This window comes from Paraburkholderia sp. BR10141, assembly GCF_056155635.1.
Window position 1 is genome coordinate 1 of the sequence record NZ_JBMIQH010000027.1, and the last position, 56673, is coordinate 56673.

The 56673-nt window shown below is 65.5% G+C and carries 50 protein-coding genes and 1 pseudogene (1 of these 51 only partly in view); 33 read left to right on the forward strand and 18 right to left on the reverse strand.

The features are described 5' to 3' along the window. The 4 genes from ACOJB8_RS29630 to ACOJB8_RS29645 form a co-directional block, all read left to right on the forward strand. A partial coding sequence (locus tag ACOJB8_RS29630; RefSeq protein WP_475015781.1) for an ABC transporter permease subunit occupies positions 1–451 on the forward strand: 451 nt, incomplete at its 5' end. A 7-nt stretch (positions 452–458) separates the two neighbouring features. Next, the gene (gsiD, locus tag ACOJB8_RS29635; RefSeq protein WP_342922102.1) at positions 459–1352 is read left to right on the forward strand and encodes a glutathione ABC transporter permease GsiD; all 894 of its coding nucleotides are present in this window, start codon (positions 459–461) and stop codon (positions 1350–1352) included. Then, positions 1349–2425, forward strand: coding sequence for a DmpA family aminopeptidase (locus ACOJB8_RS29640; protein WP_475015783.1), 1077 nt, complete (start codon positions 1349–1351; stop codon positions 2423–2425). Before gsiD ends, ACOJB8_RS29640 begins: the two co-directional genes overlap by 4 nt. Next, on the forward strand, positions 2422–3255 hold the full coding sequence (locus tag ACOJB8_RS29645; RefSeq protein WP_475015785.1) for a M55 family metallopeptidase: 834 nt from the start codon (positions 2422–2424) through the stop codon (positions 3253–3255). Before ACOJB8_RS29640 ends, ACOJB8_RS29645 begins: the two co-directional genes overlap by 4 nt. Positions 3256–3357: 102 nt before the next feature. On the opposite strand, the gene glgX is transcribed toward ACOJB8_RS29645, so the two are convergent. The 6 genes and pseudogenes from glgX to ACOJB8_RS29675 all read right to left on the reverse strand — a co-directional run bounded on the left by glgX (position 3358) and on the right by ACOJB8_RS29675 (position 9861). Beyond that, positions 3358–5535 (reverse strand): glycogen debranching protein GlgX, encoded by a 2178-nt coding sequence (gene glgX / locus ACOJB8_RS29650; protein ID WP_475015787.1) that lies wholly within the window; start codon positions 5533–5535, stop codon positions 3358–3360. A 227-nt stretch (positions 5536–5762) separates the two neighbouring features. After that, positions 5763–6086, reverse strand: a complete 324-nt coding sequence (hmuQ, locus tag ACOJB8_RS29655; protein WP_069265901.1) for a heme-degrading protein HmuQ — start codon at positions 6084–6086, stop codon at positions 5763–5765. 304 nt (positions 6087–6390) lie between these two features. Further along, positions 6391–7560, reverse strand: a complete 1170-nt coding sequence (locus ACOJB8_RS29660) for an osmoprotectant ABC transporter ATP-binding protein OsmV (protein WP_069265902.1) — start codon at positions 7558–7560, stop codon at positions 6391–6393. Further along, positions 7557–8210: an ABC transporter permease gene (locus ACOJB8_RS29665; protein ID WP_475015789.1), complete on the reverse strand. Its 654-nt coding sequence runs from the start codon at positions 8208–8210 to the stop codon at positions 7557–7559. The genes ACOJB8_RS29660 and ACOJB8_RS29665 overlap by 4 nt, the downstream gene beginning before the upstream one ends. A gap of 15 nt (positions 8211–8225) precedes the next feature. Then, positions 8226–9145, reverse strand: a pseudogene (locus tag ACOJB8_RS29670) (glycine betaine ABC transporter substrate-binding protein). Beyond that, on the reverse strand, positions 9145–9861 hold the full coding sequence (locus ACOJB8_RS29675) for an ABC transporter permease (protein WP_342948980.1): 717 nt from the start codon (positions 9859–9861) through the stop codon (positions 9145–9147). The pseudogene ACOJB8_RS29670 and the gene ACOJB8_RS29675 overlap by 1 nt, the downstream one beginning before the upstream one ends. An 841-nt stretch (positions 9862–10702) precedes the next feature. Here ACOJB8_RS29675 and ACOJB8_RS29680 point away from each other — a divergent pair. From ACOJB8_RS29680 to ACOJB8_RS29705, 6 genes are all read left to right on the forward strand, one after another. Further along, positions 10703–11728 carry a peptidoglycan DD-metalloendopeptidase family protein gene (locus ACOJB8_RS29680; protein WP_475015791.1) on the forward strand — a complete coding sequence of 342 codons (1026 nt, stop codon included), beginning with the start codon at positions 10703–10705 and terminating at the stop codon, positions 11726–11728. Between the two features lie 170 nt (positions 11729–11898). Then, positions 11899–13335 carry an ethanolamine permease gene (eat, locus tag ACOJB8_RS29685; protein ID WP_475015793.1) on the forward strand — a complete coding sequence of 479 codons (1437 nt, stop codon included), beginning with the start codon at positions 11899–11901 and terminating at the stop codon, positions 13333–13335. Between the two features lie 20 nt (positions 13336–13355). Next, positions 13356–14753, forward strand: a complete 1398-nt coding sequence (locus ACOJB8_RS29690) for an ethanolamine ammonia-lyase subunit EutB (protein ID WP_475015795.1) — start codon at positions 13356–13358, stop codon at positions 14751–14753. Continuing rightward, on the forward strand, positions 14750–15550 hold the full coding sequence (gene eutC, locus ACOJB8_RS29695) for an ethanolamine ammonia-lyase subunit EutC (RefSeq protein WP_475015796.1): 801 nt from the start codon (positions 14750–14752) through the stop codon (positions 15548–15550). Before ACOJB8_RS29690 ends, eutC begins: the two co-directional genes overlap by 4 nt. 218 nt (positions 15551–15768) lie before the next feature. Next, positions 15769–16785 (forward strand): helix-turn-helix domain-containing protein, encoded by a 1017-nt coding sequence (locus tag ACOJB8_RS29700; protein WP_475015798.1) that lies wholly within the window; start codon positions 15769–15771, stop codon positions 16783–16785. A gap of 17 nt (positions 16786–16802) precedes the next feature. Then, positions 16803–17585, forward strand: coding sequence for an alpha/beta fold hydrolase (locus ACOJB8_RS29705; protein WP_475015799.1), 783 nt, complete (start codon positions 16803–16805; stop codon positions 17583–17585). A gap of 15 nt (positions 17586–17600) precedes the next feature. Here the strand turns inward: ACOJB8_RS29705 and ACOJB8_RS29710 are convergent, their stop codons facing one another. Further along, positions 17601–18137 (reverse strand): N-acetyltransferase family protein, encoded by a 537-nt coding sequence (locus ACOJB8_RS29710; protein ID WP_475015801.1) that lies wholly within the window; start codon positions 18135–18137, stop codon positions 17601–17603. A gap of 16 nt (positions 18138–18153) precedes the next feature. Then, a complete protein-coding gene (locus tag ACOJB8_RS29715; RefSeq protein ID WP_475015803.1) occupies positions 18154–18726 on the reverse strand; it encodes a helix-turn-helix domain-containing protein in 573 nt (190 codons plus the stop codon). A gap of 251 nt (positions 18727–18977) precedes the next feature. Between ACOJB8_RS29715 and ACOJB8_RS29720 the strand changes: the two genes are divergently transcribed. From ACOJB8_RS29720 to ACOJB8_RS29730, 3 genes are read left to right on the forward strand one after another with little or no spacing between them, the layout of a single operon-like run. Next, positions 18978–21521, forward strand: coding sequence for an EAL domain-containing protein (locus ACOJB8_RS29720; RefSeq protein WP_475015805.1), 2544 nt, complete (start codon positions 18978–18980; stop codon positions 21519–21521). 46 nt (positions 21522–21567) lie between these two features. Next, entirely contained in the window at positions 21568–21876 is a 309-nt protein-coding gene (locus ACOJB8_RS29725; RefSeq protein WP_368602444.1) for a hypothetical protein, read from the forward strand. 15 nt (positions 21877–21891) lie between these two features. Continuing rightward, the gene (locus ACOJB8_RS29730) at positions 21892–23526 is read left to right on the forward strand and encodes a methyl-accepting chemotaxis protein (RefSeq protein WP_475015807.1); all 1635 of its coding nucleotides are present in this window, start codon (positions 21892–21894) and stop codon (positions 23524–23526) included. A 4-nt stretch (positions 23527–23530) separates the two neighbouring features. Here ACOJB8_RS29730 and ACOJB8_RS29735 read toward each other — a convergent pair whose 3' ends face one another. Next, positions 23531–24274, reverse strand: coding sequence for a FadR/GntR family transcriptional regulator (locus tag ACOJB8_RS29735; RefSeq protein WP_475015809.1), 744 nt, complete (start codon positions 24272–24274; stop codon positions 23531–23533). Between the two features lie 389 nt (positions 24275–24663). Between ACOJB8_RS29735 and ACOJB8_RS29740 the strand changes: the two genes are divergently transcribed. The 4 genes from ACOJB8_RS29740 to ACOJB8_RS29755 are packed head-to-tail and all read left to right on the forward strand — an operon-like array spanning position 24664 to position 29357. Then, complete coding sequence (locus tag ACOJB8_RS29740) at positions 24664–25791, forward strand: sugar ABC transporter substrate-binding protein (protein ID WP_368683461.1); 1128 nt, start codon at positions 24664–24666, stop codon at positions 25789–25791. Between the two features lie 37 nt (positions 25792–25828). Further along, positions 25829–27397 carry a sugar ABC transporter ATP-binding protein gene (locus tag ACOJB8_RS29745; protein ID WP_475015811.1) on the forward strand — a complete coding sequence of 523 codons (1569 nt, stop codon included), beginning with the start codon at positions 25829–25831 and terminating at the stop codon, positions 27395–27397. Next, complete coding sequence (locus tag ACOJB8_RS29750; RefSeq protein ID WP_069265918.1) at positions 27394–28374, forward strand: ABC transporter permease; 981 nt, start codon at positions 27394–27396, stop codon at positions 28372–28374. Before ACOJB8_RS29745 ends, ACOJB8_RS29750 begins: the two co-directional genes overlap by 4 nt. Continuing rightward, entirely contained in the window at positions 28371–29357 is a 987-nt protein-coding gene (locus ACOJB8_RS29755; protein ID WP_368618717.1) for an ABC transporter permease, read from the forward strand. Before ACOJB8_RS29750 ends, ACOJB8_RS29755 begins: the two co-directional genes overlap by 4 nt. A gap of 54 nt (positions 29358–29411) precedes the next feature. Here ACOJB8_RS29755 and ACOJB8_RS29760 read toward each other — a convergent pair whose 3' ends face one another. Further along, positions 29412–30215: an SDR family NAD(P)-dependent oxidoreductase gene (locus ACOJB8_RS29760; protein WP_368726986.1), complete on the reverse strand. Its 804-nt coding sequence runs from the start codon at positions 30213–30215 to the stop codon at positions 29412–29414. 142 nt (positions 30216–30357) lie between these two features. Here ACOJB8_RS29760 and ACOJB8_RS29765 point away from each other — a divergent pair, with 142 nt between their 5' ends. Next, positions 30358–31311, forward strand: a complete 954-nt coding sequence (locus tag ACOJB8_RS29765) for a GlxA family transcriptional regulator (RefSeq protein WP_406952033.1) — start codon at positions 30358–30360, stop codon at positions 31309–31311. Between the two features lie 14 nt (positions 31312–31325). Here the strand turns inward: ACOJB8_RS29765 and ACOJB8_RS29770 are convergent, their stop codons facing one another. Continuing rightward, complete coding sequence (locus ACOJB8_RS29770; RefSeq protein ID WP_475015813.1) at positions 31326–32321, reverse strand: GlxA family transcriptional regulator; 996 nt, start codon at positions 32319–32321, stop codon at positions 31326–31328. Between the two features lie 21 nt (positions 32322–32342). Next, a complete protein-coding gene (locus tag ACOJB8_RS29775) occupies positions 32343–33758 on the reverse strand; it encodes an MFS transporter (RefSeq protein ID WP_475015814.1) in 1416 nt (471 codons plus the stop codon). A 161-nt stretch (positions 33759–33919) separates the two neighbouring features. Between ACOJB8_RS29775 and ACOJB8_RS29780 the strand changes: the two genes are divergently transcribed. Beyond that, positions 33920–34207: a hypothetical protein gene (locus ACOJB8_RS29780; protein ID WP_475015816.1), complete on the forward strand. Its 288-nt coding sequence runs from the start codon at positions 33920–33922 to the stop codon at positions 34205–34207. 22 nt (positions 34208–34229) lie between these two features. On the opposite strand, the gene ACOJB8_RS29785 is transcribed toward ACOJB8_RS29780, so the two are convergent. From ACOJB8_RS29785 to ACOJB8_RS29795, 3 genes are read right to left on the reverse strand one after another with little or no spacing between them, the layout of a single operon-like run. Then, entirely contained in the window at positions 34230–36524 is a 2295-nt protein-coding gene (locus ACOJB8_RS29785) for a xanthine dehydrogenase family protein molybdopterin-binding subunit (protein WP_475015818.1), read from the reverse strand. After that, positions 36521–36982, reverse strand: a complete 462-nt coding sequence (locus ACOJB8_RS29790) for a (2Fe-2S)-binding protein (RefSeq protein WP_342922072.1) — start codon at positions 36980–36982, stop codon at positions 36521–36523. The genes ACOJB8_RS29785 and ACOJB8_RS29790 overlap by 4 nt, the downstream gene beginning before the upstream one ends. Further along, on the reverse strand, positions 36979–38280 hold the full coding sequence (locus tag ACOJB8_RS29795; protein WP_475015820.1) for a cytochrome c: 1302 nt from the start codon (positions 38278–38280) through the stop codon (positions 36979–36981). Before ACOJB8_RS29795 ends, ACOJB8_RS29790 begins: the two co-directional genes overlap by 4 nt. A 138-nt stretch (positions 38281–38418) precedes the next feature. Between ACOJB8_RS29795 and ACOJB8_RS29800 the strand changes: the two genes are divergently transcribed. The 13 genes from ACOJB8_RS29800 to yicI all read left to right on the forward strand — a co-directional run bounded on the left by ACOJB8_RS29800 (position 38419) and on the right by yicI (position 52776). Continuing rightward, a complete protein-coding gene (locus tag ACOJB8_RS29800) occupies positions 38419–39318 on the forward strand; it encodes a LysR family transcriptional regulator (protein WP_475015822.1) in 900 nt (299 codons plus the stop codon). Between the two features lie 169 nt (positions 39319–39487). Further along, complete coding sequence (locus tag ACOJB8_RS29805; protein ID WP_475015824.1) at positions 39488–40816, forward strand: MFS transporter; 1329 nt, start codon at positions 39488–39490, stop codon at positions 40814–40816. Positions 40817–40850: 34 nt separating this feature from the next. Further along, positions 40851–41891: an amidohydrolase family protein gene (locus ACOJB8_RS29810; protein ID WP_475015826.1), complete on the forward strand. Its 1041-nt coding sequence runs from the start codon at positions 40851–40853 to the stop codon at positions 41889–41891. After that, on the forward strand, positions 41888–42559 hold the full coding sequence (locus tag ACOJB8_RS29815; protein WP_368700573.1) for an RraA family protein: 672 nt from the start codon (positions 41888–41890) through the stop codon (positions 42557–42559). Before ACOJB8_RS29810 ends, ACOJB8_RS29815 begins: the two co-directional genes overlap by 4 nt. An 80-nt stretch (positions 42560–42639) precedes the next feature. Continuing rightward, entirely contained in the window at positions 42640–43032 is a 393-nt protein-coding gene (locus tag ACOJB8_RS29820) for a hypothetical protein (protein ID WP_475015828.1), read from the forward strand. A gap of 137 nt (positions 43033–43169) precedes the next feature. After that, on the forward strand, positions 43170–43343 hold the full coding sequence (locus tag ACOJB8_RS29825; RefSeq protein ID WP_475015830.1) for a hypothetical protein: 174 nt from the start codon (positions 43170–43172) through the stop codon (positions 43341–43343). A gap of 311 nt (positions 43344–43654) precedes the next feature. After that, on the forward strand, positions 43655–44800 hold the full coding sequence (locus ACOJB8_RS29830; protein ID WP_475015832.1) for a hypothetical protein: 1146 nt from the start codon (positions 43655–43657) through the stop codon (positions 44798–44800). A gap of 170 nt (positions 44801–44970) precedes the next feature. Beyond that, on the forward strand, positions 44971–46017 hold the full coding sequence (locus ACOJB8_RS29835; RefSeq protein ID WP_342922063.1) for a substrate-binding domain-containing protein: 1047 nt from the start codon (positions 44971–44973) through the stop codon (positions 46015–46017). A gap of 210 nt (positions 46018–46227) precedes the next feature. Continuing rightward, entirely contained in the window at positions 46228–47439 is a 1212-nt protein-coding gene (locus ACOJB8_RS29840) for an ABC transporter substrate-binding protein (protein WP_475015834.1), read from the forward strand. Positions 47440–47522: 83 nt separating this feature from the next. Next, positions 47523–48461 carry a carbohydrate ABC transporter permease gene (locus ACOJB8_RS29845; RefSeq protein ID WP_475015836.1) on the forward strand — a complete coding sequence of 313 codons (939 nt, stop codon included), beginning with the start codon at positions 47523–47525 and terminating at the stop codon, positions 48459–48461. 1 nt (position 48462) lies between these two features. Beyond that, positions 48463–49293: a carbohydrate ABC transporter permease gene (locus ACOJB8_RS29850; protein WP_475015838.1), complete on the forward strand. Its 831-nt coding sequence runs from the start codon at positions 48463–48465 to the stop codon at positions 49291–49293. Positions 49294–49311: 18 nt separating this feature from the next. After that, positions 49312–50391: an ABC transporter ATP-binding protein gene (locus ACOJB8_RS29855; protein WP_475015840.1), complete on the forward strand. Its 1080-nt coding sequence runs from the start codon at positions 49312–49314 to the stop codon at positions 50389–50391. Between the two features lie 54 nt (positions 50392–50445). Then, positions 50446–52776 carry an alpha-xylosidase gene (gene yicI / locus ACOJB8_RS29860; RefSeq protein WP_368700566.1) on the forward strand — a complete coding sequence of 777 codons (2331 nt, stop codon included), beginning with the start codon at positions 50446–50448 and terminating at the stop codon, positions 52774–52776. A 118-nt stretch (positions 52777–52894) separates the two neighbouring features. On the opposite strand, the gene ACOJB8_RS29865 is transcribed toward yicI, so the two are convergent. Further along, on the reverse strand, positions 52895–53161 hold the full coding sequence (locus tag ACOJB8_RS29865; protein ID WP_069265932.1) for a DUF4148 domain-containing protein: 267 nt from the start codon (positions 53159–53161) through the stop codon (positions 52895–52897). A gap of 191 nt (positions 53162–53352) precedes the next feature. Then, positions 53353–54390, reverse strand: a complete 1038-nt coding sequence (locus ACOJB8_RS29870; protein WP_475015842.1) for a diguanylate cyclase domain-containing protein — start codon at positions 54388–54390, stop codon at positions 53353–53355. Between the two features lie 251 nt (positions 54391–54641). Between ACOJB8_RS29870 and ACOJB8_RS29875 the strand changes: the two genes are divergently transcribed. After that, complete coding sequence (locus tag ACOJB8_RS29875) at positions 54642–55895, forward strand: serine hydrolase domain-containing protein (protein WP_475015844.1); 1254 nt, start codon at positions 54642–54644, stop codon at positions 55893–55895. 133 nt (positions 55896–56028) lie between these two features. Here ACOJB8_RS29875 and ACOJB8_RS29880 read toward each other — a convergent pair whose 3' ends face one another. Further along, positions 56029–56673 carry the 3' portion of a type 1 glutamine amidotransferase domain-containing protein gene (locus ACOJB8_RS29880; protein ID WP_475015846.1) on the reverse strand. 42 nt of this gene lie beyond the right edge of the window, so 645 of the gene's 687 nt are visible here — the last part of the coding sequence; the start codon falls outside the window, past its right edge; the stop codon is at positions 56029–56031.

The following is a 56673-nucleotide window of genomic DNA, read 5'->3' on the forward strand; positions in this document are numbered from 1 at the left end:
GCACCTGGGCTGGCTGCCCGTGGTGAGCGACGGTTCGTGGCGCAGCTACGTGCTGCCGTCGGTCACGCTCGGCGCGGCCGTGGCGGCGGTGATGGCGCGCTTCACACGGGCTTCTTTCGTCGAGGTGCTCAACGAGGACTTCGTTCGCACGGCGCGCGCGAAGGGCGTCGCCGAACAATGGGTGGTGATCAGGCATTGCCTGCGCAACGCGATGATTCCCGTGGTCACGATGATGGGCCTGCAGTTCGGCTTCCTGCTGGGCGGCTCGATCGTCGTGGAGGTGGTGTTCAACTGGCCGGGCCTCGGGCGGCTGCTCGTCGATTCCGTTGCGATGCGCGATTACCCCGTGATTCAGGCCGAAGTGCTGTTGTTCTCGCTCGAGTTCATCGTCATCAATCTGATCGTGGACGTGTTGTACGCGGTCATCAATCCGACCATTCGATTCAGGTGAGCCCGCCATGAGCACGACCCTAAACGAAGCCGTACGCGCAGAGGACGAAGCGATCCGCACGCCGTGGCGCGAATTCTGGCGCAAGTTCCGCAAGCAGCACGTCGCGCTCGGCGCGGGCGCGTTCGTGCTGCTGCTGGTGGTGATCGCGGTGTTCGCACCGCATCTCGTGCCTTACGACCCGGAAAATTACTTCGATTACGACTCGCTCAACGCGGGTCCCTCGGCGGCCCACTGGTTCGGCGTGGACGCGCTGGGCCGCGATATTTTCAGCCGCATCCTCGCGGGCACGCGCATTTCGCTGGCCGCTGGTTTTCTTTCGGTGGCGCTGGGGGCTGTAGTCGGCACGTTCTTCGGCTTGCTCGCGGGCTACTATGAAGGCTGGTGGGATCGCATCACCATGCGTGTAGCCGACGTGCTGTTCGCATTCCCAGGCATTCTGCTCGCCATCGGCGTGGTGGCGATCCTCGGCAACGGCATGATCAACGTGGTCTGCGCGGTGGCGGTGTTCAGCATTCCGGCGTTCGCGCGGCTCGTGCGCGGCAATACGCTCATGCTCAAGCATCTCACGTATGTGGAGGCCGCGCGCAGCATTGGCGCGTCGGACTGGACGATCATCATGCGGCATATCCTGCCGGGCACCGTGTCGTCCGTGATCGTGTATCTGACCATGCGTATCGGCACGTCGATCATCACGGCCGCGAGCCTGTCGTTCATCGGCCTCGGCGCGCAGCCGCCCACGCCGGAGTGGGGCGCCATGCTCAACGAGGCGCGCGCCGATATGGTGACGGCGCCGCATATCGCGCTGTTCCCGAGCCTCGCCATCTTCCTCACCGTGCTCGCGTTCAATCTGCTGGGTGACGGCTTGCGCGACGCACTCGACCCGAAGCTGGACCGCGCATGAGCATCGATCGTGGAGATACTGCGCCGCATATCGGCACACTGGCGAGCGGCGCAACGGGAACGATTGCCGACGTCAGCGGTGTGCGCGTCGGGCACTGCACGCTCGACGCGGGCGACGTGCAAACCGGCGTGACCGTGCTGCTGCCGCATGCAGGCGACCTCTTTCGCGAGAAGGTGCCGGCGAGCGCTTGTGTGATCAACGGATTCGGCAAGAGCATCGGGCTCATGCAGCTCGAAGAGTTGGGCGTGCTCGAAACGCCGGTTGCGCTGAGCAACACGTTTGCGGTGGGCACGCTCGCACAGGCGCAGGTTCGCGCGGCGGTCGCGGCGAATCCGCAAATCGGGCGCGGCCTGCCGACCGTCAATCCGCTCGTGTTCGAGTGCAACGACGGTTACCTGAACGACATTCAGGCGCTGGCCGTTCATGAGGAACACTATCTCGCGGCCTGCGCCGCCGCGAGCGCCGACTTCGCACGCGGCAGCGTAGGCGCGGGGCGCGGCATGTCGAGCTTCGACCTGAAAGGCGGCATCGGCACGGCGTCGCGCGTCGTGCAGGCGGCGGGCGTGCAGTACACCGTGGGCGCGCTCGTGCTGGCGAACTTCGGCCGCTTGCCGATGCTGACGATCAGCGGCGTGCCCGTGGGGCGCGTGCTTGCTGCGCGCGCGGCGTCGAACCGCGCGACGCAGGAGCCCGAGAAGGGCTCGATCATCATGCTGATCGCCACGGACGCGCCGCTCGACGCGCGGCAGCTTCGACGCGTTGCGCTGCGCGCGGCAGCAGGTCTTGCGCGCACGGGGTCCGTCTATGGACACGGCAGCGGCGATATCGCCATGGCGTTCAGCACCGCGTACACATTGGCGCACGACGCGTCGACCCACGCGTTGCCGCCCTTGCTCGCCGACTCGCAACTCGATCCGCTGTTTCAGGCAGGCGCCGATTGCGTCGAGCAGGCGATTCTCGACGCCTTGTGGAGCGCACGCACTGTGCAGGGCCGCGATGGCCACGTGCGTCTCGCGCTGCGCGAAGCGGCGCCCGATCTCGCCGATCTTCGTTCAGGCGGAGTGCACGCGTGAAGGTACTCATTTCGGTCGATATCGAAGGCATAGGCGGCGTCTTCAACGTTCAGCAAACGCGCGCGGGAAACGCCGAGTACGAACAGGCCCGCCGCTGGATGACGCTCGAGGCGAACGCGGCCGTGGAAGGCGCATTCTCGGGCGGCGCGAGCGAAGTGTGGGTCAACGACTCGCATGGCGGTTTCAACAACCTGCTGCTCGACGAGATCGACGCGCGCGCACGGGTGATACTCGGCAAGCCGCGCACGCTTGGCATGATGGCGGGGCTCGAGCACCGGCCCGCGCTTGTTTTCATGATCGGCTATCACGCCATGGCGCAAAGCCGCGGCATCCTTGCGCACACCATCAACAGCTTTGCGTTCGCGCGCGTGCTCGTGGATGGCGTGGCGACGGGCGAGGCGGGGCTGTATGGCGCGCTCGCGCAGGAATACGGCGCACGCGTGGCGCTGCTCAGCGGTGACGATGTATTCGAAGACGAAACGCGGCCCGCTTTTCCCGATGCGAAGTTCGTCGTGGTGAAGCGCGCCCGCGGCCACGCGAGCGGCGATCTGTTGACGCCCGCCGCGAGCCGCGAACGGGTTCGCGACGCGGCGCGCGAAGCCGCCGGGCAGATCGCACGCGACGGCGAATGGTGGGACCGCGCGTGTGCGGCGCCGCGTATGCGCACGTGCGAGCTGCACACGCAGACGACTGCGCTGGCGGATCTCTTTGCGCAGTGGCCGGGTGTCGAGCGCGCGGCGGGCTGCGTGATCCGGTTTGCGGCGCCAACCGCCGAGTTTCTCGTGCGCACGCTCAATAGCTTGTCGGCGATGTCGGCGGTGCTGCGATGAGGCGGCCGCTGGTCTCGGCATTGTGCAACTAACTGTCAGCCCCGTCACGCCCAACAAAAACGGACTGGCGGCCTCGCCGCCAATCCGCCAAAAGCCTGCCGTTCAACCCGTCAGGTCTTCCTCCAGCCGGTCGAACACCCGCTGTGTCGCGCCACGCGCATGCAGCGCGAACAGCAGCAGCGAACGGCCCGTCACCTGGTAGATATCGCCCGCTTCGAATTCGGGCAGTTCGTCGCGCACGGGCATGTTCGTGTCGATGAGGCAGTTCCACTGGTCGTTGCCCGGCACCGAAGGAAGCGTGAAATCCACCACGTCGTGATAGGCGTTGAACACGATGAGCATGGTCGCATCCGAGGCGAGGCGCATGATGCCGCTCGTTTGCGATCGTCCATCGATCAGCATGCCGAAGCAACGCATGGCCGCATCGTCCCACTGCTCCTGAGCGAGCGGTACGCCTGCGGGCGAGAGCCATTCGACGTCGGTGACGTCGAGCGTCGCGTTGTGCTCGCCGATGAGAAACCGGTTGCGTCGCAGCACCGGCAGCGCATGGCGCAGCGCGGTAAGCTTGCGCACGAAGTCGGCGAGCGCGCGGCCCGTGTCGTCGATGCCGTCCCAGTCCACCCAGCTCACGTCGTTGTCCTGGCAGTACGCGTTGTTGTTGCCTCGCTGCGTGCGACCGAACTCGTCGCCCGCTAGCAGCATCGGCGTGCCCTGCGAGAGCAGCAGCGTGGCGAGGAAGTTGCGCTTCTGGCGCTCGCGCAGCGCGCGGATCTCGGGGTCGTCGGTCGGGCCTTCCGCGCCGCAATTCCACGAGAGATTGTCGCCGTGGCCGTCGCGGTTCTCTTCGCCGTTGGCTTCGTTGTGACGGTCGTTGTACGAAACGAGATCGTTCAGCGTGAAGCCGTCGTGCGCAGTGACGAAGTTCACGCTCGACCATGGCCGCCGTCCGCGCCGGTTGAAGCTGTCGCCCGAAGCGCACAGGCGCGTGGCGAGTTCGGGCGCCTTGCCCTCGTCGCCTTTCCACCAGGCGCGCGCGGTGTCGCGAAAGCGGTCGTTCCATTCCATCCAGCCGGGCGGGAAGCCACCCACCTGGTAGCCGCCCGGCCCGCAGTCCCACGGCTCGGCAATCAGCTTCACGCTCGCGAGAATCGGGTCCTGGCGGCAGCTGTCGAGAAAGCCGCCGCCTTCGTCGAAGCCATAGGGCTCGCGCCCGAGGATCGTCGCGAGGTCGAAGCGAAAACCGTCCACGCCCATTTCGAGCACCCAGTAGCGCAGGCTGTCCGTGACCATCTGCAGCACGCGCGGGTGCGAGAGGTTGAGCGTATTGCCCGTGCCTGTGTCGTTGATGTAGTAGCGCCGGTCTTCGGGTAGCCGGTAGTACGAAGCATTGTCGATGCCGCGAAACGAGAGCGTCGGACCGAGTTCGCTGCCTTCAGCGGTGTGATTGTAGACCACGTCGAGTATCACTTCGAGACCCGCCTGGTGCAGGCGGTCCACCATGTTCTTGAACTCGTCGATCGAGCCGTGCGCGCCCACCGAGTACCGCGGGTCCGGCGCGAAGAAGCCGATGGTGTTGTAGCCCCAGTAGTTCGTGAGACCGCGGTCGAGCAGGTGCGAGTCATTCACGAAGGTGTGGATGGGCAGCAACTCCACGGATGTCACGCCGAGCCCGCGGATATATTCGAGCACCGGCGTCTGCGCGAGCCCCGCGAAGGTGCCGCGCTCTTCGTGCGGCACGTCGGGGTGGCGGATCGTGAAGCCGCGCACATGCGTTTCGTAGATGATCGTGCGCTCGCGCGGCACACGTTCGCGCATCGGGTGGTGCCATGTGAAGCCCTGATCGACCACGCGGCAGCGCGGCACATAACGCGCGCTGTCTCGCGTGTCGAACGAGAGATCGCCGTCGGGGCTCCCGATCGTGTAGCCGAACACGGCGGGGTGCCAGCGCAGCGCGCCCACGTGCGCCTTCGCATACGGATCGAGCAACAGCTTGTGCGGATTGAAGCGATGGCCCGCCTGCGGCTCGTAGGGCCCGTGCACGCGATAGCCGTAGATGGCGCCCGGTGCGAGGTCGGGCAGATAGACGTGCCACACCTCGTCGGTGTATTCGGGCAACTCGATGCGTTCGAGTTCGCGCAGGCCGCTCTTGTCGAAGAGACACAACTCGACCTTGGCAGCGTTCGCGGAGAAGAGCGCGAAGTTCACGCCGCGGCCGTTCCAGGTGGCGCCGAGCGGGAACGGCTGTCCTTCTACGATACGGGTGGCGGTTTTTTTCTTCATGGGCTCGTCGGTTGGGGACGCGATGGCGCGCGCCACCAATGCCGTTGCGCGCGAGGGCGGGCTTGTGTCAAGCAAGGTTTGGGCCCAGGGCCCGCAGCGCAGCGGATAGACGAGAAGAGAGGGGCCGGATACACGGGGCACCGCGGTGGTGCGCGCTGCGCGCGTGTAGCTTTGGCGCAGCGCGTGCCCAGATTTACCGATGTCGACCCAGACTTCGCGTGCAGCGCCTACTTCACGGTTTGCACGACTTCGAAGCCTTCGAACTCGGGATGGCTCAAATAGACCGGACGGTTTGCCCCGCCCGCATTGCCCGCGTTTCGATGCGCCGCGCGAAAGGCGTCGGAACGCGTCCAGTCTTCGAAGTGCGCGTGGCTCGCCCAGATCGTGTGGCTCGCGTAGAGCACGTGGTCTTCGCGCTGCGGGCCTTTGAGCAGATGAAATTCGATGAAGCCGGGCACTTGCTTCAAGTGCGTGTCGCGCGTGGCCCAGACTTCCTCGAATGCGGCCTCGGAGCCCGGCGCGACCTTGAAGCGATTCATGGCGATGTACATTGCGACGTTCCTCTTCGCGTACGAAAAATCGATAGGCAAGGCGGCGGGTGACTGCGCCCGCCGCCGCTTCGAGATCCGATTATAAGAGGCCGCGAAGGCGCTCGCGCCGCGTCGGTCCGTCGGCCTCAGCCAACACGGAACACTTGTACGGTGCCAGCGCCGCCGCGTTGAGCGCGAGGATATTGGTTTGCAACGCGATGCCTTCGATGATGGCGCTTCGGCTTCCCCATAACGTATCTTCGCGTTGTCGTAGAGGTGCTTCTTGACTAGCCGCCGGGATTTAGGGCTGAGCCTGACCCGCCGCTCACGCGATCGCGGCCGCCGGACGCACCGCCGCGCTCGGCGGCTGTCCGGTCTGCTGCCGCGAGCGGCCCGAGCTGAGATAGTCGGCGATCGAATCCTGTGTGATCTCGCCCACGTAGGCGCCGTCGGCGTCGAGCACCGGCATCCACGAGGCGCGGAACTGGTACATCTTGGAGAGCACGATGCGCAGGTTGTCGTCGACAGAAACCGTAGCCGGGAAGGGCGTGATGCGATCGCCGCAGACGCCTTCGACCCCGCGCGCGGCGCGGCGCGCCACGAAGCCGAGCGCGTGCTGCGCGTCGTCGAGCACGGTGAGATAGCGAGAATCGCTTTCGTCCATCGCGGCGAACGCGTGGGAGAGCGGCGTTTCGGCGCGCGCCGTTTCGGGTTGCGTGGCGGCGTCGCCGGCCTTCACGAGCAACAGGCGCTTGAGTGTGCTGTCCTGACCCACGAACTGCGCGACGAAGTCGTCATGCGGGCGCGCGAGCAGCGTATCGGGGTGGTCGTATTGCACGAGCCTGCCGCGCCGGAAGACCGCGATGCGGTCGCCCAGCTTGATCGCCTCGTCGATATCGTGGCTCACCATGATGACGGTCTTCTTCAGTTGCCGCTGCATCTGGAAGAACTCGTTCTGGATGGCCTCGCGATTGATCGGATCGACCGCGCCGAACGGCTCGTCCATGAGCAGCACGGGCGGATCGGCAGCAAGCGCGCGAATCACGCCGATACGCTGCTGCTGCCCGCCCGAAAGCTCGCGCGGATAACGCTTCAAATACAGCTTCGGGTCGAGCGCGACCATCGACATCAGCTCTGCCGCGCGTTCGGCGCAGCGCTTCTTGTCCCAGCCGAGCAGCCGCGGCACGACTGTGATGTTCTCCGCGATCGTCATGTTCGGGAAGAGGCCGATCTGCTGGATCACATAGCCGATGCGGCGGCGCAGATCCACTTCGTTCAGGCCCGTCGTGTCTTCGCCGTTGATGAGCACGCGGCCCGAGGTCGGCTCGATCAGCCGGTTGATCATCTTGAGCGTGGTGGTCTTGCCGCAGCCCGAGGGGCCGAGGAACACGCAGATCTCGCCTTCGGCCACCGAAAGGCTCACCGAATCGACGGCGCGCACGGCCTGGCCGTCTTTCTGCGTGAAGGTCTTCGTCAGTTGGTCGAGTTCGATCATGTCTTCTGTACTCCTTTCGGTGTCAAAGCGCGCTGCAGCATCTGCAACAACAGGTCGGCGACGATCGCGAGCACGCTCACGAGCACGGCGCCCACGAGTAGCTTCATCATGCTGCTCTGGCCAATGGCGCGAATGATCAACGTGCCGAGGCCGCCCGCGCCGATCACGGCGGCAATGGTCATCACGCCGATGTTCATCACGACCGCCGTGCGCACGCCCGCAAGAATCACGGGCACGGCCAGCGGCAGATCGACGAGACGCAGCCGCTGCCACGACGTCATGCCGATGCCGGTGCCGGCTTCCTTGATGCCCGCCTCCACGTTGCGTAGCGCGAGGTAGGTGTTGCGCATGATCGGCAGCAGCGAGTAGAGAAACACAGCCGTAATGGCGGGCACCGCGCCAATGCCCTGACCGAAGCGCGAGAACACCGGGATCATCAGGCCGAACAGCGCGATGGAGGGCAGCGTGAGGATGATGGTCGCCAGTCCCAGCAGCGGTGCGGCGAGCCAGTCATGGCGGCTGATGAGCACGCCGAGCGGCACGCCCGCGATGATCGCGCAGCCCACGGCGATGCCCACGAGGTAGAGGTGCTGGAGCGTGAGTTGCAGCAGCTCGGGCCAGCTCGAAGCGAGATAGTCGAATACGTTCATAGGGCCTGGCCTCCTTCAGGGGAGCGTATGCGTGCGCAGGAACTCCGCCGCGACTTGCTGGGCGGACTTGCCGTCGAGATCGACGGCCTTGTTCATGTCTTGCATCGCGTCGTTGTTGAGGGCGGCGGACAGCGCGTTGAGCTGCGCAGCCAGTTTGGGATTGCGCTCCAGCACTTCCTTGCGTACCACGGGCGTGGCGTTGTACGGCGGGAAGAAGTGCTTGTCGTCTTCGAGCGGCACGATGCCGAAGCCCTTCACGCGGCCATCGGTCGTGTAGACGAGGCCGATCTTCAACTGGTTGTTATGCAGCGCCGTGTAGACGAGGCCGGGGTCCATCTGCTTCATCTGCGAGCGGTCAAAGCTCATGTCGTAGGTGGCGAGCAGGGGCTTAAGACCATCCGGACGATTCGCGAACTCGGCGTCCATGCCGAACACGTAGCGCTTCGCATCGGGGTCCGTCTTCAGCTTTTGCGCAAGCTGCGAGACCGTGGTGATGCCGGTTTCCTCGGCGAATTTGCTTGGCAGGCCTAATGCATACGTGTCGTTGAGCGGCGAGGCATTGAGCCAGACGAGACCGCGCGGCGCATCGAGCGCCTTCACGCGCTCGTACATCGCTTCGGGCGAAAGCTTCTCCGTCAGCTTGTCGTAGACGAGTGCCGCCGTGCCCGTGTAGTCCCAAACGAGGTCGAACTGGCCGTTCTCCAGCGCACTGCGCATGAGGGTACTGCCAAGGCCGGAGCGCACCTCCACGGAATAGCCGCGCGAGCGCAGGTATTGCGCTGTGACTTGGCTAGCACGTATTGCTCGGTGAAGTTCTTCGCGCCCAGTACGAGCTTGGGCTGTGCGAATGCGGGTGTGGCGGCGGCGACGAGCGCCGTGCCGATCAGGCAGGCCTGAACGAAGCGGCGCAGAGACTTGAACGGTGACGCGAGCATCATGCGAGCCCTCCGTGACGCGCGAGCCACTGATGGCTGCCGGCGGCAACCACGCCGTCGAGCACGAGCGCGAGCGCGGCCGTGAACGCGGCGCCGAGCAGCAGCAAGGGCTGATCGTTCAGATAGATGCCGGGGAAAATGAGCGAGCCGAGGCTGTCGGCGCCGATCAGATAGGCGAGCGGCGCCGTGCCCACGTTGATGGCGAGCGCGGTGCGCACACCGCCCACGATGATGGGCAGCGCGCCCGGCAATTCCACGCGCGTGAGCGACTGCCAGCCCGTCATGCCGATGCCGCGCGCGGCTTCGCGCAGCGCGGCCGGCACGTTCTTCACGCCTTCATACGTATTGCGCGTGATGGGCAGCAGCGACGCGAGAAAGAGCGCGACGATCGCGGGAACGTCGCCGATGCCGAACACGCCGAGTGCAATGGCGAGCACCGCGAGCGAGGGGATCGTGTTGCCCACGTTGAAGATCTGCATGAAGCGTTCGGCCTGTCGCACGAAGCGCGGCCGGCTCAGCAGCACACCGGCGGGTACGCCGACCACGATGGCGAGCGCCATCGAATAGCCGACGAGCAGCAGGTGCCGCCCAGTGTAGTAGGCGAGGTCGCCTGCGTGGCTGTGCCACGTATCGGCGCCGATGGCGCGTGAGAGTGCCCACGCGATGACGGCAAGGGCGATCAGGCTGCCCGCGAGCAGGGCAGAGCGTCGAGTCATGAAGGTACGCCTCCTTGTTTTTGTGCCGCGCGGCGCAACGCTGCGCAGCGGGGACGCCGATGAGGATGCTCAAGGCGCCGCGAAGGAAGTTCGTGATCCCGGCATGGCCGCGATTGGAACCGACTAAAACTACGGACCAGAAAACGAACGAAAACCAGTCCGCCCGCGCACGTTAGCTACGTGGCGGCAGTGATATGAACGCGCTTCTCGCGTTCTTCTGGTTGTCATGTTCAGCTCGACGGCACCGAGCAGATCGATGCGCGCTGGAGCAGGAAACCACCTTTTGGCGGCTTGGATGCGGCGGTTTTGGGCCGCTACGCGAGGGCCGGAGGCCCGCTTGAATGGCGCTTGCGACGCAGTGGACCTTTAGCGTGGACCCTGTATCTCAATGCGCACGAGAACGACTTCGTGGTGATCGAAACGAGATGAGTATAGATCATTCGATTAGGTGCGTCTACCGTGGGGAACGATCGCGAGTTGACGGGCAATCGCTTGCTTTATTCGGTATGTCATTTCCGGGAATTAATCAGGTATCCGATTAAAATATTTCGGTAGTATTTCCCGTTTAAAAAGTGACAGAAATAGTCACTGCGGCAGAATGTTGCGCTCATTGGGCGCTCATTGGCTTTCTTAAGTTTCGTTTAAGAAACGCCATTTATTTTGAACCCCTTCGCATCATCGATGCTCGCCGATTCAGCGATGCGGCCATCGATCTCACTTCCGAATTCACCTCGAGAAGCGCGGCGCGCGTTCGCATTTCTCTGCTCTGCAATCCGTCATTCGATTCATGGCATTTCGTGCAATAGCGGCCGCCCCCGGCCTCGCGGGAAAACTCATCGTTGTGTCCGCAATCGGTTTGACGAGCGCCGCGTGGCTCGCCCATCGGCACGCGAACATTGCGACCGACGATCCGCTTGCCGACGCGGCGACTGCGACGTCCGCGGCGCCGGCGCAAGATGCGGCGTCGCAGGCGGCCAGCGCGGCGCCTGCGAGCGAAAGCGAGCCCGCGTTTCGCGTGGAGACCGCTGTGGTCGAACACAGCTTCTCCGAAGCCGCCCAGCGTCTCGGCGTGGATGCAGCGACGACGGCGAGGCTTGCGCGCGCATTCGCGGGCCGGCTCGATTTCCGGCGCGATCTGCAGCGTGGCAGCGAGATCCGCTTCGTGTTTCGCAAGGACACGAACGGCGCGGATGGCGCGAATGGCGCGAGCGACGCAAGAGATCCAGACGATGTGAGCCCTGCGAACGCCGGCGCGTCACAAAACGCATCGTCTTCGGACGACACGCCTGTCGCGATCCGCATTTCGAACGGCAACGTCTCGCACGATCTCTTTCTCTACCGGAACCTTGCGGGCAAGGCGTTCTACTATTGCGCAGACGGTCACGCCGCCGCGCCGTCGTTCTTGCGCTATCCCGTGAAGTTTACGCGCGTGTCTTCGTATTTCTCGCTGCGACGGCTCGATCCGGTCACGCATCGCGTGCAGCCGCACGAAGGTGTCGATCTCGCGGCGCCCGTCGGCACGCCCGTTCACGCGACCGCGCGCGGCACCGTGACGTTCGCCGGCTGGCAGACGGGCTACGGCAAGGTCGTGAAGCTCGAGAACTTCGGCCCGTACTCCACGACCTTCGCCCACCTTTCGCGCTTTGCGAAGCATTTGAAGGTCGGGCAGACGGTGAGCAAGGGACAGGTGATCGGATACGTGGGCGCGACGGGTTGGGCGACGGGCCCGCATCTGCACTATGAGGTGCACGTGGATCAGGTCGCGCAGGATCCGCTCACCGTCGACCTTCCGCATCGCGATCCCTTGCTGGGCGAGGACAAGCAACGCTTCGCCCAGCAGGTCGCGCTGATCGACCCGCTGCTGTAGGCGCAACGCGCGAAAGGCTGCCGCAAGGAAGCGGGCAAAACGGCCTGTGCTGCGCCGCAGCCACGATTTGCCGATTTTCGATAACACGTCGATTAATGACTCAATAGCATGGTTCCACTCAACCGTGGCGGCCAGGGCCGGCCGCCCGGGCCACCCAGAGGGAGACAACCATGCAAGGCGAGTCGAACGCACGCCCCGCTGCAATTGGCACGACAGTCGGTACATCATCGGGCAAGCCAGGTGCGCCGGCGCTCAATCAAACGCTCGGCACGTGGCAGTTGTGGGGCATCGCAGTCGGCCTCGTGATATCGGGCGAGTACTTCGGCTGGAGCTACGGCTGGGCCAGCGCCGGCACGCTCGGCTTCGTCGTCACGGCACTGTTCGTCGCGGCGATGTACACCACGTTCATCTTCAGCTTTACCGAACTCACCACCTCCATTCCGCATGCGGGCGGTCCTTTCGCCTACGCCCGACGCGCGTTCGGGCCGACCGGCGGGTATCTGGCGGGTGCGGCCACGCTCGTGGAATTCGTGTTCGCGCCGCCCGCCATCGCGCTCGCCATCGGCGCGTACCTGCATGTGCAGTTCCCCGGGCTCGAGCCCAAACACGCGGCCATGGGCGCGTATCTCGTGTTCATGGCGCTCAATATCGTGGGCGTGCAGATCGCCGCGACCTTCGAGCTGATCGTCACGCTGCTCGCCATCTTCGAACTGCTCGTGTTTATGGGCGTGGTGTCGCCGGGCTTCGCATGGACCCACTTCATGAAGGGCGGCTGGTCGGGCAACGATCACTTTTCGCTGGGTTCGTTTCATGGCATGTTCGCCGCGATCCCGTTCGCGATCTGGTTTTTCCTCGCGATCGAAGGCGTGGCCATGGCCGCCGAGGAAGCGAAGAACCCGCGCCGCTCGATTCCCATCGCCTATGTGGCCGGCATTCTCACGCTCGTCGCGCTCGCCGTGGGCGTGATGGTGTTCGCGGGCGGCGCGGGAGACTGGACCAAACTCGCGAATATCAACGACCCGCTGCCGCAAGCCATGAAGTTCATCGTGGGCGAGCACAGCGGCTGGATGCACATGCTCGTCTGGCTCGGGTTGTTCGGTCTCGTGGCCTCGTTTCACGGCATCATCCTCGGCTATTCGCGGCAGATCTTCGCGCTGGCCCGCGAAGGCTATCTGCCCGCGTGGCTCGCGAAAATCCATCCGCGCTTCAAGACGCCGTATCGCGCGATTCTCGCGGGTGGCGTGGTCGGTATCGCCGCGATTTATAGCGACGAGCTGATCCAGTTCGGCGGGCAGACGCTCACGGCCAACATCGTCACGATGTCGGTGTTCGGCGCGATCGTGATGTACATTGTCAGCATGGCGGCGCTCTTCAGGCTGCGCCGCGTGCAACCGGCCATGGACCGGCCGTTTCGCGCACCGCTGTACCCGTTTTTCCCGGCGTTCGCACTCGTCGCCGCGCTCGTTTGCCTCGGCACGATGGTGTATTTCAACGCGCTGGTTGCGGGGGTGTTCGTAGTGTTTCTCGCGCTCGGCTACGCGTATTTCCTCGCCACGCGCACGCAGCGCGAAGGGGGGGTAGCCGCCGAGGGGCTGCTCGAGGAGTGAGCTTTGCAGGAGTCCAGCACATGAACTATACGGAGTCGATCGGCGCGCGCACCTACCGCTTCGCGGACCTCAAGACGCTGCTCGCCAAAGCCAGCCCGCTGCGCTCCGGCGACCAGCTCGCGGGCGTGGCGGCGGCGAGCGAAGAGGAACGCGTGGCCGCGAAAATGGCGCTCGCCGCGGTGCCGCTCAAGGTGTTTCTTTCCGAAGCGCTCGTGCCGTATGAAGACGACGAGGTCACGCGCCTGATCGTCGACGATCACGACGCAGCCGCGTTCGCAGCCGTCGCGCACCTCACCGTGGGCGACTTTCGCGACTGGTTGCTTTCCGGCGCGGCAACGACCGAGGCGCTTGAATGCCTGGCGCCGGGCCTCACGCCCGAGATGGTTGCCGCGGTGTCGAAGCTCATGCGCAATCAGGACCTGATCGCCGTGGCGAAAAAGCGCCCCGTGGTCACGCGCTTTCGCAACACCGTGGGGCTGGCGGGCCGCATGTCGGTGCGCCTGCAGCCGAACCACCCCACCGACGACGTGAAGGGCATCGCCGCCTCGATGCTCGACGGCCTGATGTACGGCTGCGGCGACGCGATGATCGGCATCAATCCCGCCACGGACAGCCTGGCGGCCATCGTGAAGCTGCTCGCGATGATCGACGGATTTCGCGAGCGCTACCGCGTGCCCACGCAATCGTGCGTGCTTACGCACGTGACCAACACGATCGCGGCGATCGAAAAGGGCGCCCCTGTCGATCTCGTGTTCCAGTCGATCGCGGGCACGGAAAAGGCGAACGCGAGCTTCGGCATTTCGCTGGCGCTTTTAAAAGAGGCGCGCGAGGCGGCGCTCTCGCTCAAGCGCGGCACGGTCGGCAACAACCTCATGTACTTCGAGACGGGGCAGGGCAGCGCGCTGTCGGCAAATGCGCACTACGGCGTGGACCAGCAAACCTGCGAGGTGCGTGCCTATGCGGCCGCGCGCAAGTTCGAGCCGTTTCTCGTCAATACGGTGGTCGGTTTCATCGGCCCCGAATATTTGTACGATGGAAAGCAGATCATTCGCGCGGGTCTCGAAGATCACTTCTGCGGCAAGCTGCTAGGCGTGCCGATGGGTTGCGACATTTGCTATACGAACCACGCCGAAGCCGACCAGGACGACATGGACACGCTGCTCACGCTGCTGGGCGCGGCCGGCGTCAACTTCATCATGGGCATTCCGGGCGCTGACGACGTGATGCTCAACTACCAGAGCACCTCATTTCACGACGCGCTCTATGTGCGCGATCTGCTCGGCCTGCGCCGCGCGCCGGAGTTCGAGGAGTGGCTGGAGACCATGGAGATCGTCGACGCGAAAGGCGCGCTCCTGCCGGGCTCCGCGCGCGTGCCGCTGCTCGCGGGCGCGCACGAATGGATGGGGATCGACGCATGAGCGACGCCGTCGAAAAGAACCCATGGGGCGGGCTCAAGGCGTTCACGAACGCGCGCATCGCGCTCGGGCGCGCGGGCAGCGGCTTGCCCACGGCGCCGCTGCTCGCGTTCAATCTCTCGCACGCGCAGGCGCGCGACGCCGTGCATCACCCGCTCGACGCCGAAGCATTGCGGCGCACCCTCGAAGCCGAAGGGTTCGCCACGCTCGGCGTGGAAAGCGCGGCGCCGGACCGGCAGCATTATTTGCGCAGGCCGGACCTCGGGCGGCGCTTGTCGGAGGCGAGCCGGGCAGCGTTGGTCGAAGCGGCGGGTTCGGCCATCGCAGCGCATGAGGAGCCGCCTGAAGTCGTATTCGTGATCGGCGACGGCCTTTCGGCGATCGCTGCCGCGAAACAGGCCGCGCCGCTGCTCCTCGCGGTTCGCGCGCGTCTTGCGGACTGGCGCATCGGCCCGGTGGTGGTCGCGCGCCAGGCACGCGTGGCGCTTGGCGACGAGATCGGCGAGCTGCTGGGCGCGAAGCTCGTGGCCATGCTGATCGGCGAGCGGCCTGGGCTGAGTTCGCCAGACAGCCTCGGTGTCTATCTCACCTACGCGCCGAAGGTGGGCTGTCATGACGCGCAGCGCAACTGCATCTCGAACGTGCGTCCCGAGGGGCTGCCGTATGAGGCGGCCGCGCACAAGCTCCATTACCTCCTCACGCACGCGCGGCGGCTCGGGCTGACCGGCGTCGGGCTGAAGGACGATAGCGACGCGACGCTGCCGGGCATCGGTGCGCCTGGGCAGATCACGTCTGCGTGACGGGCCACACGCGGCTGCATCGGCTGCAACCATCGAAGCCGGCGACGCACCGCGGCGGTGCTGCCGCCTGTGCAGGGATTGAGCACTTCGCTAACCACCATTGCGCCGCCGTGGAGCAGCGCGGCGCCCGGCATGGCCATTGCGCATACCGTTTTCGCTGGCCCGACTCTTGCGTCACTCGACGATCGATCGAAGCAAGTGCGTGCTGGGAGGCAATCATGAACGAAACGGCAGAGCGAACCGAAGCCACGGCCGGCCAAGCACAATGCAGCGCGCATGGCGCCCGCACCGTCGTTAGCGTGGCGCACGACGCCGACGAGCAGGCGCGCAACCTCGTGGGCTGGCGGCAGACCTACGACCAGCTCGCGGCGGGCCGCTTCGTCGGCACGCTCACAGAGCTGCCGCTCGACACCATGAAGGTGTTTCGCGAGACCACGAGCCATACGCTGCGCCAGGCGTGCGAAGTGCGCGGCGACGCCTGGTGGTTCGGCATACCGGTTGCGCGCGAAGGCGCGGCGCGTATCGACGCGCAGGCCTTTGGCGCGCAGGCGTTTGCGCTGCGCCCGGGCAACGTCGAGTTCGAGCTTCTCACACCGGCGCAATTTTCGATCTACGGCGTGGTCGTGCGCGGCGACGTGCTGCGCCACTACGCGGCCACGGTCGAGCGTACGGCGCTCGAGGAACGTCTCACGGGTGCGCCTGTCGTGCAGGCGGCCGCTGCATGCATCGAGCGCCTTTGTGCACGGCTCGCGAGGTGTCTCGACGATGGCGGCCAGGCGCATGAGAACGTGCCGGTCTCACCGCTTTCGAACGTCGAGCGCAATGCATTGCAGGCGGAAGTGCTCGCCGCGCTATTCGACGCCTGCGCGGGCAGTGAGGATGCGGTTGCCGAACCCGCATCGCGACGCCGCTGGATCGTGGCGCAGGCGCGAGACTATGTGCTCGCGCATCGCGGACGGCCAGTCGGGGTGCCGGAGCTTTGCGAGCAGTTGCATGTGAGCCGGCGCACGCTCCAGTACTGCTTTCAGGACGTGCTTGGCATGGCGCCCGCAACCTACCTGCGCGCGCTGCGTCTGAACGGCGCTCGCCGCGACCTGTGCGGGCGCGCGGCCGGTTCGGTGCAGGACGTTGCGGCTGCCTGGGGCTTCTGGCATCTGAGCCAGTTCGCCACCGATTATCGGCGCATGTTCGGCATGCGGCCTTCGGAGGCATTGCGCGCGGTGGCAATGCCTTGAATTTCCTGGACGAGACTATGAATTCATTCACCATCGATGACAGGGAGAACGTCCTTCGCTACGTGGATTTATATTCCGCCACGAACTCGTCCGAGCCGCTTCTCTTCGTTCATGGTTTGGGTTGTGCGTCCAGCAGCGATTACCCACTGGTAGTGGGTTCACATTCGTACTCGAAACGCCGATCGCTCCTCATCGATCTCATCGGAGCGGGGTTCAGCGACAAGCCAGAGGACGGAACCTATACTTCGGATGCCCAGGCGAATGTCATCTCAAACCTCGTCACGAGCGAGCATTTCACGCGGGCGAATATCTTCGGTCATAGCGCTGGGGCGTTCATCGCACTGAAGCTCGCAAAGCGCCTGGCGATTCCCGTGGGCAGCGTGATTTTATGTGCGCCCGGTCTGAACGAGTACGGCAAAGCGATGTTGTCGGAAATCACGTCGATGACCGAAGCGCAATTCGTCGCCGAAGGGTTTTCGCAGCTTCTGGCGCAGTTAAAAGCGGCGGGCGGCAACGACGCCTGGCTGGGGCCGTTTGCCGTCGCATCGCCTCATGCCATTTACCAATGGGCAAAATCCGCGCTGGACGATAACGCGGAAAACTGGCTCGAAGATTTCGCGAGGCTGAGTTCGAATAAAGGGGTGATTCTCCCGGATACGGCTGCGAGTGAGGAAATTGCCCAGTTCGAGCAAGCCGGCTGCGCCGTCGAACTCGTTGCCAATACCGAGCACATGATGGCATACGACAATCCGGATGGCCTCGCGCGCGCCATCAGCAATAGGCTCGAACGAGGCGCGTGAGGAACCGGCGGTGTCTCACCGACTCAGCAGTTGCTTGTGATAGAACGTGGTGCCGCAGAATGCGCCGTCCGGCATTAGCGCGTAATTCGGCACGGCGCCCACCCGCTCCCACCCCGCACGCACATAGAGCCGTTCGGCCACGCCGCCCGTCACGGTGTCGAGCACGAGCACCGATTTTCCGGCCTGCCTTGCCGCCTCGTCGATCGCGAGCATGAGGCGCAGTCCCACACCTTGTCCGCGCGCGATGCGGTGCACCAGCACCTTGGCGACATCGGCGCGATGCGGCTGGTTTTCCGGCTGCGCCGTCACGAGCTGCGCCGTGCCCACGATGCGCTGCTGCGCGTCTTCGGCCGCGAGCAGAATGCGTTCGCCGCGCGCCACGTTTTGCGCCACGCCGAGCCAGAACGCGAGCGCCGTCTCGCGCGCAATCGGCAGCATGAAGCTCACCGAAGCGCCCCCTTCGACGCAGTCGATGAGTAGGTCTGCAAGCGCGCTCGCGCAGGTTTGCGCCTGTTCGGCGGTGAGGCGGCGTACCTTGATGGCTTCGCTCATGTGAAGGTGAACCCGGTTAATTAGTGATCCTGCAGAGCGCGACGACATAACGCGCCGGCTCGCTCGTGGGATTGCGATAAACGACAGGGCAATCCAGGCGCATCGCGAGGCAGTCGCCGGTTTCGAGCCGCCACAGGCGCTCGCCCACCGTCATCTCCATCACGCCTTCCATCACCCAAACCTGTTGATGAATCTCCGCGTCGCGCAGGCTCGTGTCGTAGGCCACGCGCTGGCCGGGCGGAAAGTGCACTTCCACGAGCTGGATGGGCGACCATGCGGGCGGCGAGAGATTGCGCCGCACATAGCCCGACTCGGGATCGGTCCAGAACGCTTGATCGCGGGCCGCGGCGTGCGGGGAAGGGGCCTGCAGCACTTCGTCGCCCGGCGCCTCGAAGAGCGACGCGAGCGAGACGCCGAGTGCCGTAGCGAGTTTGTCGAGCACGACGGCCGTGGGGCTGCTTTGGCCGCGTTCGATGAGCGAGATGTTCGAGCGGCTCACCGAACTGCGTTCGGCCAGCGCTTCGAGTGACCAGCCTTTGGCGTCGCGCAGTTCGCGCAGACGGCGGGCGATGTTGGTGTGGATATCCATGTTGTCCAGTTTAATGGATTAATTAGTCCAGTAAACTAGATTATGCGATTGCACATAGAAAAGTTTATGCGCATCAAGTTTGTCGCAGGCGTGCGACACATGATGCTGCCCTGATATTCCGGTTAGTCGATGCGCAAACGTTTGCGTCATCCTCGGCGGCCAAAACCTTGATTTGCGTCAATTGACGGCCTCCAGCCCGCTGTTAGCTTCCCGCTATCTCAAAAGACATCGCAGTGCGGTTCGGGGCGCAAATGCAACACCACACGCTGGACCTGGAAATCGGGCAGCTACTTTCAGGGCCGCCGCTTGCCTGCGGGCCAGACCTGCCGATTCGCGAAGCGGCGCGGATGATGAGCGAGCGGCGCTATAGCGCCATCGTGATTACCGAAATGGGGCGGCCCGTTGGCATCTGGACCGAGCACGACGCGCTCGCGTTGGGCGAAGACGCCGCCGCGCTCGCGCTACCCATCCGCCATGCCATGAGCCATCCAGTGCGCGCGCTGCCTGCGAGCACGCGCCTGCGCGACGCCGCCTTGCGCTTCAAGCGCGAGGGCATCCGCCATTGTCTCGTCGTGGACCAGGCGGGCCGCTCGCTCGGCATCGTCACGCAAACCGACCTGGTCATGAACCAGGGGCTCGAGTGCTTTCTGCGGCTGAAGACGGTCGGCTCGGTCAACGCGGCGATGCCGCTCGTGGTCGACGCGCGCATGTCCATGCACGAGGCCATGCAGCGCATGCGTGCGCGGCGTCTGAGCGCGCTCGTCGTGAGCTATGCCGAAGGCGACTTCGGCATCGTGACCGAGCGCGACGTGGTGCGCCTCGCTGCCGCCGGCGCGCTCGACGGTACGGTCGGCGCGCGCGCGAGCCGGCCGCTGCGCTCGCTTGCGCACTCGCAAAGCCTCTATGCGGCGCGTCAGTATCTCGTCGAACACCGCATGCGCCACGTGGGCGTGATCGGTGAAGACGGGCGTCTCGCGGGCCTGCTCGACCTCTCGCATATCCTGCACGACATCGAAGACGGCTTCGTGCGCGAGCTGCAGCTGGCGCTGCGCGAGCGCGACGACGCGCTGCTCGCCTCGCGCGCGAACCTGCGCCTCGCCGACCAGGTGGTGGAATCGACGCTCGATGGTGTGATGATCACCGACCTCGACGGCACCATCGAGCGCGTGAATCCCGCTTTTACACGGCTCACGGGCTATACGGAGCACGAGGCGCTCGGGCGCAACGCGAGCCTGCTCAACTCGGGCCGCCAGGGCGCGGCGTTCTACAGCGCGCTCTGGCGCAGCCTGCAGCAGAACGGCCACTGGAAGGGCGAAATCTGGAACCGGCGCAAGGACGGTGCGCTTTACCTGGAATACCTGACGATTTCCAGCATCTGCGACCCGAGCGGCCGCTGCACACATTACGCCGCGATCTTCGCGGACATCACGCAGCGCCGCGAGACCGAGGAGCGCCTGAGCTACCTCGCGACGCACGACGCCTTGACGGGCCTGCCCAATCGCACGCTCTTCACGGAGCGCCTCACGCTCTCGCTCGCTCGCGCACGCCGCTCGGGCAAGCGCGTCGCCGTGATGTTCCTCGACCTCGACCGCTTCAAGCTCATCAACGACACGATGGGCCACGGCGTGGGCGACGAGGCACTCACCGTGATCGCCACGCGCCTGCGTGAAGCGGTACGCGAGACCGATACGGTGGCGCGCCTCGGCGGCGACGAGTTCACGCTGCTGATCGAGGATATCGAAGACGTTCGCCATGTCGGGCAGATCGCCCAAGGGCTGCTCGCCCGCGTGGGCGCCGCGATGCACATCGGCGAGCAACTGCTGTTCGTCACGCCGAGCATCGGCATCAGCATGTATCCGGACGACGCGCACGATCCTCGGCAACTGCTCATGCAGGCCGACCGCGCGATGTACGAGGCCAAGGACGCGGGCAAGAACAACTTCCGGTTCTTCGCCGCGCCGATGACGTCGTCGGCAATGGAGCGCATCGTGCTCGAAAGCGAGCTGCACCACGCGCTGGAAGCTGGCGAACTCGTGCTCCACTATCAGCCCGAATTCGATGTGGCGAGCGGGGCGCTCGTCAACATCGAGGCGCTCGTGCGCTGGCAGCACCCGCGCCGCGGGCTCGTGCCGCCCGACCAGTTCATACCGATTGCCGAGGAATCCTCATTGATTGTGCCGCTCGGCGCGTGGGTGCTGCGCGAGGCCTGCCGGCAGGCGCGCGACTGGCTGGACGAGGGCTTCGACTTCGGCCGTATCAGCGTGAATCTTTCGGCGCGGCAATGCCTGCACGACGGCTTTCTGCATCAGCTCACGACCCTACTCAGCGAAACGGGCCTGCCAGCCACGCGCCTGCAACTCGAACTCGTGGAGAGCATGGCGATGACGTCGGGCCGCGGCGGTATCGAAGCATTGCTGCAAGAACTCGCGGCGCGCGGCATCAGCCTCGCGATCGACGACTTCGGCACCGGCTATTCGTCGTTCAAGTATCTGCAGTCCTTGCCGGTCGACACGCTCAAGGTGGACCGGTCGTTCCTCGCGGACATGGCCGAACCGGGGCCGGGGATGTCGCCGCGTGTGAAGAAAAGCGCCGCGCGAGACCGCTCGATCGTGCGCGCGATCGTCGCGATGGCGCGCACGCTCGGTGTCACGGTGGTAGCCGAGGGCGTCGAGACGCCACGGCAACTCGAGTTCCTGCGCGAGATCGGCTGCGACCGCGCACAAGGTTTCCTGCTTGCGCGTCCCGCGCCGGCTGAATGGATGCCGCGCGCGCTCGAAGCGTGCGTGGCTGGCTGAAGGCCGGCTTTTCTTTTCCCTTTAGCCGAAGTATCTGGAGAGTTCCGTGAGCACCAGTGACGAGATGTTGTTGAACTCGATGACCGCGCTAGTGAGCGCGCATGGCAAGGCCATCTCGCGCTTCGGCGCGAGTGTGGTGGTGATGACAAAGTTCGTTGAAGCGGTGCTGCCGCAACTGTCCACGGCGCAGATCGACCGCACCCTCCTCGCGTTTCGCGCGCAGCTTGCCGAAGCGATGGCCGTGGCCGACGACGTGCTGTTGCCCGGCGAATACCGCGCCACGCTGATCGAACAGGCGAACATGCTGCTGGCCCGGCTGGGTAGCGATGCAGTGCCAACCATGTTGAGGCCCTGACGCGGGAATAAGGTAATGCGAAATCTGACGATTCGAAAAGGGCTGCTGCTCGTGCTCTGCACCTTTGCGGCGATGCTTGTGGTGGGTGCAGCGGTAGGTGTCCTCATGATTGGCCGCGCCGACGATTCGGCGCGCTTCATCCACGAAGTTGCGCGCCAGGACGCGCTCGCGCTCGCCTTGCGCGAGGACGCGGCGCTTGCGCAAACGGCGCTGGCGCGTGCTTATCAGGCCGAGAAGGAGAAAGGCGCCGCCGAAGCACAACAGCACGCGCAGCAGGAAGCACGCGATCTCCTCGATCAAGCCTCGACGCGCAGCAATGCGCTGCGCGAGAGCGCACCGTTCGACGCTCATGCGGCCCGGCAGCGCGACACCTTGCTCGGCGCTTGGAGCGCACTCGCGCAGTCGCTGCAGCGCGCGGCCACGGCGCTCGAATCGGGCGACACGACAACCTATGCCACGCTGGCCGCCGGGGATGTCGCCAATGCGAACACGCAGTTTTCGGCGAGCGTGGCCGCATTGCGCGCGAACGCCGATGCTGCCACGCGCGCGACGCTCGACCAGTCCGTGCGCGAGCACAACTGGGTGATGGCGATGGTGGCGGTGGGCCTGCTGGGTGCGCTGGCGCTCGTCGTTGCGACCCACATGGCGCTGCGCCGCCTCGTGACGGCACCGCTCAAAGAGGCGGTGGAAGTGCTGAACCAGATCGCCGCGAACGATCTCTCGGTCCACATCGAAGGTGGCGGGCGCAACGAAATCGGCCAGCTGCTCGGCGCGATGCGGCGCATGCAGGGAGGCCTGAGCCACACGGTGCGCAGCGTGCGATCGAGCTGCGATGCGATCAACACGGGCGCACGCGAAATCGCCGCGGGCAATCTCGATCTGTCGAGCCGCACGGAACAGCAGTCTGCGTCGCTCGAGCAGACGGCGTCGAGCATGGAGCAGCTCACGTCGAGCGTGCGCCAGAACGCGCAGCATGCGAACGCCGCGAGCGCACTCGCCACGGGGGCCGCGGATGTCGCGCAGCGCGGCGGACGCGTGGTCGAGCAGGTGATCGACACGATGGAGGAGATCAGCCGCAGCTCGGGCAAGATCGCGGACATCACGGGCATCATCGACGGCATTGCGTTTCAGACCAATATTCTCGCGCTCAACGCTTCGGTCGAGGCCGCGCGCGCGGGCGAGCAGGGGCGTGGCTTCGCCGTCGTCGCGGGCGAGGTGCGCATGCTCGCGCAGCGCAGTGCCTCCGCGGCGCGCGAGATCAAGTCGCTGATCGACGCCTCGGTGCACGACGTGCGCAACGGCCGCTCGCTCGTCGGCGAGGCGGGCGCGACGATGGCGGAGATCGTCGCTTCGGTGGACAAGGTGTCGGGCCTCATGAAGGAGATCGCCTCGGCTACTGTGGAGCAGAGCGCCGGCATCGAGCAGGTCGAGACCGCGGTGAGCCAGATGGATCAGGTCACGCAGCAGAACGCGGCGCTCGTGGAACAGGCGGCGGCGGCCGCCGAGTCGCTCGAGCAGCAGGCGAGCCAGATGGCCGAGGCCGTGGCGACGTTCCGCGTGAGCGAGACGGCGGACACGCTGCCCGTGACGCCGCCCGTGACACCGTTGGCGGTTGCGCACGAGGAAAGCGCGCTGCCTGCGGCGGCATAAGCGGCTAACGCCAGGCCTGCGTGAACTCGCCGATCACGCGTGCGAGATGCGCCTGCATCGCCGCACGCGCGGCCTCTGCGTCGCGCGCCATGATGGCCGAAAAAATTCGCTGATGATCTTCCTGCGACGCCGCGCGTAACGCGGGCGTATGGAAGTGCTCCTCGATCTTTTTCCACAACGGGTCGGCGCGCGAGTTGTCCCACATCGCGCTCACCACGTGCCGCAGCATGTCGTTGCCGGTCGCGCCCGCAATCGCCAGATGGAATTCGCGGTCGGCGGCCTCGTACGCGGCCTTGTCGTCCATGGTTTCGCGCATCGCGCGCAACGCGGCGAACAGGCGGTCGAGGTCCGAATCCTTGCGTTCGGTCGCGGCGAGCGCCGCGACCCCGCTCTCGATCACTTCGCGCGCGCGCAGCGTCTCGATCGGGCCCGGCCCGCGCGGCAGTTCGAACGCGATGGCGCGCGCCTCCTGCGCGTCGGCCACATAGATGCCCGACCCCACGCGCACCTCGACCACGCCCTGCACTTCGAGCGCAATGATCGCCTCTCTCACCTGTGTGCGGCTCACGCCGAAACGCTCGGCGAGCGTGCGCTCCGAGGGCAGACGGGCGCGAGGCGCGCCCGGCGCGCGCCCGACGTCGCCTGCCGCGATCAGGTCGTAGATCTGTTTCGCGAGGCCGACGTAGGAGCGGTCGGTTGCGTCCGCATCGGCGGCACGACCGGTTGGCGTGTGCGAAAGATCGGCCATCCAGGATTCTCGAAAGCGTCGAAGCCGCCGGGCGGCGGTTGAAGTTCGCAGAATGGTACACCAGTTGCCGCGCCGCCAAGCTTACGGATGGCGCGGGTTTCCGCCCGATTGCCGGCCAATCGGGCCTGCGCCGGGTCCAGTGGTAAACCACTATCGCGCGCGGATTGGTATGCCAGTACTGTCAGACGGGGAGGCGTTCACGCATGCCCGTCGTTTTGCTTCGAGGGGACGCCTTTGAAGAGGTCATTCCGCTGGTCCGGCGCGTCCGGTCCAGTCCCGCTGCAGCACATCCAGCAAGATTCCCTGCGTCACGCACACGGTGTCGGCCATTCCCGACGAACCCGGTGTGCCGGCAATCAGTAAGTTCTATCCGACAAAAAGGAGACAACATGCTTTCAGGAATCCAGGTGCTTCGAGCGGCGGCGACCGCGGCAATGGCGCTGTGCGCAGGCGCGGCTTTCGCGCAGGCATCGATCGTTTCCGGCCCGTCCAGCGACCCAACGTGCATGGTCCCCTGGAAGACCGACACCAAATTCATCAAGTATCCGAAGAAGGGCGGGCCGTATCGCGTCGCGCTCGTGAACGGCTACATCGCCAACACCTGGCGCATCCAGATGATCAAGACGGCCAAGGCCTATACGGCGGAACCGGCCGTCGCCGCCAAGCTCAAGGAGTTCAAGGTCGTCTCGACGGGTGAGGACGTGCCCGCGCAGATCTCGGCCGTCAACAACTTCATCGACGCCGGCTACGACGCGATCATCGTCGACGCGCAGAATCCCGCCTCGTTCGGACCCGCGATCCGCCGCGCGAAGAAAGCCGGCGTCGTGCTGGTCGCGTTCGACAATACGCTCGACAGCGAAGACGCGATCAACGTGGACGTCGACCAGTACGGGCTCGGCGTGCTGTGGGCCAAGTGGCTCGCGACTCATGTGCCCAACGGCGGCAAGGTGCTGGAAGTCCGCGGCGTGGCTGGCACCTCGGTCGACACCGATCGGCACAACGGCTTCACGAAGACGCTCGACGAGACCGGCAAGAAGTGGAACGTCGTGCAGGTCTACGGCAAGTGGGACGACGCGGTCGCGCAGAAGGCCACCGCCGACGCCATCGCCGTGCAGGGCCATTTCGACGGTATTTCGGCGCAGGGCGGCGACACGGGGGTGGTGCGCGCGATGATCGATGCGAAACATCCGTTCGTGCCGTTCGGCGGCGAGACGGAGAACGGCTTTCGCAAGTTCTGCGCGCAGTACGGCGCCCAGGGTCTGAAGTGCACGTCGGCGGGCACTGGTCCCGCGCAGGTGGCCGTGGCGATCAAGACGGCGCTCGCGGCGCTCGATGGACAGACCATTCCCGTGGCGATCAAGCTGCCGCTGGACGTCACCGACGATTCGATGCTGAAGGCGGGCACCAACTATTTCCCGAACGAGTCGGACAACTTCTTCGTGGGCAACTCGTTTCCCACTTGCGGCATCAACTTCTCCGCCCAGGCAATCATGAAGCAGAGCCAGGGCAACCAGTGACCGCGTGATTGCCACGTGACGTGACGGGAGGCGAAGCATGCAGCAGGATGCAGGGCAGCCGTTCTTTCAGATGTCGGGCGTATCGAAAAGCTATGGCGGCGCGGTGGCGCTGGATCATGCGGACCTCGCGGTGCGCCGGGGCCGCATTCACGCGATCCTCGGCGAGAACGGCGCGGGCAAGTCGACGCTGCTGAAGGTGATGTCCGGCGTGGTGCAGCCGGACGAGGGCGTGATGCACCTCGAAGGCCGTGAAGTCGCGTTCGCCTCGCCCGCCGAGGCGAACGCGGCGGGCATCGTCTGCGTGTATCAGGAGCTGTCGCTGATCCCCGACCTGAGCGTGGCCGACAACATCTTCGCGTCGAACCCGCCGCGCCGCTTCGGCATGATCGACCGCCGGGCCCAGCGCCGCCAGGCCGAGGAAGCGCTGGCCCGCGCGGGCGCGGCCGACATCAACCCGCTCGCGAAAGTGCGCGACCTGCCGCTGTCGCGCCAGCAGATGGTCGAGCTGGCCAAGGGGCTCGCGCACGAACCGCGCATCCTGATTCTCGACGAGGCCACCTCGGCGCTGACCGCCGCCGACGTGGCGCGCGTGATCGAGGTGCTCAAGCGGCTGCGCGAAGAGGGGCTCGCGCTGCTCTTCATTTCGCACCGCATGCACGAGGTGAAGGCGCTCGCGGACGAATGCACGGTGTATCGCAATGGCCGTCACGTGATGAGCTTCGAGGCGGGCACGCGCTCGGATAATGAGGTCATCGAAATGATGATCGGGCGGAAATACCAGCATGTCTTCCCCGACAAACCCGCGGAAAAGGCCGAGCGCCCGCCGGTGCTCGCCTGTCACGATCTCGCGTGGAGCGACACGCTGCAGGGCATCAGCTTTTCGCTGCAGCCCGGTGAAATTCTCGGGCTGGGAGGTCTCGACGGGCAAGGGCAGCGCGAACTGTTGCTCGCGCTGTTCGGCGTGCTGCGCGGCTGCGCGGGCAAGATCGAGATCGACGGCAAGGCCGTGTCGATCGGCAGCCCCGTTGCCGCGCGCGCAAAGGGAATCGGCATGGCGCTGATACCGGAGGACCGCAAGACCGAAGGCCTGATGCTGCCGATGTCAGTGCGCGAGAACCTCTCGTTTGCCGCGCTCGATCGCATGTCGACCGCAGGCGTAATCGATCGCGCCCGCCAGCAGTCCTTCGTCGACCGGATGATGGCACTCCTCGCGATCAAATCGCACGGCGTCGACGCGCCCGTGGGCTCTTTATCGGGCGGCAATCAGCAGAAAGTGGTCATCGCGAAGTGGCTGATGCGCAAGCCCAGAATCCTGCTCCTCAGCGACCCGACGCGCGGCATCGACGTGGGCACCAAGCAGGAGCTTTATCAGCTGCTCAGGCGCCTCGCCGACGAAGGCGCCGCGATCCTGTTCTATTCGACCGACTACGACGAACTGATCGGCTGCTGCGATCGCGTGCTCGTGCTGTATGAAGGCAGGATCAAGAAGGAACTCGTCGGGCCGGCGATCACCGAACAGAACCTGATCGCGAGCGCACTGGACCTGCCGGTTGGACAAGTCGGACAGGTTGTGCAGGATTCGCCTTCCACGGGAGTCGCGCCATGAGCGGGCTGCGTTACTGGTATGCGGAAAATCGCGGAACGGTGTTCGCGTTCGGCCTGTTCGTGCTGATGTTCGCGATTTACCTCGTCAACTATCCGTCGAGCTTATCGGCGAACGTGTTTCAGACCGCGGCGAACAAGGCCGTGCTGCTCGCGCTGGTGTCGATGGGGCAGGCGCTCGTCGTGCTCACGGCAGGCATCGACCTCTCGATCGGCATGATGCTCGTGCTGACGAATTGCATCGCCTCGTGGATCGTCACGGGCGACGCGCTGCACAGCGCGCTCGGCATCGTCGGCGTGCTCGCGGCGGGCGCGCTGTGCGGCGCGCTCAACGGCGTGATCATCATTTTCGGCCGCCTGCAGCCGATCGTGACGACGATCGCGACCGGCGCCGTGTTTTACGGGCTGGCGCTGCTGCTGCGCCCCGTGCCCGGCGGCACGATCAACGAAGATCTCGCCGACGCCCTGACAGGCAAGGTCGCGGGCGCCGTGCCGGCGAGTCTGCTGATCCTGATCGCGACCGTGGTGATCGTCTGGATTCCTTTCAAACGCTCGGCGGTGGGCCGCGCGGCGTATGCGACGGGTTCCTCCGAACCCGCGGCCTTCCTCTCCGGCATGCCGATCCGTCGCGCCAAGTTCGCGAGCTATACGCTGGCGGGCCTGCTCGCCGCAATCGGCGGCCTGTTTCTGACCTTCTTCACCGACACCGGCGAAGCGAGCCTTGGCAGCGCGAACTCGTACACGCTCTTTTCGATTGCCGCCGTGGTGATCGGCGGCGTGTCGCTGCTCGGCGGCAAGGGCAGCGCGATCGGCGCGATCTTCGGCGCGTTCGCGTTCCGCTCCATCGGCGACCTGCTGTTCGTCTTCAACGTCGATGCGCTCTGGCAGCCGCTATTCCAGGGCGTGATTCTGCTGCTTGCCGTCGCGATCGGCGCGTGCGGGTTGTTCAGCGTGCGCAACCGTCTGGAGTGGTTCCAATGAGCGGCGTTTCTGCAAGCACCCGTACCACCTTCGTGTCGAGGCTCACGCGCAGGATCGACAAGCCGATCCTGATCTCGTTCGGGTGCATCGTTGCGTTGCTGCTCGTCGGCGGAATGTATTCGCGCAACTTCACGTCGCCGGAATACATCCTGCTGCAGTTGAAGGTCGGCGCGTTTCTCGGCATCATCGCCACCGGCTTGATGATGGTGATTCTGCTCGGCCACATCGACCTCTCGTTGCCGTGGACGATCACGGTGGGCGCAATGATGGCCTGTGCCGTCGCCGGACATGGCGAACTCGGGCAGATTCTCGCGATTCCGGTCGGCATTGGCTGCGGCGTGCTGATCGGCATCGTCAACGGCATTCTCGTCGCACTCCTGCGTATTCCTTCGATGATCGCGACGCTCGCGACCAACGCGGTCGCGCAGGGCATCATGATCGTCTATACGGGCGGATCGTCGCCGCAGGATTCCGCGCCGCTCGTCATGCGCTGGCTCGCAGCGGGCTGGCTCTTGCCGGGCGTGCCGAATGCCGTGGCACTGTGGGTGGTGATCGGGGCCGCGACGATGTTCCTGCTCTCGCGCACGACCTTCGGCCGCACGCTGTACGCGATCGGCAACACCGAGCGCGCGGCGTATCTTTCCGGCATCGATACCCGGCTCGTGACCGTGGCCGCGTTCGCCGTGTGCAGCGCCTTCGCCGCGTTCGGCGGCGTGCTGCTCGCGGGCTATGCGTCGAAGGCCGCGCAGTCGATGGGCGACGCCTACCTGCTGCCCGCGATCGCGGCGGTGGTGCTGGGGGGCACCTCCATTCTGGGCGGCCGCGGGTCGTACCTCGGCACTGTCGCCGGCGCGATCCTCATCACGCTGCTGCAGTCCATTCTCTCGGTCGCGCAAATGCCTGAGGCGGGGCGGCAGATCATCTACGGCGTGGTGATCGCAGCCATGCTGCTGCTGTACGGGCGCAGCAAGCGCGAAGTCTAGGGCGCGGGGGCGAGCCCCCGCTACATGCTCAATCCATCTGAACGAACCGGAACGTCACTGCGCGACGCGATAGCGCGGCGCGGGCGTGTTGCTGGACAGCTGCGTTGACATCGCGCGGCGAGCCGTCTCGAACGCGTTCCATTGCTCCACGTCGTGCAGCGACGGAATCGTCACGGTTTCACCGCGCTCGAAGCCGGTGAGGGCGGCGCGCACCATGTCCTGGGCGGACATGACGATCGCGCTGTCGAGATGTTCGAGCGGCAGGCCGCCCGTCTCCCAGAACTCCGTGGCCGTGGCGCCGGGCAGCACCGCCTGCACGCGGATGCCCTTGCTCGCCAGTTCGTGATGCAGCGACTGGCTGAACGCGAGCACGAAGGCCTTGGTGCCGCCATACACGCCGTTGAGGATCTCGGGCGCGATGCTCACGATGGAAGCGATGTTGATGATCGCCCCCTGGCCGCGCGCGACGAAACCCGGCACGGCCGCATACGTGAGCCGCGTGAGCGCGGTGACGTTCAGCTCGATCATGCGCGTCATGTAATCGACGTCGCTCTCCACGAGCGGCGTGTGCGTGCCGATGCCCGCGTTGTTCACGAGCAGCGTGAGGCTGGCGTCGTCGCGCAGGCGCGCTTCCACGGCGGCGAGATCGTCACGGTCGTTGAGATCGGCGGCGAGCACTTCCACGTCGCGCCGGGTTTCGCTCGTGATGCGCTCCGCGAGCGCGGCGAGCCGGTCGCGATTGCGCGCGACGAGCACGAGGTCGTAGCCCTGGCGCGCGAGTTCGGCGGCATACACGGCGCCGATGCCGGACGATGCGCCGGTGACGAGCGCGGTGCCGCGATGGGTTGGCTGGTTCATGATCAAGCTCCTTGGCGTAGCGGCGCGGGTGGTTAGGTAACGTGCAAGTGGCGCTGCTGTGAATACATTCTGGCCGCGATTGACCGTGGCGCAAATGACGTATAAGGTCGTGATTCAGGACACGCAGCGACAGGAACAGGACATGCACCGCATCGGCTACCTTTTGAGCGACGAATTTCAGGTGATGGCGCTCGCGACCCAAAGCGTTTTCGAATACGCGAACATGATGGCCGACGCGCCGTTCTACGCGATCGAGAACTATTCGGTGGAGGGTGGCGCGGTGCGTTCGTCGCTCGGCATGAGCGTGGAGACGCTGCGCACGCCCGGGCCCGCGCGCAGCCGCGTGGACACCTGGATCGTGGCGGGCGTGAACGACCCGCGTACCGTGGACGCGGAGCCCGCGGTGCTGGCGTTCCTGCGCCGCGCGAGCGGCCGCGCGCGGCGGGTGGCGGGTATCTGCACGGGCGGTTTCGTGCTGGCCGAGGCGGGCCTGCTCGACGGTCGCCGCGCCACCACGCACTGGTACTACGCGCGCGATCTGCAGCAGCGCTTTCCCGAAGTGCGCGTGGAAGACGACCGCATCTATATCGTCGACGGGCCGGTCTGGACTTCGGCGGGCATGACGGCGGGGCTCGATCTCGCGCTTGCCATGGTCGAACGCGACCTCGGCGCTGAGACGGCGCGCTCGGTGGCGCACAAGCTCGTCATGCACCAGCGGCGCTCGGGCGGCCAGTCGCAGCATTCCGAAATGCTCGCGCTCGCGCCGAAATCGGACCGCATTCAGAACGCGCTCGACTACGCGCGCCGCAACCTGAGCAGCGCGCTCACGGTGGAGCAGCTTGCGGAGGCCGTGCACCTGAGCCCGCGCCAGTTCAGCCGCGTGTTCACAGCAGAAACGGGGCAGTCGCCGGCGCGCGCCGTGGAAGGCCTGCGTCTCGAGGCGGCGCGCCTCATGATCGAACAGAGCACGCATCCGCTCGATGTCATCGCACGCGAGACCGGCTTTCGCGACCGGCGGCACATGCGCGAAGCGTTCGTGCGTGGGTTCGGCGTGCCGCCGCAGGCGGTGCGGCGCGAGGTGCGGGCGGGGGCGTAGGCGCAACGAGGCTGCTAGGTATCGGCCTTTGCGGTGCGTTTGGCTTTTGCTGCGACAGCGCCGAAGTGCGCGCGATATTGCTGCGGCGTGGTGCCCAGCTTGCGCTTGAATGCCACGCGCAATTGGTCGGCGTCGCGCATGCCGCATCGAAAGGCCACCGTCTTCAACGGCGCCGTGCTGTTTTCCAGCATCACGCGCGCGGCGTCGATGCGTGCGCTCTCGACAAATTCGGCGGGCGTCACATTGGTGTCGCGCACAAAAATTCTCGCGAAGTTTCGCTTGCTCATCTGCGCGACGCCGGCGAGCACCTCAACGCCAAGATCTTCATTCAGATGCCCGATCACGTACTGCTGCACCTGGGCGATGGGCGACGTCGCTTCCGCGTAGGGCGTGAGATACGGGCTGAACTGCGACTGGCCGCCCGCGCGCTGCACGAACACCACGAGCCGTCGCGCCACCTTCAGCGCGATTTCGGGGCCGTGATCCTGAGCGAGCAGGTACAGCGAGAGATCGATGCCCGCCGTCACGCCCGCCGACGTATAGAGATTGCCGTCCTGAATGAAGATGCGGTCGAATTCGACGTTCGCGGTCGGACACATTGCGGCGAGCGCGGCCGCGTCGTTCCAGTGTGTCGTCACCGTGCGCCCGTCGAGCAAGCCCGCGCGTCCCAGCGTCAGCGCGCCGTTGCAGATGGACCCGAAGCGCCGGGCGCGTGCGCTGGCTTCGCGCAGCCACGCGTGCGCCGCATCGGCGAGCGGCTGCTCTACGAGCGAGGGTCCGCCCGCCACGAGCAGCAAATCGTAATGGCCGCGTGCTTCGTCGAAGTAACCGTCCGCGCCGATGCGTACACCGCTGGAACAGCGCACGGTGTCGCGTTCCGTTGCGATCAGCTCGAGCTCGTATTGCGCCTCGGGCGGCAGCAGGCGATTGGCCTCCGAGAAGACGTCGGTGGGCCCGAACACGTCGAGGGCCTGGACGCCTGGGAAGACGAGAAGCGCAACGGTCAGCATCGTGTTGAACGCAGAACGGAGTCAGGGGTTGGAGGCGCGCGGGCGTCGCGCGAGAATGTGCGCGCCCGCGCTGCGCGGCAGCAGCACGCTGTCGACCACGCCCAGCGCCGCGAGCGCCGTGATGAACCAGAACGCGAGATGGAAGTCGGCGGCGCCCGCCGTGCCTGCATGCGCGCCGCGCAGCGCCTCGGCAACCGAAAGCGCCAGCGCGCCCACGGCGATCCCCATGCCGGCGTTCATCTGCTGCAGTACGGAGAAGAGCGTCGTCGCGTCGCGCATCTGCGCCTGGGGCACGTCGGCGAAACCGATGGTGTTCAGCGCGGTGAACTGCATCGAGCGCACGAGGCCGCTGAAAAACAGCAATGCGGCCACGACGACGCGCGGTGTATCCGCGCCGAGCAGCGTGAAGCCCGCGAAGCCGAGCGCGACCAGCGTGCCGTTGCCGATCAGCACGGTGCGAAAGCCGAAGCGGTTCATGACCCACGTGGTGCCCGGCTTCATGCACAGATTGCCGGCGAACAGCCAGAGCAGCAGCGCGCCCGATGCCACGGCGCTCCATCCGAACGCCACCTGGAACATGAGCGGCAGCAGAAACGGCGCAGTGCCGATGGCCGTGCGAAACAGCGAGCCGCCGAACACGGTTACGCGAAACGTGTTGATCTTCACGGGCGCGAGATCGAACAGCGGATGCGGCACGCGCCGCAAATGCACGACGGCCGCCGCCAACAGCGCGATGCCCGCCACGCACGTGCCGATCGACACGGGCGCGGCGACGTCGGAGCGGCTCGCCATCTCGATGCCGCTCATGACGGACGCGAAGCCGAGGCCGCTCAGCACGAAGCCGAAGGTATCGAAGCGGCGCGGTTGCGTGTGCTCGTCGCGCAGCAGCAGCAGTGCGGCCACGAGCGCGGCCACGCCGAGCGGCAGGTTGAGCAGGAAGATCCAGTGCCAGCTCCAGTGCGTGCTGATCCAGCCGCCGAGCGGCGGCCCGAGAATCGGCGCGACCAGCGCGGGCCAGGTGAGGATCGCGATGGCGCGCACGATCTCGTGCTTCGGCGTGTCGCGCAGCACGACGAGCCGGCCCACCGGCACCATCATCGCGCCGCCCAGTCCCTGCAGCACGCGCGCGGCGGTGAAGGCGAACAGGCCCGAACTCAGCGCGCACAGCAGCGAGGCCACGCTGAATACCGTGATGGCCGTGGCGAACACGCGCCGCGCGCCGAAGCGCTCGGCGAACCAGCCGCTCACGGGGATGAACATCGTCAGCGCGACGAGATACGCGGAGACGCCGATCGAGAGATACGCGGGCGCCGTGTGAAAGTCGCGCGCGATGATGGGCAGCGAGGTGGTGATGACGGTGGCGTCGAGGTTCTCCATGAAGAACGTTGCGGCCACAAGGAATGCGACGGCGGTGCGGCGATCGAGGGCGTGCGGCATCAGGCGTGTTCCAGGATTTTCCGGGCGTGATTCGTGGTCGGCCGCCGGATTCGGCACGGAGTGTCCCCCATTCTACTGAAGTTGGCCCCGCTTCCGCTGGCACGGTCCCTGCGTGATCAGGCTGGACCATGCGATATCCATCGCGAAGGGAGGTCGACACGATGAGCAACCAGTCCGACGAGTCCGAACATACCGAAAAGCCCGACGATGCGCCGGAACCGCGCGGCACGGATCTGCCCAGGCCTATTGGGGACGCTGTGCCCGCACCGACCTCGCCCGGTCTCGACCAGCCGTTGCCGCCCAAGACGTTGCCAACTGAGGAGGCGGGCGAGGACCCGGGCGAGAAAGATCGAGCGTCGCGCAACGATATTTCCAGGCCGCTGGGCGACGCGGTGCCCACACCGGTCGAGCCGGGCCTCGACCAGCCTCTGCCGCCTAAAAAGCACTAGCGAAACAAAAGCGGCGGTTTGGCTACGCCTTGAGCGCATTGCGCGACTTCGCCCCGAGCAGCGGCAAGTCGCGGATTCTCACACCGGTCGCGTCGGCAATCGCGTTGGCGAGCGCCGCCGCGGCCGGTCCTTGCGCCGCTTCGCCCACGCCGAGGAACGGCAGGCCGGGGCGGTCGATCAGCACAACCTCCACGCGCCTGGGCACCGACGCGAAGCGCATGATCGGGTAAGTGCTCCAGTCGAAGCTCGTAATCCGTTCACGGTCGAACTGCGTTTCCTCAAAGAGCGTCCAACTCGTGGACTGCAGGATGCCGCCTTCGACCTGGTTGCGCACGCCGTCCGGATTCACGATCTGGCCGCAGTCGATGGCCGCGACCACGCGCTCGACATGCACCTCGCCGGTATCGCGCACGACGGTCACGTCCATCGCAATGGCCAGGTAGGCCATCAGGTTCTTGTATTGGGCGAATGCAAAGCCGGAGCCGGACGCGTGCACATCCGGGTGCGTCCCGCGTGTGGTACGCGCTCGCCAGCCGGATCGATCGGCCACGGCATGGATGACCGCTTGCGCGCGCGGATCGTCGAGATGCTTGAGACGGAACGCGACAGGGTCCGCGTGCGCGGCGCCCGCAAGCTCGTCGATAAAGCTCTCGATAGCGAACACGTTCATATGCGCGCCGAGCGAGCGCATGGCCGAAACGCGTATCGGCATGTCGGGCAGGAAATGATGCTGCACGTGCAGGCTCGGCACGCGGTAGAGCGGAATGCTGTTGCGGTCGCCGCCGCCTTCCGGCATGGGAATCGGCTTGGGCGGCGCGGGCGTGAACGGTTGCGCGAGCAACTGCGCAGGCAGCAGCCGGCCCGCGTTCTCGATGCGGTTGTTATGGGTATTGCTCCATAGTTCGTATTGCCAGGCGACGATCGAACCGCCGGCATCGAGCGACGCGCTCGCCTCCACCGTCATCGCGGGACCGAATGGCTCCCACAGGTGCTCCTGCTCGCGCATGAACTGCACGCGCACCGGGCGGCCGGGCAGCTCGCGGGCGATGAGCGCGGCGTCACCGGCGGCGTCGTCCGCGCCGTTGTGTCCGTAGCAGCCCGAACCCTCCACGTGCACGCAGCGCACCTTCTCGCGCGGCATGCCGAGCATCCCGGCAATGCCGGCGCGCAGCGGGTAGACGCCTTGCGTGTGTGTCCATACCGTCATGACGCCGTTGTCGAGGTGCGCGAGCGCGCACGACGGCCCAATCGATCCGTGCGTCAAATAGGGCTTCGAATAGCGGGCTTTCAGTGTCGCCGCCGGCTGGCTTGCGGGCGTGCCCTGGTCCGCCACGACGATTTCCTGTGCCGGCAGATTCATGAGAAACGCGTGAATGGTGGCCGGATCGGGCAGTGGCGGGCCGGGCTGCCATTGCGCCGCAAGCGCGAGTTCGCGCATGGCGACGATGGCGCGCCACTCGTCGTCGGCGACCACGGCGAGGTAATCGCCGTTGCGCACGACCTTGACGACGCCGGGCAGCGCGGCCACGCGCGCGCTATCGACGGCAACGAGCCGCGCGCCATAGGAAGGCGGCCGCACGACACGCGCATGCAGCAGGCCGGCGAGCCGCAGGTCCTGAACATAGCTCGCGCCGCCCGTGACCTTGCCCGGAATATCCACGCGCGGCAGCGTCTGCCCGATCACGGCGTAATGCGCGGGCGGCTTTGTCGCGGCGTTGGGCTGCGCGTCCTGATGCAGGTTCGCGTGCTGCACCGCTTCGCCATAGCTCACGCGCCTTCCGTCGGCGGCGACGATCGCGCCGTCGCGCGTGCTGAGTTCGGCGGCGTCGATGCCCAACTGCGCCGCTGCGCTTTCGACGAGCAGCGTGCGCACCTGGGCCGCTGCGTTGAGGATGGCCGTGCCGCTGTCCGCCATCGTGTGACTGCCCGCCGTGTAGCCCTCGTTTGGCGTGGCAGCCGTATCGGCCGTGACCAGTTCGATCGCATGAGGCCCGAGGTCGAGTTCTTCGGCGGCGAGTTGCAGGAGTGCCGTGCGAACGCCGGTGCCCAGTTCCACCTTGCCCGTGAACACGCTCACGTGGCCGTCGGGGTCGACCTTGATCCACGCGTCGAGCGATGGCGTGGTCTTGAGGCTGCCGGGCAGCTTCGGTGCGCCCGCATGGAAGGTGCCCGCTTCGGTGGTGGTTTGGGCGAGCGCGGCCATGCCGGGCACGATGGCGAAGCTCACCATCAGCGAGCCGCCCAAGAGGAAACGGCGGCGCGCGGCGTCGTCGGGACCGCCAGGGTCGAGCGAAGACGATGGGCGTGTGCGGCTCATGACTGCGTGCCTGCCGTCACTTGCCGGATCGCCGCGAGGATGCGCATATGCGTGCCGCAGCGGCACAGATTCGGCTGCATATAGCGGCGAATCTCGTCGTCGGTGGCGTGCGGCGTGCGTTCCAGGAGGGTTTGCGCACGCATGATCATGCCCGCGATGCAATAGCCGCATTGCGCGGCCTGCTGGTCGATAAAGGCCTGTTGCAGCGGCCCCGGATGATCCGCGCTGCCGAGTCCTTCGACGGTGCGCACGGGCCGCTCGCCCACGGCCACGACCGGCAGCAGGCACGAGAACACCGGCTCGCCGCCCACGCTCACCGTGCACGCGCCGCATTGGCCGAGTCCGCAGCCGAACTTCGCGCCATTGAGCCGCAACTGGTTGCGCAGCACATAGAGCAGCGGCGTGGACGGATCGGCATCGACGGTATGGCTGACGCCGTTGACGTTGAGCGTAATCATCGTGATGGGCTTTCCTTGCGTAGACGCGCCACGGCCTGGGCATCGAGCGCGGACCAGGGACCAAGCGCGCTGAAGCGCGCGCGCGTGTAGTTGGCAAGCTCCGCGATCTGCGCGTCCGTGAACGTGCCGGCGAATGGCGGCATGAAAGATCCCGCCTCGCTCTCGTGCCAGGCGATGCCGTCGAGCAGGATGCGCACCATGTTGCGCGGGCTGTCGGCGTTGACGGCGGTGGAGCGTGACAGCGACGGACGATGGCCGTCGGTCGACATCGCCGCGCCTTCAGCGTGGCACGACGCGCAGGCCGCGGCGAACAGGGTAGCGCCGCTGGCGGGCGCGGTCGAGACATGGACGCTGGCGGCGGCAGGCGGCGCGGCGGCATGCGGGTTGGACGGCAGTGTCAGCAGATAGGCGGCGATGGCGTCGATGTCTTCGGGAGCGGCATCGGCGAGCGAGCGCGTCACCGTACGCATCGGGCCGGCCGCCGCACCGTGCTCGCTGGCGTAGCCCGTACGCAGATAGTTCGTCAGTTGTGCTTGCGTCCAGGGTCTTGGGCGTGCCGTGAGCTCGGTCAGCGCGGGTGCGTCCCAACCCTCGAGGGTGCCGCCTTGCAACGCATGGTCGCGGCGCTCGGCGCCGAGATGGTTGAGCGGCGTGTGGCACGCGCCGCAATGACCGAGGCTTTCGACGAGATAGCGGCCGCGCGCGACTTCCGGCGCTTGTGCGTCCGTCGACGTGGCAGAAGCCGCAGACGCAGGAGGCAGATAGAGCTGATTCCACACGGCCATGAGCGGCCGCAACCCCAGCGGAAACCTCAGCGCATTGTGCGGCGCTGGCGCATTGACGCTCGCGCGGTTCATCAGCCACGCATAGAGCGCGGCGATATCGGCGTCGCTCATCTGCGCGAAGTGCGGATACGGAAACGCGGGATAGAGCAGATGCCCGTCGCGCGACACGCCGCGCCGCATCGCACGCGTGAACGCGTCGAGCGACCAGTCGCCGATGCCGGTGTCCTTGTCCGGGGTGATGTTGGTCGAGTAGATCACGCCGAAGGGCGTTCGCAGCGGCAGGCCGCCCGCGAGCGGCTGACCGCCCGTCGCGGTATGGCACGTCATGCAGTTGCCGATGGCCGCGAGCTTCGCGCCGCGCGCGACGGCTTCGGCGTTGCCCGCCGGCGGCGAGGGCGCGGCCACCGGTGCGAGCTCGCGTTCCCAGGCGCGCGCAACGTGGCCGCCATAGGCGGCAGCGAGCGCAACAAGAACGACGGCCACGACCGCGATCCGTACCCGCCTGCCTTTCATCGAGCCTCCAGAGCCGAGAGGGCCATCGCTGCGCATGGCGATCGGCATGCGCCGTTCGATCGCGAGCAAATGACGTGCCTGGTCTGCTGCTTGTTCGCTGTATTACGATGCTGGGCAAATCGATACGGAGAGGACGAGATGAACGAGCTTCGGGGCCTGCAGTGTTTCGTGACACTCGCCGAGGAACTGAACTTCAGCCGCGCCGCGGAGCGTCTGCACATTGCGCAGCCGGCCTTGAGCCAGCAGATCCGCGCCCTCGAGGACCGGGTGGGCACGCAACTGATCGATCGCACGCGCCGCCCGCTGCGCCTGACGGAAGCGGGCCAGTACCTCGCCACCGAGGCGCGGCAGATTCTCGGTTCGCTCGCCGAGGTGACGCACGGCGCGCTGGAGATCGGCGTGGGCCGGCGCGGCTGGCTCAGTGTCGGCTTCACGCGCTCGTCGATGTACAGCGTGCTGCCGCCCGCGCTCAAGGCGTTTCATCAGGCGTATCCGCAGGTCGAGCTCAAGCTGTTCGAAATGCTGACCGACGAGCAGACCGACGCGCTGCGCGACATGCGCATCCATGTCGGCATCGGGCGCCAGCCGCTCGCCGTGCCCGGTTACACGACCTTGCCGCTGCTGCGCGAGCGGCTCGTGGTGTTGATGGCGTCGGATCACCCGCTCGCCAAACGAAAGATGGTGCGCATCGACGAACTCGCCGATACGCCGTTGATCCTCTACCCGAAGCATCAGAACGCGCAGTTCAAGCGCACGGTTCAGGCGCTCTACCGCGATGCGGGCGTGACGCCCCTCGTCGCGCACCAGGCCTATGAGATCCAGACCGCCATCGCGCTCGTGGCGGCGGGGCTCGGCGTGACCGTGGTGGGCGAGTCAGTGGCGCGGCATGGCCGCGCCGACGTCGTGGCGCGCCACCTCGATGGCCCCGGCGCTTCACAGCGCACCGTGCTGGCCGCGACGTTCCGCAGCGACGACGCCTCGCCGCATCTGCGCGCGTTTCTCGAATGCCTGCCGCCGCCGCTCGCCGGCACACTATAAGCGCACGCTTATAGAAGCATAAGCATCGCGTCTTGGACTCGACGCCCCCCGCTTCTTATTATCGAAACTCAGGCGCCCTGTCTCGCGGGGTGCCGCCGGCAGCGCTCACCGCTGCCGGCCGATAACTATGCAGCGACGGCACTGTCCGTCGCCATGAAGCGGAGACAGCATGAGTCACTTCGATGAAGCAGCAACCATGCGAAAGGTTTACAAGCGGCTCGTGCCGCTCCTTTTCTGCATGATGTTTTTCAATTATCTGGACCGTATCAATATCGGTTTCGCCGCACTCGACATGAACTCGGACATGGGCTTCGACCCGGCCGTGTTCGGCTTTGCGGGCAGTATTTTCTTTGTCGGCTACATGCTGCTGGAAGTGCCCAGCAACCTGTTGTTGCACCGCGTGGGCGCGCGCCGCTGGATCGCGCGCATTCTGCTCACGTGGGGCGCCGTTGCGGCCGCAACGGCCTTCGTGTTCAACGCGTCGAGCTTCTACGTGCTGCGCTTTTTGCTTGGCGTGATGGAAGCGGGCTTTCTGCCCGGTATCGCCGTGTATCTGACCTACTGGTTTCCGGAGCGCTACCGCGCCCGCGCCGTGGGCGGGTACATCATCGCGGGATCGTTCTCGGCCGTGCTGGGCGGCCCGCTTTCGACCGCGGTCATGACTTGCGCGAACGGCGTGCTGGGCATGCACGGCTGGCAGTGGATGTTCATTATCGAAGGCGTGCCCGCCATGCTGCTCGGCCTCGTCACGCTGCGCATCATGACTGAGCGCCCGGCGGACGCCGACTGGCTTTCGGCGCAAGAGAAGCGATGGCTCGAAGCCACGCTCGCCACGGAGCGCGAGGCGCTGGGCGGCCATCGGCATTTCCCGCTGCTGAAGGTGGCGAGCGATATTCGCGTCTGGAGCCTCGCCTGCCTGTTCGGCTGCGCGCTGGTCGGCATTTATGGGCTGTTCCTGTGGCTGCCGCAGATCGTGAAAAGCCTTGGCCACCTCAACAATATCGAAGTGGGCTTCCTCTCTGCGGCGCCGCCGCTGCTGGGCGTGCTGGGCACGTACCTCGTGAGCCGCAGCTCGGACCGCACCGGCGACCGCAAGTACCACCTCGCATTCGTCTACGGCATGAGCGCACTGGCGATTGCGGGCAGCGCGTATGCGCCGAATCCGCTGCTGGCGTATGCGCTGCTTTGCGTGACGGGCCTTTTCATCTATGCGGGCAACCCGCTGTTCTGGAGCCTTGCCGCTTCGTTCAGAACCGGTGCGGCGGGCGCGGCGACGATCGCGCTCATCAACACGATCGCCCAGTTCGGCGGCGTGGTGGGGCCGTGGACCATCGGTCTCGTGCGTCACGCCACCGGCAGCTTCAAGCTCGCGCTGCTCACCATTGCCGCTTTCCTCGTGGTCGCCACGCTCATCGCCATCGTGATGCGCGTGAAGCCCGCCGAGCGCGGCGCCTCGAACCCGGCGCTCGTTGGCCACGACGAAGCGACGGAAAGCTGATCTCAATCGTCCGTCCACCTGATGGAATTGCTACATGATCATTGATTGCCACGGTCACTACACGACCTCGCCTCCGCAGCACGAAGCCTGGCGCGCCAAGCAGATCGCCGCGCTCAAGGACGGCACGCCAGTGCCGCCGCGCCCGTCGATCAGCGACGACGAGATTCGCGAAAGCATCGAAAACGGCCAGCGCCGCATTCAGCGCGAGCGTGGCACGGACCTGACGATATTCTCCCCGCGCGCCGCGGGCATGGGCCACCACCAGGCGGGCGCAGCGGCGAATGCGCTGTGGTCGGCCGAATGCAACGATCTCGTGCATCGCGTGTGCGCGCTGTTCCCGCAGCATTTCGTGGGTGTTTGCCAGTTGCCTCAAGCGCCGGGCGTGACGCCGGAAAACTGCATTCCCGAGCTGCGCCGGTGCGTGGAGGAACTGGGGTTCGTCGGCTGCAACCTCAACCCGGACCCCTCGGGCGGGCACTGGTCGGGGCCGCCCGTCACGGACCGCTCGTGGTATCCGCTTTACGAGGCCATGGTGGAGCTCGACGTGCCGGCGATGATCCACGTTTCGTCGTCGTGCAATCCTAACTTTCATGCGACGGGCGCACATTACCTCAACGGCGACACCTCGGTATTCATGCAGCTGCTGCAGGGCGACCTGTTCGCCGACTTCCCGACCTTGCGCTTCATCATCCCGCATGGCGGCGGCGCGGTTCCGTATCACTGGGGTCGCTATCGCGGCCTGGCGCAGGACATGAAGCGGCCGCTCCTGAAGGACTACCTGCTCAAGAACGTGTTCTTCGATACCTGCGTTTATCACCAGCCGGGCTCCGACCTGCTCGCCAAGGTGATTCCGGTGGAGAACATCCTGTTCGCCTCGGAGACGATCGGCGCGGTGCAGGGCATCGACCCGGAAACCGGCCACTACTACGACGACACGCGCCGCTACATCGACGCGATCGAATGGCTCAGCGAGGCCGACCGGCAACGCATTTACGAAGGCAACGCGCGTGCGGTGTACAGCCGTCTTTCCGCGCAGATCGAACAACAAACCGCACTCGAAGGAATCACGAAATGAACCAGATTGGCTGGCGCGAACACGAGTCTGCCCCGCAGGCCAGCGCAGCGACGCTCGCCGCGTTGCGCGAACTGCAGGTGTCGCTCCTGAGCGACAACATGGCGCGCTCGAGCGGCATTCTCGGCTTGCAGCCGTTCCACAGGCCCAGGCCGATGGCGGGCACGGCCGTGACGGTGCGCACGCGTCCCGGCGACAATCTCGCCATCCATCGCGCCTTCGACTTCTGCAGGCCGGGCGACGTGCTTGTGATCGACGGCGCGGGCGAGCTGACCCAGGCCCTGATGGGCGACATCATGTCGAGCTACGCGGAAAGTCTCGGCGTGCAGGGGCTCGTGATCGACGGGGCGATCCGCGACGTCGGCGCCATTCGCCAGCGCGACTTCCCGGTGTATGCGCGCGGCGTGACGCATCGCGGGCCCTACAAGAACGGTCCGGGCGAAATCAACGTGCCGGTGACCATCGGCCGGATGGTCGTCAATCCCGGCGACATCATCGTGGGCGACGAGGACGGCTTGCTCGCCATCGCGCCCGCTGATGTGGAGGCCGTCATTGCGGGCGCGCGCCGGCAGGGCGAGAAGGAGGCCGCCGCCTTGCAGGCGATCGCCGAAGGGCGCTTCGACCGCGCATGGGTGATGCCGCACATCGAGCGCATGAGAAGCGGCGCCTGATGAACCCAGGCGGCATCAGGCGTTAAGATGCGCGCTGGAGCCCGTGCTCCCTCGCTCAACCGCAGATCCACTCTTGTTCCATGACCCGATACCTTGACGCTGCCGCGCTGCGCGAACTCGCCGAACACGCGGAGCAAACCGACGCGCCGCCTTGCACCTGCACGAAAACGCCGCTGGATGGCTGGCAATCGCAGCCGCTCTCGCTCGACGAGCGGCAACTGGATCAGATCGGCACGCTCGTTGGCGCGGACGAAGCCGAAGCGACCTTCGCCGAACATCTGCCGGGAGAGACGGGCTACTGGTCGGAGAATGCGCCGATCGCGCCCCGGTACTTTCCGTATAACCGTTGCGGCGTGTGGAAATGCACGCTGTGCGGACGCCTTTATCTTCGTTATACGGAAGGCGGCGGCTATTTCGTCGATCAGCGCATCCGCGCGTTGAAAGCGCGTTTGATCGAGGATGTGCCGCTTTGAACTTCTGATTCCCGCGCGCTTATATTCCTGGTGAATCAAACGGAGGTCAGGCTTTTCCCTGGCCTCTATTGCATTTCTGGCGGATCAACATTCGAACGACCGCCAATGTCGCTTTCGACTTCACAACCGAATCTTACATGCGCGCGCCGTTCGCGCGGCTCAACCCGCACCTGCGTCAAACCCCGTATTTCGATGTGCCCTCGCATCAAAATCTCAACGACAAGCTGAACTGCGCGCTTCAAGGCCATCGTGGCACTGCAGGTGCAGGAAATGGCGCGGCGCAGCACGCCGAAATGATTTCCTCGATCTGATCAATTCTGAGTTTCATTCCAGAAGTAAAGCAATGAATCGAAACTTACTGTGCGCGTTGATTCTATTCGTCGAGAAGTTTCTTTAGCCATACATTCATAGCCGCTTTTAAATAGAAACGATCAATTTCTTTGCTGTGCATTATTACCGCTCCTTGCGCATCCTTACGTCCATATCGAAGCCCGCAGTTCGGCCGCTTCAAGAAAATGGATGACGTGAGCCGCGGTGCGATGACGATTCATGGCGCTCCCGCAGATTCCGTGAAGCATTCGCGTGTTGATCCAACTGTTCTGCTGCTCAAAGGAGCCGACTGATGAATAAACCCTTATTGGCCTTTCTACTCGCGGCGACGGTGGCCGTTGCCGGTTGCGGAGGCTCGGACTCCTCGAGTTCCAACCCGGCGTCGGCCGCGGCCACGCCGTCCGCGCCCAAACTGCTCTCGAACATTGTCGTGCCCAATACGACGAGCCCGGCGTTCAGTTTCGATATCGGCTATGTCGAAGCGGGCCGGTACTATCTGGCCGATCGCAACAACAAGTCCGTCGATGTCGTCGATAGCAAAACGAAGGCGCTGCTCGCGCAGATTCCGGGCAACTTCACCGGTGCGGGCGCGAGCACCGATGCGTCCGGACCTGACGGCATCGTGGGCGTGACGGGAACGAATACGCTGTACGTAGGGGACGTCGATAGCGTGAAGATCGTCGACACGTCCGCGATGCAAACGGTCAAGACGATCCCCATCAGCACGTCGGGCTCGCGCGTCGATGAAGGCTGCTACGATCCCGATGACCATCTCGTCATGTTTGCGAGCCCCGGCGACACGCCGCCCTACGTGACCTTCATTTCGACCACGACGCAAGCTGTCGTCAACAAACTGGTATTCAACGGCTCTTCAGGCCTGGAAGCCTGCGTGTACGATCCGGCCTCGAAGAGCTTTCTCATCAACAACGACGGCACCACCGCCAACCCCGACGGCGAACTCGACGTGATCACCGCGAGTTCGGTCACGTCGGGCGCGCCTGCGGTGAGCAAGGCGTTTGCGCTCGGCAAATGCGGCCCCTCTGGCATTGCGCTCGGTCCCAACAGCGACGTGCTGATTGGTTGCGATCCTTCTGCGGGCGATCCGCTCATTACGCTGATCCTCGATCGCAATACGGGTACGCAGCTCGCGTCGGTGCCGTTCGGCGGCGTGGACCAGGTGGCTTATGATCCCGCGTCGAATCGCTACTTCCTGCCTGCGCGCCACTACGTCACGAGCGGCACCGCGGCGTCTTCGGGCTTTACCCCGACCATGGGTGTGATCGACGGTGCGACGCGCAAGCTCATTTACACCGTGGCGGTGGGGACAGGCGCGCACTCGGTAGGCATCGACAGCGGCCTCGGTGAGGTGTTCGTGCCGTACCAACCCGGGTCGGCGGCATTCCCGAATGGCGGGATATCGGTGTTCTCGACGCAGTAGAGGCAAAGTTTCAGGCCTTGCCTGGCGCTCAGCCAGCGGACGTGAGGAACGTCCGCTGGCTTTTTATGCTTTTCCGATTCCATCGGCCCTTCGCGAACTTACGGTTATGATGTTTCGCACCGTGCGGGCTCCGCGAGCCCGCACACATTCCAACATCATTCAACCAGCGCATGGGTATTCGGGAACTCGCCAAAGTACTGAAACTGTCTGTTTCGACCGTGTCGCGCGCCTTGAACGACAGCGACGAGGTGAGCGCCGAAACGCGCGAACGTGTGCGCGCCGCCGCGCTCGAGCATGGCTACGCGCCAAGCAAGTCGGCCGCGAGCCTGCGCCGGGGCAGGCTCGACATCGTCGGGCTGATGCTGCCGGTGCGGCGCGAGGAAGAGACCTACACGCTCGGCATTTTCATGAAGCTGGCGGACGGCCTGCAGTCGGTCCTGTCGCGCCACGGCATGGACCTCGTCATGTACTCGAGCGAGTCGTGGGACGACGAGTTCGCGCGGCTGCGGCGCATCGTCGATCGCCGTCACGTGGACGGCGTGATTCTCGCGGGCACGCGGCGGCACGACGAACGGCTCGACTACGTCGCGAGCCGCCATTTCCCGTTCGTGGCGCTGGGCCGCAGCGAGTCGGGCGGAAAGCACGCATGGGTCGATCTCGACTTCGAGGCGGCCGCCAGGGAGGGTGTCGAGCGGCTCGTCGCGCAAGGGCATCGCCGTATTGCGCTCGCCATTCCCGGTGGCGATGCGATGCAGGCGCATATCTACCTGCAAGCCTGGAAGAAGGCGATGAAGAAGCACGGGCTGCCGGTGCCCGAAGGGTTCGTGCAGCGCAATGAACTCTCCGAGCGCGGCGGCTATCTCGCGACCGAGGCGCTGCTCAAGCTGGGCGTGCCGCCCGATGCGCTCATGTTCCAGAGCGACTGCATGGCGATCGGCGCGTATCGCAAGCTGCACGAAACGGGCCGGGCGCCGGGCCGCGATCTGGCGATTTCGGGCGGCGTGCTGGCGGGCGAAGTGTCGGAGTACCTCGCGCCGCGCCTCTCCGGTTTCACGCTCGACGCCTATGGGCTGGGACAGCGCCTCGCGCAGGCGCTGCTCGCGCAGTTCCCCGACCTTGGCGACACCTACCGCGCCGCGCGCGAGCCGTTGCTGTGGCCGCTGACGCTGCGCGAGCGCGACGACGACACGGTGACGTCCGAGGCCGCGCAACGCTAGTCCGCGCCCGCCGCCATCGGCATTGCGGTTTCCGCGAATCGGCATTGTGATTTTCGCAGGCAGCTTGACAGCGCTATCTGCAGAAGCAACTATTTGCCTGTTTCCGGAAACGTTTCCGGAAAATGCGGTTGCAGCGGCACGGGCCCCGCCTGGCCCCAGAAAAGAGCCTGGAAGAAAGCGCGATTCCCAACGCGCGAAAACGGAGACAGCATGAAGAAGCTACTTGCCGCATCCGCGGCCATTGGTTTGGCATTCTCGCTTTCCTGCGCGTCGCTGCATGCCGCGACGCTCTCGGTCTGGGCCGTGGACGAGCCCGACGACTACACCGCGAAGATGGCGCAGGAATTCGGCAAGCTGCATCCCGATGTCCATGTGCAGATCCGCAAGGTGGGCTTTGCGGCGCTCAACGACGAAACCATGCGCGCCGTGATGTCCGGCAACATGCCGGACGTCGTGCCGATCGACAACCCGAACACGGCGATGTTCGCTTCGAAGAACGCGCTGCTCGATCTCGACCCGTACCTCGCGAAGTCGAAGGTCATCGACGCGAAGCAGATCTTCCCCGGACCGCTCAAAAACGCCACCTGGAACGGCAAGGTCTATGCGATTCCGCGCGGCACGAACACGCTCGCGCTGTACTACAACAAGGACATGTTCAAGGCGGCCGGGCTCGATCCCGAGCACGCGCCGCAGACCTGGGATGAACTCTATACGGACGCACAAAAGCTCACGGACGCAAAGAAGGGCGTGTACGGCCTCGCGTTTTCCGCCATCAACACGGAGGAGGGCGTGTTCCAGTTCCTGCCGTTCGTGCAGGCTGCGGGCGCGGACTGGGACCGCATGAGCGACCCGGGCGCCGTGCGCGCGGCCGCCTTCTGGCAGAAGCTGCTCGACAGCAAGGTCGCGTCGCCGGACACGCTCACGCATAGCCAGTCGGAGGCGGCGGCCACCTTCATCAACGGCAATGCCGCGATGGACGTCGACGGGCCGTGGGAGCTGGGCGCCGTGGAAAAGGGCGCGAAGTTCAAGTGGGGCGTGGCGCTCCTGCCGGTCGAGAAGGCGGGCGGCCCGCGCGCCTCGGCGCTCGGTGAGCAGAATCACGCGATCCTGCGCGGCGCGAAGAACCCGGACGTGGCCTTCCAGTTCCTCGAGTACATGTATGCGCAGCGCGGCCGCGACTGGAACGAATTCGGCATGCTGCCGCCGTCGAAGGACACCGTGACGCCGGACCCGAAGTGGCCGCAGGCGTACAAGGTCTTCAACGAGCAGATGCAGTACGCGCGTCCGCGCGGTCCGAACCCGAACTGGCCGAAAATTTCGAAGTCGATTTCCGACGCGATCCAGTCCGTGCTGACGCATCAGGCCACGCCGCAACAGGCCATGGCGGCCGACGCGCAGACTGTCCAGGCCGCAGCCAGGTAAGCAGACCGAAGTATGGCATCGAGGTTGTTGCCCGGGGAACTCCGGTTCGTCGGGCGCCGTCCCGCCTTTGAGCGAAGAACGCCATGAACACACTTTTGCGCCGTGCTTCGCGCGACCCGGTCGCGGGATTCCTGCGCCGCTTGCCGCGCGCCCATGCCTTCGAGATCTCGCTGGCGGTGTTCGCACTGCTGTATCTGCTGGTGTTTGCGGGGCTGCCGTTGATCTACAACATCGTCCTGTCGTTTCAGCAGGTCGATCTGATGGCGCCCGCCACGCTGTTGCGGCCGTTCGTCGGGCTCGCGAACTATCGCGATGTGTTCAGTCGCCCCGAGATGCGCCAGGTGATCGTGAACACGGTGCTGTTCGTCGGGCTCTCGCTCGTTTTCCAGGTGGTGATCGGTTTTCTGCTGGCGCTGCTGTTCGCGCAGGACTTTCCGTTCGCGAGCCTCATGCGCGGCCTGTTTCTCGCGGGCTGGATCATGCCGGGTCTCGTGGTCGGCGTGATCTGGAAGCTGATTTTCGCAGGCGATTATGGCGTGCTCAATCATGTGCTGATGCAGACGCACATCCTGCAGGAGAAGATCTTCTGGCTCTCCGATCCGCACTGGTCGCTCTATGCAGTGATCGCCGCGAACGTGTGGCTTGGCGTGCCGTTCAACATGCTGCTGCTTTCGGTCGGGCTCGCGGCCATTCCGGCCGACCTCTACGAAGCGGCCGAACTCGATGGCGCAAATGCGCTGCAGCGTTTCATCGGCATCACGCTGCCGATGATGAAGGCCACGCTCGGCGCCGTGATCGCGCTGGGCGCGATTCTCACGATGCAGCAGTTCGACCTGATCGCGGCGCTCACGCAAGGCGGCCCGGCCAATTCGTCGCTGGTCGCGCAGTACTGGTCGTGGCAGCTTTCCCTGCAGACTTTCGAGGTGTCGGCGGGCTCGGCGGTGGCCACGGTCATGCTGGTGCTCGTGCTGATCGTCGCGGTGATCTACGTGCGCTCCACGCGCAACGAAAGGATGGTCTGAGATGAGGCGCTCAACTGGGACGAAGCGCTACGTACTGTTCGTCATCGCGCTGTGCGTCACGGCGGTTTATCTGTTCCCGCTCTACTGGATGTACATCACCGCATTCAAGAGCGCGAGCGAGATGTTCCAGTATCCGCCCACGTTCTGGCCGCAGCATCTGCAATCGCACCTGTGGCAGGTGTTCAGCAGCAGCGGCATGGGCAACTTCCTGTGGAACTCGTTCGTGACCGCATGCGGCACGGTGGCGGTGACCGTGTTCGTCGGCACCGGCGCGGCTTACGCGCTCGCGTTCGTGCAGAACCGCTGGACCAGTCTCGCGATCTTCGCGGTGCTGGTGCTGCAGGCGCTGCCGTCGAGCCTCATGGTCACGCCGATCTTCACGGCGTTCAAGATGCTCGGGCTGCTCGACACGCCGCGCCTCGCCGTGGTGCTTGCGCAGATCACCAAGACGCTGCCGTTCTATGTCGTGCTGTGCCGCCCGAGTTTCGTGCAGGTGCCGCGCGAACTGCGCGACGCGGCGCTCGTGGATGGCGCAACGCCGGCGCGCGCGTTTTTCGGCGTGATCCTGCCGCTCGCGGTGAACGGTATTCTCGTTTCGGCGATCCTCGTGTTCCTGCAATCGTTCGGCGAGTACGTCTACGCCCGCTCGCTGATTCTCGACGACCAGTATCAGACCGCCACGGTGGGCCTCTCGGCATTCGTCGGCGCGACCAAGGTCGACTGGATTGGCATCATGACCTACTCGGCCATTTTCGTTACGCCCATCCTCGTGGCGTTCATGCTGCTGCAACGCAAGATCGTCGCCGGGCTGACGGCCGGCGCGCTCAAGTAACGCATACGGAGAATCGCTGTGGATCGCATACAGATCGAGCGCCTGAGCAAGAGCTACGGAGCCGTGCAGGTATTGAAGGACATCGATATCAGCGTGCCCGAAGGGTGTTTCGTTGCATTGGTCGGCCCGTCGGGATGCGGCAAGTCCACCTTGCTGCGCACCATTGCCGGACTCGAACCGATCACGGGCGGCACGCTGCGCATCGACGGCCAGGTCGTCAACGACGTACCGCCGCGCAAGCGCGACGTGGCGATGGTGTTTCAGAGTTACGCGCTCTATCCGCACATGAACATCGAAAAGAACATGTCGTACTCGCTGCGGCTGCGCCGCGCTGCGCCGAAGGTCATTCGCGAAAGCGTCGACGGCGTGGCGCGTACGCTGGGTCTCGATCATCTGCTCGCGCGCATGCCGCGCCAGCTGTCGGGCGGCCAGCGTCAGCGCGTGGCGATGGGCCGCGCCATCGTACGCAATCCGAAGGTTTTCCTGTTCGACGAACCGCTCTCGAATCTCGACGCCGCCCTGCGCGTGCATATGCGCACGGAAATCCGCAAGCTGCATCAGCGACTCTCGGCGACTTCGGTGTACGTCACGCACGACCAGATCGAGGCGATGACGATGGCCGATCACGTGGTCGTGATGCGCGCAGGCGAAGTCGAGCAGCAGGGCGCGCCGCTCACGCTCTATCACCGGCCGGCCAACCGCTTTGTCGCGGGTTTCATCGGCTCGCCGTCGATGAACTTCATCGAAGCCGTGATCGGGCCGGACGGGCGCAGCGTGCAGTTCGGCGGCACGCAAGGCGGAGGCCTGCAGACGCTCGACCTGGGTCGCGCGCTGCCGGCGGGCGCCGAGGTCTGGATCGGCCTGCGTCCCGAGCATCTGCGGTTGCACCGCGAGGCGCATGGTCTGCGCGGCGTGATCGACACTGTGGAGACTACGGGCTCCATGAACTTCATCGCGGTGAAGCTCGACGGCGTCGCGGCGCCCGTGATGATCGCGCAAGCCGGCGCGTGCGCCATGCGCAGCGGCGAGGCGATCGGACTCGACATGGCGGGCGAACATATCCACGTGTTCGACAGGAAGACCGAGCGGGCGCTCTAGACGCACCGCAGGTGGAGACGGATTGGCTGTTCAATGAGCTATGAGTACATCTAAATGAAAATCAGCGATGGCAACTGGTTGATCCGGGACGGCCTGAACGTCTCGTACTCGGCGTCGCCGCACAGCGTGGAGATCGTCGGCGACGAACTGCTCGTGCATGTGGCGCCCCGCGACGTGTCGAACCGCGAACGGCAGCTCGACACGGGCCTCTTCACGTGGCGCTTCTTTTCGCCGCAAAGCGGCGTGATCGGGGTGCGCGTCGAGCATTTTGCCGGCGCGCTCGACCGCGGCCCGCATTTCACGCTCCAGCGCACGAACACGGAAGTCGTCACGCACAACACCGGGACCGAGGCGAGTCTCACGAGCGGCTCGCTGACCGTGCGCGTCGTCAAGTCGGGCGACTGGTCGGTGGATTTCCTGCGCGACGGCGAGCGTATCACGGGCAGCGGCTTTCGCGCGAGCGGCCAGGTCCACGACGCCAACCAGCAGGGCGCCGCGTTCATGTTCGAGCGGCTCGATCTGGGCGTTGGCGAGAACGTCTATGGGCTCGGCGAGCGCTTTACCGCGTTCGTGAAGAACGGGCAGGTGGTCGAAAGCTGGAACCGCGACGGCGGCACGGGCACCGAGCAGGCGTACAAGAACGTGCCGTTCTATCTGACCAACCGCGGCTACGGCGTGCTCGTGAATCATCCGGAAAACGTGTCGTTCGAGGTGGCCAGCGAGAAGGTGGCGAAGGTGCAGTTCAGCGTGGCGGGCGAGCGGCTCGAATACTACGTGATCGACGGCCCGACGCCCAAAGCCGTGCTGGAGCGCTTCACGCAGTTGACCGGACGCCCGGCGCTGCCGCCCGCGTGGTCGTTCGGCCTGTGGCTCACCACGTCGTTCACCACCAGTTACGACGAAGCCACGGTGAATCACTTCATCGACGGCATGGCACAGCGCGGCATCCCGCTGCACGTGTTTCACTTCGACTGCTTCTGGATGAAGGCCTTCCACTGGTGCGACTTCGAGTGGAACCGCGAGACCTTTCCCGATCCGCAGGGCATGCTCGCGCGGCTCAAGGCGCGCGGGCTGAAGATCTGCGTGTGGATCAATCCGTATATCGCGCAACCTTCGCCACTCTTTGCCGAAGGCATGGCGAAAGGCTACCTCCTGCGCAAGCCCAACGGCGACGTGTGGCAGTGGGACCGCTGGCAGCCCGGTCAGGGCATCGTCGACTTCACGAATCCCGCTGCGGCACAGTGGTACGCGGGCCATTTGCGGCGTTTGCTGGAAATGGGCGTGGACTGCTTCAAGACGGATTTCGGCGAGCGCATTCCCACCGACGTGGTCTACCACGACGGCTCCGATCCGCAGAAGATGCACAACTACTACAGCTACCTCTACAACAAGGTGGTGTTCGACGTGCTGCGCGACGTGCGCGGCGAGGGCGAAGCGGTGGTGTTCGCGCGCTCCGGCACCGTGGGCAGCCAGCAGTTGCCCGTGCATTGGGGCGGCGACTGCAGCGCGACCTACGAGTCGATGGCCGAGACGTTGCGTGGCGGCCTCTCGCTGGGCCTGAGCGGCTTCGGTTTCTGGAGCCACGACATCGGCGGATTCGAGCACACCGCGCCCGCCGACGTCTACAAGCGCTGGTGCGCATTCGGGCTGCTGTCGAGCCACAGCCGCCTGCACGGCAGCAAGTCGTATCGCGTTCCATGGCTGTTCGACGACGAAGCCGTGGACGTGGTGCGCCATTTCACCGAATGGAAGTCGCGCCTCATGCCGTACCTGTTCGACGCCGCGCAGCAGGCGGTCGATCACGGTACGCCGATGCTACGCGCCATGCTGCTGGAGTTTCCCGGCGACCCGGCCTGCGAGCATCTGGACCGCCAGTATCTGCTCGGCGAATCGCTGCTGGTGGCGCCGGTGTTCAATGCCGCGGGCGACGTGGACTTCTGGCTGCCCGCAGGACGCTGGACGCATCTGCTCACGGGCCGGCAGGTCGAGGGCGGCAGGTGGGTGCGCGAGCGGCACGGGTTTCTGAGCCTGCCGGTCTACGTGCGGCCGAATACGCTGCTCGCGTTCGGCACCGAGGACCAGCGGCCCGATTACGACTACGCATCGCGCAGCGAACTGCACCTGTTCGAACTGGCCGATGGCGCGAGTGCGGCCGCGACGCTGCGCGACGAGCGCGGCGCGCGCGTGACCCACGTGAGTGTGACGCGGCGCGGCGACACGCTGAACGTGCGCTACGAAGGCGTGAAGGGACCGCTACCGCTGACGCTGCGGCAATGGCCCGAACTGCGCGATGTCGGAGGGTTGAAGTCGCAAGCCGGAGAACTGGGCGTGCGAGTGCAGTTGCCGACGGGCGACGAAGAGGTCGTGTTGCGCATCCAGGCTTAACAAGGCGCGACGCGAAGCATTGCGAACGCCAGAAATACAACTGGCCCGCCATCGCAACACACTGCGATGGCGGGCCAGAAGGCAACGACTACAAAGCGCGGCTTTTCAGCGGGGCAGCTTACTGCGCTGCCTGACCAGCTTGCGACGAACCGTTGTTCACGCCGCCCACGGCGCTGTTTTGCGCAGCGACGCGAGCTTCGGCAGCCTGAACGTTCGCCGGATATTCATTGGGGTTCGAACGTGCCGGATTGAAGCCGGCCTTTTCGACCTGGACCATGTCTGCACGGACTTGCGCGCGGGTCACGGGCTGGTTCGACTGGGCGAACACGGCAACGGGAGCGGCGAGGGCGGCAGCGATAACGACGGCTTGGACGAGCGATTTCATGACTAACCTCCAGATTTACTTTCTTCTTGAACTGCCTACAGGGTTGTAAGCAGCGGTGAAGTCAGTGTAGGAGGGTCGGGCACTAGGGTAAATACCTAATAGCCGAATTCACTGTTTCCGCCAGAAGAACAATCCGGGCATGACCGTGGCGCCAGCCTGCGATTTCCCGAACGTGAAGGCATCCAGTGGGGTCAAATCATGCCGGGTGCGACGCCGACCGTATCGACGAACTCGGTCTTGCCCATGCCGCGCGACTTGGCCCGGTACATGGCGCTGTCGACGGCGCGCATCAAGGTTCGCGCATCGAGCGAGCGGCTGCCGCTGCCTTGCGTGAGCAGGCACACGCCGATACTGCACGACACAGTCACCGGATAGCCGGCCACGGTGCGCATGTTGGCGAGAATGGCGTGGATGCTGTTGGCGACGGTGAGCGCGTCGTTCTTGTCGTAGACGTGGCGCGCCAGCACCACGAACTCGTCGCCGCCCAGCCTCGCGAGCGTATCGCCGCGCCGCATGCGGCGCACCAGGGCCGCGGCGAAACCGCGCAGCAGTTCGTCGCCCACCGCGTGCCCGAAGGAGTCGTTCACTTCCTTGAAGCCGTCGAGATCGACGAGCAGCATGGCGGTGCGATCGACTTCGCCGGCACGCGTAAAGAGCGTGCGCCTAATTGCCCGTTCGAGCCGCACGCGGTTGTAGAGCCCGGTGAGCGGATCGGTCGACGCCTGGCGTTCCAGCCGGTAGACGAGCACAGCCAGATAGACGGACGTCGCCACGATGCTCAGCGCAATGCCGAGTGCGGCCGTGATGTTGTCGCGCCACCACGGTTGCCAATGCATCAGTCCCATGATGCCGCCGAGCGCCACGACACAGGAAAGGCCCAGCATGCGCTGGCCATAGCGGCAGCCCGCGCCGACCAGAAACCAGAAGGCCACCCACAGGAGCGGCAGTGCGGCCGTTCCGCCCACGGCCAGCGCGCCGGCGACGATGGCCTGATCGGCGAACGTGAAGAGCGCGAGGCGCACGGGCGAGCGCGTTGGCGCGACGGTGACTGCCACATACGATATGACGCCGAACGCCACATAAGCGGTGACCGCCAGAAGCGTTGCGTAGACGTGGGTCGAGCGATAGATCGAGCAGGCAACGAGGTAGGCGAGAAGGACGACGGAACCGAGCGTGATGCGCAGTACGGCCTGCTCCTTCTCTGGGTCCTTCGGAAATGCACGAAACAACGCTTTCCCGGGCCAGGAATATGTTTCCGTCTCGCCCATCGCAGCCCCCCGCTGTAATTCTGTATTTTGTCGCCCGGTAGTGTACCCCACACATACTGCGAGTCGAGGCGCTAAAAAAACGAAATTTCAGCTCGCAGGATGGCGGCGCGTGTGGCAATGCGACTTCGCGCCGAATGACCGATACTGTGACGCGCATCGCGTGCAATCCATCGGTTCCGAATACGCTCGGTCAATGCATTCAAGGAGGCGTCATGAGTAGGGAAGGTCTGGAAAAGCAGGGTATGTCGTGTGAGCGGCTCGCGCGGATCGAACGTTTTCTCGACGAGAACTACGTTGCGACCGGCACGCTCGCGGGCACCGTCACGCAGGTGTGGCGGCGCGGCGAACTCGCGCTGAACTCGGTGCTGGGTCTCGCGGACCGCGAACGGCGCACGCCGATGGCCGAGGACTCGATCTTCCGCATCTATTCGATGACCAAACCCATTACGTCGGTGGCGATCATGATGCTGGTCGAGGAGTGCAGGATCGCGCTCGACGACCCCGTCAGCAAGTACATCCCGTCGTGGGAAAAACTTGCCGTGTACGCGGGCGGCTTCATGGAGAGCTTCCAGACGCGCGCGAGCGCGCGCCCGATGCGCGTGGTCGACCTGTTGCGGCATACCTCGGGGCTGACCTACGGCTTTCAGCAGAACACCAATGTCGATGCGGCCTATCGCAAGCTGAAGGTGGGCGAGCTTGCGACCGCGGGCACGCTCGATGAAATGATCGAGAAGCTGGCCACGCTGCCGCTGGAATTTTCGCCGGGCGACGCCTGGAACTATTCGGTTTCCACGGACGTGCTCGGCTATCTCGTCGGCAAGGTCAGCGGCATGGCCTTCGAGGACTTTCTGAAAACGCGGATCTTCGACCCGCTCGGCATGGTCGACACGGCCTTTTACGTGCCACCGGAGAAGGTGTCGCGTTTTTGCGCCTGCTATGCCATCGGCGCGCTCGGTTCGAAGGTCGTTTCCGAAAATGGTCCAGAGCTGCAGGACGATCCTCACACGAGCCCGTATCGCGAGCCGCCCTCGTTCGTTTCGGGCGGCGGCGGCCTCGTTTCCACGGCGGCCGACTACATGCGCTTTGCGCGCATGCTGCTGCGGGGCGGCGAGCTGGACGGCGTGCGGCTGCTCGGGCCGAAGACCATCGCGCTGATGACCGCCAACCATCTGCCGGGCGGCGTCGACCTGCCGCGCCTCTCGCGCTCGATGTTCACCGAAGCGGCTTACGAAGGCGTGGGCTTCGGGCTCGGCTTCGCCACGACGATTGCGCCCGCATCCACGCTGATTCCGGGCAGCGCGGGCGACTTCTTCTGGGGCGGCGCGGCCAGTACCTTCTTCTGGGCCGATCCTCGCGAGGACATGATCGTGTTGTTTCTCACCCAGCTCCTGCCTTCGACCGCGTACCCGATTCGCCGGCAGTTGCGCACGCTCGTTTACAGCGCGATTACGGAGTGCGAACGCTGAGCAGCGCGATTAGCTGCGCGAGTGGCAATGAAAATATAAGAGGCCTGTTACCTGGATTTTGGCGGTTGTTGTGGGGGGTGGGGCGGCCCCCGAGCCGGGCAGCCGCCATTATCCTGCTCTCGAGGGCCGAGACTCAGTGACGCTTGCCCAGCATCTCCAGCAATGCCTTGGCGGCCGGCCCGGACGACGCGGGATTCTGCCCGGTGAGCAGTAGCCCGTCTTCGAGCACATACGGCTGCCAGTCGGGGCCCTTCGAATAGTTGCCACCCTTCGCCTTGAGTTCGTCTTCGACGAGGAACGGCACCACCTTGGTCAGGCCAACCGCTTCTTCTTCGCTGTTCGTAAAGCCCGTGACCGACTTGCCGTTGACGAGCGGCTTGCCATCGGGACCCTTCACGTGGCGCAGCACGCCGGGCGCGTGGCAGACGAGATCGACGGGCTTGCCGGCTGCGATCGTGCGCTCGATCAGGCTGATAGAGTCAGGGTCTTCTGCGAGATCCCACATCGGACCGTGGCCACCGGGGTAGAAGACGGCGTCGAATGCGTCGTGGGCGACGTCCTTGAGCTTTGCGGTGTTGCCCAGATCCGCCAACGCAGCCGGGTCGGCTTCGAAGCGACGCGTCAGGTCGGTCTGAAAGTCCGGCTCGTTGCTCTTGGGGTCCAGCGGAGGTTTGCCGCCCTTGGGCGACGCGAGCACGATCTGTACGCCGGCGTCCTTGAACACGTAGTACGGCGCGGCGAGCTCCTCAAGCCAGAACCCGGTCTTGCGTCCCGTATT

Bases quoted from the DNA above. Each gene is read 5' to 3' on its own strand.
- gsiD (WP_342922102.1), top strand. From the start codon at position 459: ATGAGCACGACCCTAAACGAAGCCGTACGCGCAGAGGACGAAGCGATC.
- ACOJB8_RS29640 (WP_475015783.1), top strand. From the start codon at position 1,349: ATGAGCATCGATCGTGGAGATACTGCGCCGCATATCGGCACACTGGCG.
- glgX (WP_475015787.1), bottom strand. From the start codon at position 5,535: ATGAAGAAAAAAACCGCCACCCGTATCGTAGAAGGACAGCCGTTCCCG.
- hmuQ (WP_069265901.1), bottom strand. From the start codon at position 6,086: ATGTACATCGCCATGAATCGCTTCAAGGTCGCGCCGGGCTCCGAGGCC.
- ACOJB8_RS29660 (WP_069265902.1), bottom strand. From the start codon at position 7,560: ATGATCGAACTCGACCAACTGACGAAGACCTTCACGCAGAAAGACGGC.
- ACOJB8_RS29665 (WP_475015789.1), bottom strand. From the start codon at position 8,210: ATGAACGTATTCGACTATCTCGCTTCGAGCTGGCCCGAGCTGCTGCAA.
- ACOJB8_RS29675 (WP_342948980.1), bottom strand. From the start codon at position 9,861: ATGACTCGACGCTCTGCCCTGCTCGCGGGCAGCCTGATCGCCCTTGCC.
- eat (WP_475015793.1), top strand. From the start codon at position 11,899: ATGCAAGGCGAGTCGAACGCACGCCCCGCTGCAATTGGCACGACAGTC.
- ACOJB8_RS29690 (WP_475015795.1), top strand. From the start codon at position 13,356: ATGAACTATACGGAGTCGATCGGCGCGCGCACCTACCGCTTCGCGGAC.
- eutC (WP_475015796.1), top strand. From the start codon at position 14,750: ATGAGCGACGCCGTCGAAAAGAACCCATGGGGCGGGCTCAAGGCGTTC.
- ACOJB8_RS29700 (WP_475015798.1), top strand. From the start codon at position 15,769: ATGAACGAAACGGCAGAGCGAACCGAAGCCACGGCCGGCCAAGCACAA.
- ACOJB8_RS29705 (WP_475015799.1), top strand. From the start codon at position 16,803: ATGAATTCATTCACCATCGATGACAGGGAGAACGTCCTTCGCTACGTG.
- ACOJB8_RS29710 (WP_475015801.1), bottom strand. From the start codon at position 18,137: ATGAGCGAAGCCATCAAGGTACGCCGCCTCACCGCCGAACAGGCGCAA.
- ACOJB8_RS29715 (WP_475015803.1), bottom strand. From the start codon at position 18,726: ATGGATATCCACACCAACATCGCCCGCCGTCTGCGCGAACTGCGCGAC.
- ACOJB8_RS29720 (WP_475015805.1), top strand. From the start codon at position 18,978: ATGCAACACCACACGCTGGACCTGGAAATCGGGCAGCTACTTTCAGGG.
- ACOJB8_RS29730 (WP_475015807.1), top strand. From the start codon at position 21,892: ATGCGAAATCTGACGATTCGAAAAGGGCTGCTGCTCGTGCTCTGCACC.
- ACOJB8_RS29735 (WP_475015809.1), bottom strand. From the start codon at position 24,274: ATGGCCGATCTTTCGCACACGCCAACCGGTCGTGCCGCCGATGCGGAC.
- ACOJB8_RS29740 (WP_368683461.1), top strand. From the start codon at position 24,664: ATGCTTTCAGGAATCCAGGTGCTTCGAGCGGCGGCGACCGCGGCAATG.
- ACOJB8_RS29745 (WP_475015811.1), top strand. From the start codon at position 25,829: ATGCAGCAGGATGCAGGGCAGCCGTTCTTTCAGATGTCGGGCGTATCG.
- ACOJB8_RS29750 (WP_069265918.1), top strand. From the start codon at position 27,394: ATGAGCGGGCTGCGTTACTGGTATGCGGAAAATCGCGGAACGGTGTTC.
- ACOJB8_RS29755 (WP_368618717.1), top strand. From the start codon at position 28,371: ATGAGCGGCGTTTCTGCAAGCACCCGTACCACCTTCGTGTCGAGGCTC.
- ACOJB8_RS29760 (WP_368726986.1), bottom strand. From the start codon at position 30,215: ATGAACCAGCCAACCCATCGCGGCACCGCGCTCGTCACCGGCGCATCG.
- ACOJB8_RS29765 (WP_406952033.1), top strand. From the start codon at position 30,358: ATGCACCGCATCGGCTACCTTTTGAGCGACGAATTTCAGGTGATGGCG.
- ACOJB8_RS29770 (WP_475015813.1), bottom strand. From the start codon at position 32,321: ATGCTGACCGTTGCGCTTCTCGTCTTCCCAGGCGTCCAGGCCCTCGAC.
- ACOJB8_RS29775 (WP_475015814.1), bottom strand. From the start codon at position 33,758: ATGCCGCACGCCCTCGATCGCCGCACCGCCGTCGCATTCCTTGTGGCC.
- ACOJB8_RS29780 (WP_475015816.1), top strand. From the start codon at position 33,920: ATGAGCAACCAGTCCGACGAGTCCGAACATACCGAAAAGCCCGACGAT.
- ACOJB8_RS29785 (WP_475015818.1), bottom strand. From the start codon at position 36,524: ATGAGCCGCACACGCCCATCGTCTTCGCTCGACCCTGGCGGTCCCGAC.
- ACOJB8_RS29790 (WP_342922072.1), bottom strand. From the start codon at position 36,982: ATGATTACGCTCAACGTCAACGGCGTCAGCCATACCGTCGATGCCGAT.
- ACOJB8_RS29795 (WP_475015820.1), bottom strand. From the start codon at position 38,280: ATGAAAGGCAGGCGGGTACGGATCGCGGTCGTGGCCGTCGTTCTTGTT.
- ACOJB8_RS29800 (WP_475015822.1), top strand. From the start codon at position 38,419: ATGAACGAGCTTCGGGGCCTGCAGTGTTTCGTGACACTCGCCGAGGAA.
- ACOJB8_RS29805 (WP_475015824.1), top strand. From the start codon at position 39,488: ATGAGTCACTTCGATGAAGCAGCAACCATGCGAAAGGTTTACAAGCGG.
- ACOJB8_RS29810 (WP_475015826.1), top strand. From the start codon at position 40,851: ATGATCATTGATTGCCACGGTCACTACACGACCTCGCCTCCGCAGCAC.
- ACOJB8_RS29815 (WP_368700573.1), top strand. From the start codon at position 41,888: ATGAACCAGATTGGCTGGCGCGAACACGAGTCTGCCCCGCAGGCCAGC.
- ACOJB8_RS29820 (WP_475015828.1), top strand. From the start codon at position 42,640: ATGACCCGATACCTTGACGCTGCCGCGCTGCGCGAACTCGCCGAACAC.
- ACOJB8_RS29825 (WP_475015830.1), top strand. From the start codon at position 43,170: ATGCGCGCGCCGTTCGCGCGGCTCAACCCGCACCTGCGTCAAACCCCG.
- ACOJB8_RS29830 (WP_475015832.1), top strand. From the start codon at position 43,655: ATGAATAAACCCTTATTGGCCTTTCTACTCGCGGCGACGGTGGCCGTT.
- ACOJB8_RS29835 (WP_342922063.1), top strand. From the start codon at position 44,971: ATGGGTATTCGGGAACTCGCCAAAGTACTGAAACTGTCTGTTTCGACC.
- ACOJB8_RS29840 (WP_475015834.1), top strand. From the start codon at position 46,228: ATGAAGAAGCTACTTGCCGCATCCGCGGCCATTGGTTTGGCATTCTCG.
- ACOJB8_RS29845 (WP_475015836.1), top strand. From the start codon at position 47,523: ATGAACACACTTTTGCGCCGTGCTTCGCGCGACCCGGTCGCGGGATTC.
- ACOJB8_RS29850 (WP_475015838.1), top strand. From the start codon at position 48,463: ATGAGGCGCTCAACTGGGACGAAGCGCTACGTACTGTTCGTCATCGCG.
- yicI (WP_368700566.1), top strand. From the start codon at position 50,446: ATGAAAATCAGCGATGGCAACTGGTTGATCCGGGACGGCCTGAACGTC.
- ACOJB8_RS29865 (WP_069265932.1), bottom strand. From the start codon at position 53,161: ATGAAATCGCTCGTCCAAGCCGTCGTTATCGCTGCCGCCCTCGCCGCT.
- ACOJB8_RS29875 (WP_475015844.1), top strand. From the start codon at position 54,642: ATGAGTAGGGAAGGTCTGGAAAAGCAGGGTATGTCGTGTGAGCGGCTC.